The sequence below is a fragment of the Streptomyces sp. NPDC091377 genome (assembly GCF_044757045.1).
Classification (GTDB): domain Bacteria; phylum Actinomycetota; class Actinomycetes; order Streptomycetales; family Streptomycetaceae; genus Streptomyces.
Window position 1 is genome coordinate 1 of record NZ_JBIVUE010000016.1, and the last position, 57,671, is coordinate 57,671.

General features: G+C 72.6%; 41 protein-coding genes and 2 pseudogenes (1 of these 43 running past the window's edge). 22 read left to right on the forward strand and 21 right to left on the reverse strand.

Annotated elements, in window-relative coordinates:
- Positions 1 to 395 precede the first annotated feature (395 nt).
- The gene (locus tag ACIQNG_RS28950; RefSeq protein ID WP_401439580.1) at positions 396 to 845 is read left to right on the forward strand and encodes a PTS glucose transporter subunit IIA; all 450 of its coding nucleotides are present in this window, start codon (positions 396 to 398) and stop codon (positions 843 to 845) included.
- Positions 846 to 939: 94 nt separating this feature from the next.
- Positions 940 to 2,610, forward strand: coding sequence for a phosphoenolpyruvate--protein phosphotransferase (gene ptsP, locus ACIQNG_RS28955; protein WP_401489099.1), 1,671 nt, complete (start codon positions 940 to 942; stop codon positions 2,608 to 2,610).
- Between the two features lie 96 nt (positions 2,611 to 2,706).
- On the opposite strand, the gene ACIQNG_RS28960 is transcribed toward ptsP, so the two are convergent.
- Together ACIQNG_RS28960 and ACIQNG_RS28965 are read right to left on the reverse strand one after the other, a co-directional pair.
- Entirely contained in the window at positions 2,707 to 3,606 is a 900-nt protein-coding gene (locus ACIQNG_RS28960) for a hypothetical protein (protein WP_401439585.1), read from the reverse strand.
- A 78-nt stretch (positions 3,607 to 3,684) separates the two neighbouring features.
- On the reverse strand, positions 3,685 to 5,664 hold the full coding sequence (locus ACIQNG_RS28965; RefSeq protein WP_401489101.1) for an acetoacetate--CoA ligase: 1,980 nt from the start codon (positions 5,662 to 5,664) through the stop codon (positions 3,685 to 3,687).
- A gap of 215 nt (positions 5,665 to 5,879) precedes the next feature.
- Here ACIQNG_RS28965 and ACIQNG_RS28970 point away from each other — a divergent pair, with 215 nt between their 5' ends.
- On the forward strand, positions 5,880 to 8,258 hold the full coding sequence (locus ACIQNG_RS28970) for a glycoside hydrolase family 31 protein (RefSeq protein ID WP_401489102.1): 2,379 nt from the start codon (positions 5,880 to 5,882) through the stop codon (positions 8,256 to 8,258).
- Here ACIQNG_RS28970 and ACIQNG_RS28975 read toward each other — a convergent pair.
- Both ACIQNG_RS28975 and ACIQNG_RS28980 read right to left on the reverse strand, forming a co-directional pair.
- The gene (locus ACIQNG_RS28975) at positions 8,249 to 8,785 is read right to left on the reverse strand and encodes an NUDIX domain-containing protein (RefSeq protein ID WP_401439592.1); all 537 of its coding nucleotides are present in this window, start codon (positions 8,783 to 8,785) and stop codon (positions 8,249 to 8,251) included. The genes ACIQNG_RS28970 and ACIQNG_RS28975 overlap by 10 nt on opposite strands.
- A gap of 18 nt (positions 8,786 to 8,803) precedes the next feature.
- Complete coding sequence (locus ACIQNG_RS28980; RefSeq protein ID WP_401489104.1) at positions 8,804 to 9,691, reverse strand: M15 family metallopeptidase; 888 nt, start codon at positions 9,689 to 9,691, stop codon at positions 8,804 to 8,806.
- Between the two features lie 244 nt (positions 9,692 to 9,935).
- Between ACIQNG_RS28980 and ACIQNG_RS28985 the strand changes: the two genes are divergently transcribed.
- From ACIQNG_RS28985 to ACIQNG_RS28995, 3 genes are all read left to right on the forward strand, one after another.
- A complete protein-coding gene (locus ACIQNG_RS28985) occupies positions 9,936 to 10,361 on the forward strand; it encodes a Zn-ribbon domain-containing OB-fold protein (protein ID WP_401439767.1) in 426 nt (141 codons plus the stop codon).
- Positions 10,358 to 11,548, forward strand: coding sequence for a lipid-transfer protein (locus tag ACIQNG_RS28990; protein WP_401439596.1), 1,191 nt, complete (start codon positions 10,358 to 10,360; stop codon positions 11,546 to 11,548). The genes ACIQNG_RS28985 and ACIQNG_RS28990 overlap by 4 nt, the downstream gene beginning before the upstream one ends.
- Before the next feature lie 170 nt (positions 11,549 to 11,718).
- Positions 11,719 to 13,356, forward strand: a complete 1,638-nt coding sequence (locus ACIQNG_RS28995) for a GGDEF domain-containing protein (protein WP_401489106.1) — start codon at positions 11,719 to 11,721, stop codon at positions 13,354 to 13,356.
- A 241-nt stretch (positions 13,357 to 13,597) separates the two neighbouring features.
- Here ACIQNG_RS28995 and ACIQNG_RS29000 read toward each other — a convergent pair whose 3' ends face one another.
- From ACIQNG_RS29000 to ACIQNG_RS29020, 5 genes and pseudogenes are all read right to left on the reverse strand, one after another.
- A complete protein-coding gene (locus ACIQNG_RS29000; protein WP_401439601.1) occupies positions 13,598 to 14,203 on the reverse strand; it encodes a GTP-binding protein in 606 nt (201 codons plus the stop codon).
- Positions 14,184 to 17,856: pseudogene (locus tag ACIQNG_RS29005) on the reverse strand (hydantoinase B/oxoprolinase family protein). Before ACIQNG_RS29005 ends, ACIQNG_RS29000 begins: the two are co-directional and overlap by 20 nt.
- 324 nt (positions 17,857 to 18,180) lie before the next feature.
- Complete coding sequence (locus ACIQNG_RS29010) at positions 18,181 to 18,576, reverse strand: DUF742 domain-containing protein (RefSeq protein ID WP_401439603.1); 396 nt, start codon at positions 18,574 to 18,576, stop codon at positions 18,181 to 18,183.
- 9 nt (positions 18,577 to 18,585) lie between these two features.
- On the reverse strand, positions 18,586 to 19,023 hold the full coding sequence (locus tag ACIQNG_RS29015) for a roadblock/LC7 domain-containing protein (protein WP_401489108.1): 438 nt from the start codon (positions 19,021 to 19,023) through the stop codon (positions 18,586 to 18,588).
- Entirely contained in the window at positions 19,020 to 22,031 is a 3,012-nt protein-coding gene (locus tag ACIQNG_RS29020) for a nitrate- and nitrite sensing domain-containing protein (RefSeq protein ID WP_401489110.1), read from the reverse strand. Before ACIQNG_RS29020 ends, ACIQNG_RS29015 begins: the two co-directional genes overlap by 4 nt.
- Before the next feature lie 430 nt (positions 22,032 to 22,461).
- Here ACIQNG_RS29020 and ACIQNG_RS29025 point away from each other — a divergent pair, with 430 nt between their 5' ends.
- The 5 genes from ACIQNG_RS29025 (at position 22,462) to ACIQNG_RS29045 (ending at position 29,361) form a co-directional block, all read left to right on the forward strand.
- Positions 22,462 to 23,100, forward strand: a complete 639-nt coding sequence (locus ACIQNG_RS29025) for a hypothetical protein (protein ID WP_401489296.1) — start codon at positions 22,462 to 22,464, stop codon at positions 23,098 to 23,100.
- A 61-nt stretch (positions 23,101 to 23,161) separates the two neighbouring features.
- Positions 23,162 to 24,358: an N-methyl-L-tryptophan oxidase gene (solA, locus tag ACIQNG_RS29030; protein ID WP_401489112.1), complete on the forward strand. Its 1,197-nt coding sequence runs from the start codon at positions 23,162 to 23,164 to the stop codon at positions 24,356 to 24,358.
- Between the two features lie 136 nt (positions 24,359 to 24,494).
- The gene (locus tag ACIQNG_RS29035) at positions 24,495 to 25,961 is read left to right on the forward strand and encodes an aldehyde dehydrogenase family protein (protein ID WP_401489114.1); all 1,467 of its coding nucleotides are present in this window, start codon (positions 24,495 to 24,497) and stop codon (positions 25,959 to 25,961) included.
- A 166-nt stretch (positions 25,962 to 26,127) separates the two neighbouring features.
- Entirely contained in the window at positions 26,128 to 27,699 is a 1,572-nt protein-coding gene (locus ACIQNG_RS29040; RefSeq protein ID WP_401489116.1) for an APC family permease, read from the forward strand.
- 18 nt (positions 27,700 to 27,717) lie between these two features.
- Complete coding sequence (locus ACIQNG_RS29045) at positions 27,718 to 29,361, forward strand: GMC family oxidoreductase (RefSeq protein WP_401489118.1); 1,644 nt, start codon at positions 27,718 to 27,720, stop codon at positions 29,359 to 29,361.
- Between the two features lie 73 nt (positions 29,362 to 29,434).
- On the opposite strand, the gene ACIQNG_RS29050 is transcribed toward ACIQNG_RS29045, so the two are convergent.
- The 4 genes from ACIQNG_RS29050 to ACIQNG_RS29065 form a co-directional block, all read right to left on the reverse strand.
- Positions 29,435 to 34,303, reverse strand: coding sequence for a hypothetical protein (locus ACIQNG_RS29050; RefSeq protein WP_401489120.1), 4,869 nt, complete (start codon positions 34,301 to 34,303; stop codon positions 29,435 to 29,437).
- 90 nt (positions 34,304 to 34,393) lie between these two features.
- Positions 34,394 to 35,275, reverse strand: a complete 882-nt coding sequence (locus ACIQNG_RS29055; protein WP_401489122.1) for a hypothetical protein — start codon at positions 35,273 to 35,275, stop codon at positions 34,394 to 34,396.
- Between the two features lie 484 nt (positions 35,276 to 35,759).
- Positions 35,760 to 37,286 carry a hypothetical protein gene (locus tag ACIQNG_RS29060; RefSeq protein WP_401439628.1) on the reverse strand — a complete coding sequence of 509 codons (1,527 nt, stop codon included), beginning with the start codon at positions 37,284 to 37,286 and terminating at the stop codon, positions 35,760 to 35,762.
- Between the two features lie 207 nt (positions 37,287 to 37,493).
- Positions 37,494 to 38,198: a GntR family transcriptional regulator gene (locus tag ACIQNG_RS29065; RefSeq protein ID WP_401489124.1), complete on the reverse strand. Its 705-nt coding sequence runs from the start codon at positions 38,196 to 38,198 to the stop codon at positions 37,494 to 37,496.
- Positions 38,199 to 38,346: 148 nt separating this feature from the next.
- Here ACIQNG_RS29065 and ACIQNG_RS29070 point away from each other — a divergent pair, with 148 nt between their 5' ends.
- The 5 genes from ACIQNG_RS29070 (at position 38,347) to ACIQNG_RS29090 (ending at position 42,916) form a co-directional block, all read left to right on the forward strand.
- A complete protein-coding gene (locus ACIQNG_RS29070; RefSeq protein WP_401489126.1) occupies positions 38,347 to 39,699 on the forward strand; it encodes an MFS transporter in 1,353 nt (450 codons plus the stop codon).
- Positions 39,696 to 40,517, forward strand: coding sequence for a putative hydro-lyase (locus ACIQNG_RS29075; RefSeq protein ID WP_401439636.1), 822 nt, complete (start codon positions 39,696 to 39,698; stop codon positions 40,515 to 40,517). The genes ACIQNG_RS29070 and ACIQNG_RS29075 overlap by 4 nt, the downstream gene beginning before the upstream one ends.
- 154 nt (positions 40,518 to 40,671) lie before the next feature.
- A complete protein-coding gene (locus ACIQNG_RS29080) occupies positions 40,672 to 41,430 on the forward strand; it encodes a LamB/YcsF family protein (protein ID WP_401489128.1) in 759 nt (252 codons plus the stop codon).
- On the forward strand, positions 41,427 to 42,044 hold the full coding sequence (locus tag ACIQNG_RS29085; RefSeq protein ID WP_401489130.1) for an allophanate hydrolase subunit 1: 618 nt from the start codon (positions 41,427 to 41,429) through the stop codon (positions 42,042 to 42,044). Before ACIQNG_RS29080 ends, ACIQNG_RS29085 begins: the two co-directional genes overlap by 4 nt.
- Complete coding sequence (locus tag ACIQNG_RS29090; protein WP_401489132.1) at positions 42,041 to 42,916, forward strand: biotin-dependent carboxyltransferase family protein; 876 nt, start codon at positions 42,041 to 42,043, stop codon at positions 42,914 to 42,916. Before ACIQNG_RS29085 ends, ACIQNG_RS29090 begins: the two co-directional genes overlap by 4 nt.
- Positions 42,917 to 42,940: 24 nt before the next feature.
- Here ACIQNG_RS29090 and ACIQNG_RS29095 read toward each other — a convergent pair.
- From ACIQNG_RS29095 to ACIQNG_RS29115, 5 genes and pseudogenes are all read right to left on the reverse strand, one after another.
- Positions 42,941 to 43,598: pseudogene (locus ACIQNG_RS29095) on the reverse strand (SGNH/GDSL hydrolase family protein); the annotation flags it as partial.
- A 165-nt stretch (positions 43,599 to 43,763) separates the two neighbouring features.
- Positions 43,764 to 45,077, reverse strand: a complete 1,314-nt coding sequence (locus ACIQNG_RS29100; protein ID WP_401489134.1) for a glycosyltransferase — start codon at positions 45,075 to 45,077, stop codon at positions 43,764 to 43,766.
- Entirely contained in the window at positions 45,074 to 46,201 is a 1,128-nt protein-coding gene (locus ACIQNG_RS29105) for a glycosyltransferase family 4 protein (protein WP_401489136.1), read from the reverse strand. Before ACIQNG_RS29105 ends, ACIQNG_RS29100 begins: the two co-directional genes overlap by 4 nt.
- Before the next feature lie 257 nt (positions 46,202 to 46,458).
- Entirely contained in the window at positions 46,459 to 47,874 is a 1,416-nt protein-coding gene (locus ACIQNG_RS29110; RefSeq protein WP_401489138.1) for a HEAT repeat domain-containing protein, read from the reverse strand.
- A 323-nt stretch (positions 47,875 to 48,197) separates the two neighbouring features.
- Positions 48,198 to 48,590 carry an ankyrin repeat domain-containing protein gene (locus tag ACIQNG_RS29115; protein ID WP_401439650.1) on the reverse strand — a complete coding sequence of 131 codons (393 nt, stop codon included), beginning with the start codon at positions 48,588 to 48,590 and terminating at the stop codon, positions 48,198 to 48,200.
- A 495-nt stretch (positions 48,591 to 49,085) separates the two neighbouring features.
- Between ACIQNG_RS29115 and ACIQNG_RS29120 the strand changes: the two genes are divergently transcribed.
- Entirely contained in the window at positions 49,086 to 49,280 is a 195-nt protein-coding gene (locus ACIQNG_RS29120; protein ID WP_205385808.1) for a hypothetical protein, read from the forward strand.
- 79 nt (positions 49,281 to 49,359) lie between these two features.
- Positions 49,360 to 50,931, forward strand: a complete 1,572-nt coding sequence (locus ACIQNG_RS29125) for a hypothetical protein (RefSeq protein ID WP_401489140.1) — start codon at positions 49,360 to 49,362, stop codon at positions 50,929 to 50,931.
- A 511-nt stretch (positions 50,932 to 51,442) separates the two neighbouring features.
- On the opposite strand, the gene ACIQNG_RS29130 is transcribed toward ACIQNG_RS29125, so the two are convergent.
- On the reverse strand, positions 51,443 to 52,942 hold the full coding sequence (locus ACIQNG_RS29130) for a PLP-dependent aminotransferase family protein (protein WP_401439655.1): 1,500 nt from the start codon (positions 52,940 to 52,942) through the stop codon (positions 51,443 to 51,445).
- Positions 52,943 to 53,006: 64 nt separating this feature from the next.
- On the opposite strand from ACIQNG_RS29130, the gene ACIQNG_RS29135 reads away from it, so the two are divergent.
- From ACIQNG_RS29135 to ACIQNG_RS29150, 4 genes are all read left to right on the forward strand, one after another.
- Complete coding sequence (locus ACIQNG_RS29135; protein WP_401489142.1) at positions 53,007 to 53,714, forward strand: YitT family protein; 708 nt, start codon at positions 53,007 to 53,009, stop codon at positions 53,712 to 53,714.
- Positions 53,711 to 54,478, forward strand: a complete 768-nt coding sequence (locus ACIQNG_RS29140; protein WP_401439659.1) for a glycerophosphodiester phosphodiesterase — start codon at positions 53,711 to 53,713, stop codon at positions 54,476 to 54,478. Before ACIQNG_RS29135 ends, ACIQNG_RS29140 begins: the two co-directional genes overlap by 4 nt.
- A 55-nt stretch (positions 54,479 to 54,533) precedes the next feature.
- Entirely contained in the window at positions 54,534 to 55,889 is a 1,356-nt protein-coding gene (locus tag ACIQNG_RS29145; RefSeq protein ID WP_401489144.1) for an MFS transporter, read from the forward strand.
- 279 nt (positions 55,890 to 56,168) lie between these two features.
- Positions 56,169 to 56,543 (forward strand): RNA polymerase-binding protein RbpA, encoded by a 375-nt coding sequence (locus tag ACIQNG_RS29150; RefSeq protein ID WP_003977404.1) that lies wholly within the window; start codon positions 56,169 to 56,171, stop codon positions 56,541 to 56,543.
- A 235-nt stretch (positions 56,544 to 56,778) separates the two neighbouring features.
- Here ACIQNG_RS29150 and fxsA read toward each other — a convergent pair whose 3' ends face one another.
- Both fxsA and ACIQNG_RS29160 read right to left on the reverse strand, forming a co-directional pair.
- Positions 56,779 to 57,348, reverse strand: a complete 570-nt coding sequence (gene fxsA / locus ACIQNG_RS29155; protein ID WP_401439663.1) for an FxsA family membrane protein — start codon at positions 57,346 to 57,348, stop codon at positions 56,779 to 56,781.
- 46 nt (positions 57,349 to 57,394) lie between these two features.
- Positions 57,395 to 57,671, reverse strand: partial view of a polyprenol monophosphomannose synthase gene (locus ACIQNG_RS29160; protein WP_401489147.1) — the 3' end only. The gene runs 647 nt beyond the window's last position; only the last 277 of its 924 coding nucleotides appear in the window; the start codon falls outside the window, past its right edge; it ends in the stop codon at positions 57,395 to 57,397.

Below are 57,671 nucleotides of genomic sequence, written 5' to 3' on the forward strand. Positions count from 1 at the left end.
CACGCTGTTGAGTTCTCAAGGAACGGACGCTTCCTTTGTACTCACCCTCTCGGGCTTTCCTCCGGGCTTCCCTTCGGTGTCCCCGACTCTATCAGTGTTTTTCCGTCCCCCTGACCACCGTCCTGCGGGCATGCAGAAGGTGACCCCGGGATAGGATCTGACAAGTTGGGTGCTGCCGGGCAGAGTCGCTTGTGCGTTGCTCAACCTCAAGCAGGAGTACGACTGTACAGGTGGCCTCGGAGCCGGCGCAAACCGATTTACGCCGCGCTCCAGGGTCGCGAACCCGACCTTCCCGTAAGGAACCGGGACTTCATATGACATACCCTGCTGAACAGTGCGCCGTCCGGGACAGGCAGTGACGGCCCATATACATCTCCACCCCTGGGAGGTTTCCCATGACCACCGTGACGTCCCCTATCGCCGGACGCGCCATCGGACTGGCAGCGGTGCCGGATCCGGTTTTCTCCGGGGCCATGGTCGGCCCGGGTACCGCCATCGACCCCGTCCGTGAACCCGGTGAGGCCGTCTCCCCCGTCGACGGGGTCATCGTCTCGCTCCACCCGCACGCCTTCGTCGTCGTGGACGCCGACGGACACGGTGTGCTCACCCACCTCGGCATCGACACCGTGCAGCTCAACGGTGAAGGGTTCGAGCTGCTGGTGAACAAGGGCGACACCGTCACCCGCGGCCAGGCCGTCGTGCGCTGGAACCCGGCGGCCGTCGAGGCGGCAGGCAAGTCGGCCGTGTGCCCGATCGTCGCGCTGGAAGCGACGGCCGAGGCCCTGTCCGAACTGCGCGAGGACGGCGACATCAAGACGGGCGACACCCTCTTCGTCTGGCAGTGACGTCAGCACCGTCCTAGGACCGCCGGGTCGTACGACGGCAATCAGGGCAACCACAGCGGCGGCGGGACCCGCCGCACTATCGGAGACGGGTGAGATGGAGACAACGCTGCGAGGCGTCGGTGTGAGCCACGGTGTGGCCATCGGCGAGGTTCGGCACATGGGAACGGCGGTGCTGGAGCCGCCGGCCAAGCAGATCCCGGCTGAAGAGGCGGAGCGCGAACAGGGGCGTGCTCGCAAGGCCGTGGACGCTGTGGCGGCCGATCTGATCGCGCGCGGCAATCTGGCGGGGGGCGAGGCCCAGGCCGTGCTTGAGGCGCAGGCCCTGATGGCGCAGGACCCCGAGCTGATGGCGGACGTGGACCGGAGGGTGGCCGTCGGCAGCACGGCGGAGCGCGCGGTCTACGACGCGTTCGCCGCGTACCGCGAGCTGCTGGCGGGGGCCGGTGAGTATCTCGCCGGGCGGGTGGCCGACCTCGATGACGTGCGGAACCGTATCGTCGCTCGGCTGCTCGGTGTCCCCATGCCGGGGGTTCCGGACAGCGACGAGCCCTATGTACTGGTCGCCCGTGACCTGGCCCCGGCCGACACGGCGCTGCTGGATCCGACCCTGGTGCTCGGGTTCGTCACCGAGGAAGGCGGTCCGACCAGCCACAGTGCGATTCTGGCGCGGGCGCTCGGGGTGCCGGCCGTGGTGGCGCTGCCCGGCGCGGGTGAGCTGGCCGAGGGCACGATGATCGCCGTGGACGGCAGCACCGGTGAGATCTTCGTGGACCCGACGGAGGAGAAGAAGGGGCAGCTGGAGGCAGCCGCCGCTGAGCGCAGGGCGGCGCTGGACTCGTCGACCGGCCCCGGCGCCACCGCCGACGGCCACAAGGTGCCGCTGCTGGCGAACATCGGCGGACCCGCGGACGTGGCCGCCGCGGTGGAGGCGGGTGCCGAGGGCGTCGGTCTGTTCCGTACCGAGTTCCTGTTCCTGGACGACAGCAAGAACGCGCCGTCCGAGGAGAAGCAGGTCGAGGCATATCGGACGGTTCTGGAGGCGTTCCCCGAGAGCCGTGTCGTGGTGCGTATGCTGGACGCGGGTGCGGACAAACCGCTGGACTTCCTGACGCCGGCGGACGAGCCGAACCCGGCGCTGGGGGTACGGGGTCTGCGCTCGCTGCTCGACCACCCGGATGTGCTGCGTACGCAGCTGACCGCGCTCGCCAAGGCCGCGGAGGGGCTGCCGGTCTATCTGGAGGTCATGGCCCCGATGGTGGCCGACCGGGCCGACGCCAAGGCGTTCGCGGACGCGTGCCGTGCGGCGGGGCTGCGGGCGAAGTTCGGTGCCATGGTGGAGATTCCGTCGGCCGCTCTGAGGGCCCGGTCGGTGCTTCAGGAGGTGGAGTTCCTGTCGCTGGGGACCAATGACCTCGCGCAGTACACCTTCGCCGCCGACCGTCAGGTCGGTGCGGTGTCGCGGCTGCAGGATCCGTGGCAGCCCGCGCTGCTCGACCTGGTCGCGCTGTCCGCCGAGGCGGCGAAGGCCGAGGGCAAGAGCTGTGGTGTCTGCGGTGAGGCCGCGTCCGATCCGCTGCTGGCGTGTGTGCTGACCGGTCTGGGTGTCACCTCCTTGTCCATGGGTGCCGCGTCCATTCCGTATGTGCGGGCCACGCTCGCGAAGTACACGCAGGCGCAGTGCGAGCGGGCTGCCGCCGCCGCGCGTGCCGCGGACAGCGCCGACGAGGCGCGTCGGGCGGCGCAGGCGGTGCTGTCCGGCGAGTAGTCGCCGGGGCGGTGGTCGCCGCCCCGGAGCGGGCGCTGGCGTCCGCGTCCTCCGTGAGGGCTCCCCATCAGGTGTGGTGGGGAGCCCTTCGCGTGTTCAGTGGTGGTGTCCTGCCTCCGGGTCGTCACCGACCTTTCCCAAGTCGGGCGGTACGCAGTAGTCGACGCCTGATTCCGGCGAGATGAGGTCGCCGGAGTCCATGTCGGTGCAGTAGGCGTCGAAGACCTCGCCCGCGGTGAGGGGTGCGAGTCCTTCGCCGCGCAGGCGCCAGCCGTAGACGCTGTCGGTGGTGCCGGGGGCGGTGGTGCGCATCACCAGTCCGCCGGGGCTGTGGGTCGCGATGCCGACGGCGAGGACCGTGGTGAATTCCAGGGCTTCGGCCTCGTCCAGTTGGGTGACGCCCCGGTCGTCCTCGTCGGCGTGGAGGACGGCGACGAGCATCTCGGGTGTGGTGGAGACGGTGCAGACGAGATGTCGGTCGCCCGGTGGTGCGGTGTCGAGGATGCGGACGACGAGTGCCGAGGCCCGGGCGAAGGCGGCGTGGCCGATGTCCTCGCCGCAGGTGGCGCAGGCGCCGAGGCGGGCCAGGAGGGTGGAGGCGTACTCCCAGGTCGCCTGACGGACGGCTTCGTCCACCAGGGCGGGGACGAGGTCGTCCAGCGGCTGGCCGTCGTAGGGGACGGCCGGTCCGGTGGTGGCGAGTTCCGCGGTGTAGCGGCTGCGGCTGGACGGGATGTCGGGGTCCAGGCCACTGTCCGTGCAGAACTCGGCGTACTCCTGCGGGTCGAAGAGCGCGACGGTGGTGTGGGTGCCCTGTGAGGCGCGGGCCTTGAGCACGGCTTCGATCTGTCGCAGATAGGTCTGGTGGTCCTCGAAGACGAAGCTGCGGTAGCGGCGCATGGCCCGGAAGTCGTGCTCGTCGGTGAGCAGGCCGATGGTGCCCGCGATTTCGCGGCGCAGGACGCGTCGCATGGTCTGGTGATCGGTGTGCGCCATGATGTCCCCCTGTGTGCAGTCGATCAATGCTCACTCACAGTAACGGGGGGCACTGACAACGGGTCGGGGGTTGGGGTTTCACCGGCGTTCTCGGCCTCGCTCGCGGGCGAGTTCCTCGTAGAAGTGGAGGAGGTCGAGGTTGTCGATGGAGCCGGGGTTGACGGCCTTCTCCAGCGGGGTGCCCTGAAGGAGGCGCTTGACCGGTACCTCGATGCGTTTGCCGGTCAGCGTGTGTGGGATGGCGGGGACCTCGATCACCTCGTCGGGGACGTGACGGGGCGAGAGTTGTCCACGGATGGTCCGCTTGATGCGGTCCAGGAGGGCGTCGTCCAGTCGGGCGCCGGGCGCGAGGTGGACGAAGAGGGGCATCCAGTAGCCGCCGTCGGGTTGTTCGACGCCGATGACGAGGGATTCCTTGATCTCGGGGAGGCGCTCGACGGCTTCGTAGATGTCGGCCGACCCCATCCGTACGCCCTGGCGGTTGAGTGTGGAGTCGGAGCGGCCGTGGATGATCACGGAGCCGCGTGAGGTGAGGGTGATCCAGTCGCCGTGGCGCCAGACGCCCGGGTAGGTGTCGAAGTAGCTGTCGTGGTAGCGGCTGCCGTCGGGGTCGTTCCAGAAGCGGATCGGCATCGAGGGCATGGGGTTGGTGACCACGAGTTCGCCGACCTCGTCGATCAGGGGGTGGCCGTTCGGGTCCCAGGACTGGAGGTCGGTGCCGAGGCAGGCGGCCTGGAGTTCGCCGATGTGGACGGGGAGGGTGGGGACGGCGCCTGCGAAGCAGGAGCAGACGTCGGTGCCGCCGCTGACGGAGGCGATCCAGAGGTCGTCGTGGACCTCGTCGTGGAGCCAGCGGAATCCGTCGGGGGGGAGCGGGGAGCCGGTGGTGGCGACGCAGCGGACGGAGGAGAGGTCGTAGTCCCGTCCGGGGTGCGCGTCGGCCTTGCGGCAGGCCATGACGTAGGCGGCGGAGGTGCCGTAGAGGGTGGCCCTGGTGGCTTCGGCGACGCGCCACTGGGCGGTGATGTCGGAGTGTCCGGGGCTGCCGTCGTGGAGGACGACGGTGGTGCCGGTGAGCAGGCCGGAGACGAGGAAGTTCCACATCATCCAGCCGGTGGACGTGTACCAGTACAAGCGGTCCTCGGGGCCGAGGTCGCAGTGCAGGCCGAGCTGTTTGAGGTGTTCTACGAGGATGCCGCCCTGGGACTGGACGATGGCCTTGGGCAAGCCGGTGGTGCCGGAGGAGTAGAGCACCCACAGGGGGTGGTCGAAGGGCACTTGCTCGAAGACGGGGTCCAGGTCGGCGCGGGTCAGGGCGGACCATTCCAGGGTGCCTTCGGGGGCTTCGGTGCCCAGGAGCGGGATGTGGACGACCGCGCGGAGGGTGGGCAGGTCGCGGCGGAGTTCGGCGACCGTGTCGCGGCGGTCGTGTTCCTTGCCGCCGTAGCGGTAGCCATCGACGGTGAACATGACGACGGGTTCGACCTGCTGGAAGCGGTCGAGGACGCTGCGGGCGCCGAAGTCGGGGGCGCAGGAGGTCCAGGTGCCGCCGACGGCGGCGGTGGCGAGGAGGGCGACGACGGCCTGGGGGATGTTGGGCAGGTAGCCGCAGACGCGGTCGCCGGGGTGGACGCCGAGGGCGCGCAGTTCGGCGGCGAGGGAGCCGACCTGGCGGCGCAGTTCGCCCCAGGTCACGGGGCGGAGTCCGGGGGTCTCGTCCACGCAGAGGAGAGCGGTGTCGTCCGGGCGGGCCTCGGCGGCGCGCAGGGCGTGTTCGGCGTAGTTGAGGGTGGCGCCGGGGAACCACTGGGCGCCGGGCATGGCGCGGTCGCCGAGTACGCGCGCGTAGGGTGTGGCGAAGCGGACGTCGAAGAACTCCGTGACGGCCTTCCAGAATGCCTCCAGGTCGGTCACCGACCAGTGGTGCAGTGCCGGGTAGCCGCCGTCGGCGGGGGCGCCGTGGTGCTGGGCCGCCCAGGTCTGGAACGCGGTGATCCGCGCCTCCGCGATGCGGTGCGGGTCAGGCTGCCAGAGCGGCTGGGGGGTGGCGGTCGACATGTGGCTGGCTCCCGGGACTCTGCGCGTCGTTGCGTCGCTCATGCGTGGGCCGTGGTGGGCACGTGACACGGGCTGACAGGGACGATGCCATCTGATCGACTCCCGCACCAGGGCGTGCCGCACATAGTCCACGTCATGAAGATGTGGTCCCGGCACGGGTGAACGGAAGTTGAACGGTGCACCGGCATGAGCCGGTCAGTGGCAGGCTGAACAGCATGGATGGTCGTGACCTGGTGCGTTCGATGAAGTCGGTGAGTGCTCTGGGGACGGGACACGGGTTGCGCACTGTCAGAGCCGCTTGGCGCAGGAAGCGGGTCGACGCTCTCGGGCTGGCGCCGCGGGGGGCGGAACGGGCGCGTGTGCCCGGGCATGTCCAGGATGTCGAGCCGGGTCCGGGCGGGGGGCTGATCCGGTTCGCGCGCTCGGAGTTGCGGATCATGGTCGCGGTGAACGGGATGGTGTTCTGGGGCTGGGACGGGGCCGGTCCGGAGCCGTCGTACGCGCTGGCCGGCGCGTGTCCTGAGCCCGATCCGCGGGCGGTGCTGGAGCCGGACAAGGACGGCGGCTGGCGGGTGGTGGCCGAGCGGGTGACGCTCGTGGTCTCGCGGCACGGTGCGGTCGAGGTGCAGACGCCCGGAGGGGTGACGCTGCGCCGGGAGCATCCGCCGCGGTGGTGGGAGCCGGTGGGCGGCGGCGTGGCGCGCTGGATGCAGCGCTCGGAGGTGGCGGCGGACGCCCGGTTCTTCGGGCTGGGCGGGCGGGCGTCGGGGCCCCGGCTGCGGGCGGGGACGTACCGCCTGTGGAACACCGATCCCGGGCGGCCCTTCGGGCCCGGGGACGATCCGCTGTACATCACGATGCCGGTGCAGGTGGTGGTGGCGGACGCGGCGACGCATCTGATCTTCTACGACACCTCCTGGGACGGGTCGGTGAAGCTGTCGGAGGGCGAGGAGGGTGCCGGTTCGGGGCATGATCTGGTCGGTACCAGTGAGCTGCGGATGGACGGCGGGCCGCTGCGCTGCTGGGTGATGGTGGGCACTCCCGCGCGCGTGCTGCTGTCGTGGGCGTCGCTGACCGGTGCGCCGGCTCTGCCGCCCGCGTGGGCGCTGGGGCATCATCACGCGCGCTGGGGGTTCGGCGGCGAGCAGGAGGTGCGCCGGATCGTCGCGGGGTATCTGGAGCGCGGGTTGCCGCTCGACGCCGTGCATCTGGACATCGACCACTACGACGGGCACCGGGTGTTCACCGTCGACCATGATCGTTTCCCGAAGCTGTCCGGGCTGGCGGAGGAGTTGCGGCGGGAGGGGATCCATCTGGTGTCGATCGTCGACCCGGCGGTGGCGGTGGAGCCCGGGAACGCGGTCTACGACAGCGGGTCGGCCGAGGACGTGTTCGTACGGGATGTGCCGGGGCAGGTCGTGCGGGGCCTGGTGTGGCCCGGGGAGTCGGTGTTCCCGGACTTCACGCGCGCGCGTGTGCGTGCGTGGTGGGGCCGTCAGTACGAGGAGCGGCTGGCGCTGGGCTTCTCGGGTTTCTGGCATGACATGAACGAGCCGACGTCGTTCGTCGCGTTCGGCGAGTCCACGCTGCCGCGATCGGCCCGGCACGCCCTGGAGGAGCGGGGCGGGGACCATCGGGAGGCGCACAACGTGTACGCGCTGGGCATGGCGAGGGCGGCTTACGAGGGGTTGCGGGAGCTGTGTCCGGAGCAGCGGCCGTTTCTGTTCTCGCGCTCCGGGTGGGCGGGCATGCAGCGGTACGGCGGGGCCTGGTCGGGGGATGTGGCGACCGGCTGGCCGGGGCTGCGGGCGTCGCTGTCGCTGGTGATGGGGCTGGGGTTGTGCGGGGTGCCGTACTCGGGGCCGGATGTGGGCGGATTCGACGGCAGTCCGTCGCCGGAGCTGTATCTGCGCTGGTTCCAACTGGGTGCCTATCTGCCGTTGTTCCGCACCCACGCGAGCATCAGGGCGGGCCGCCGCGAGCCGTGGGAGTTCGGGCCCGAGGCGCTGGCCCACGCGCGCGAGGCGTTGGTGGAGCGGCGGCGGCTGCTGCCGTATTTCGTGACGTTGGCTCATCTCGCGCGGCGGACGGGCGCCCCCTATGTGCGGCCCCTGTGGTGGGGAGCGCCCGAGGACCGTGCGCTGCGGGACTGCGAGGACGCGTTCCTCCTGGGGGACGCGCTGCTGGTGGCGCCGGTGCTGGATCCGGGGGTGGACCGGCGGGTGGTGCAGCTTCCACGCGGGCGCTGGTACGACACGGCGACCGAGAAGGCGTACGAGGGGCCTGGGCGGGTTCTTGTGGACGCCCCTTTGGCGCGGGTTCCGGTGCTCGCGCGCGCGGGGGCCGTCCTTCCGGTGCGGGGGAAGGACGGCGACATGGAACTGGAGGTGTGGGCGCCCGCTCGGGGGCGTACCGGGAGCGGGCTGGTGGTGTCGGACGGCGGCGCCGGGTGGGACGAGCCGGAGATCGAGCGGTACGTCACCCGCTGGCAGGGGCCGCGTGTGGTGGTCGAGCGGGAGCGGGAGGACGGCCCGGCCGAGCCGTCCCACCGTGTGCGGGTGCGGGGGCTGCCGGAGGGTCTGCCTCAGACGTAGCGGCCCTCGAACCAGGCCCTGGCGGCCAGTGTGTGCAGGGGGAAGGCCAGTTCCTCGGGCCTGCGCAGGAGGTGCCATCCCTCCGTCTCGTCCGTGGCGGCCGAGGGGGGCAGGCCGTCGGCGGAGCGTTCGGGGAGGAGCCCGAGCAGCAGCAGATGGCCGTCGGGGGAGCTCATCGCGTCGATGAGCCGGACATCGCGGCTCGCGGCGTCGATGCCCGTCTCCTCCTTGAGTTCGCGGACGACTGCGTGGCGCCAGTCCTCGCGGTCGTCGATGTAGCCGCCGGGCAGGGCGGTGCCCCCGCGCGCGGGGTCGGTGGTTCGCGTGATGACGACCAGGGCGGTGCCCTGGGTGTCGTACACGGGCTGGAGGGCCACCGCGACGGGCAGCGGGTTGCGGTAGGCCACGGTTCCGCACGACGCGCAGGTGCGGGGCCAGCCGGTGATGCCCTCTCCGTAGGGCGCTCCGCAGCTCGAACAGTGGGAGTTCCGCGCGGAGTTGGGGTGGGGTTGTGGGTTCTCGGACACGTCGCGGACTGTATCCGATCACCTGGGACGCGTCTGCTTCGAGCGGTCTCCGTCGCCCTTGACCAGGGACTTCCAGGACACGGGGAAGTCGAAGTAGGTGTCCGGGTGGGACTCGGGCCGGTACGTGAAGTGCCACCACTCCTCGGGAAGGTTCACGAACCCGACGGCTTCGAGAGTGGTCTTGAGCAGCATCCGGTGGGCGCGCTGCCGGCCCTGGACGCGTGGGTCGAGGGTGTGTGACCTGGTGTCGAAGCAGTCGTATCCGGTGCCCATGTCCACCGAGTTGTCCGGGAACCGCTCGGCCTCCGGGGCGTAGCACGGCACGAGCGGCTCGCCGGGGAGGTAGGGCCTGGTCGGCCGGGGTGGGAGCCGGACGATGGTGAGGTCGACGGTCGAGCCACGACTGTGGCCGGACTTCTCGGCGATGTAGCCGTCGGCGAACAGACGGGACTTGTCGACGTCGGGGTAGAACTCCCGCTTCGTCGTCTGGTCGCGGAGGTCCTCGGCCCAGCGGACGAAGTGGTCCACCGCGCGCTGGGGGCGGTAGCAGTCGTACACCTTCAGGGCGTAGCCCTGGCGGAGCAGTTTCCGCTGGGCCTGGTGGAGGGCCCGGGCGGCGGGTCGGGTGAGGATGCACAGCGGCCGGTGATATCCGTCGATGGGCTCGCCGACGAAGCTGTGCGGGGTGACGTAGCGCATCTCCTGGATGATCGTCGGGTCCACGGCGGGCAGCGCCACGAAGTCCTCGGGCGCCTTCGGCTCGCCGGTGGGGCGGGTGGTGGCCTGCTCGGGGGGCTGGGCGGTGGCCGGAGTGATGGTCTGGGCGGTCGCCGGCGCGGCGGTGACGGTCAGCGCTGTCGCGAGGGCGCCGGCCAGGACTCGCACGGTGAGGGGGAGTCTTGTCATGGCCCAGGCGTCTATCAGGAACCTGTGGTGCGGCGGAAGTGGGTGGGACGCCGGGCCGATGTCGATCTGGTGATCTGGCGATCTGTCGACAGGAGCGGGCCGGTCTCGGTGCCGCCGGTTCGGATGCTCCGACGTCTGCCGTCGCGGGGGGTGTGCGTGGCAGACTGCTGACTCTCGGTTCTGACGGGCCGTCAGATATCAGGTCTCCGGTTCGGGAGGTTCCATGGCGCGTGTTCGCACCCCGGTGGTCGCCGGTTGGTTCACCGGCGACGGGGACGGGTTCCGGCTGCTCGGTACGCGTTGCTCGGCCTGCGGGGCGGTGTTCTTCCCGCGCGAGGACGTCCACTGCCGGAATCCGGGGTGCGAAGGCGGTGATCTCGTGGAGGTACCCCTCTCGCGGCAGGGGCGGATCTGGTCGTTCACGGACAGCCGGTACAGGCCACCGTCACCCTATGTGACGAACCCGGAACTTCCGTGGGAGCCGTGCGCGTTGATCGCGGTAGAGCTGCCCGCCGAGCGGATCGTGGTGCTGGGGCAGGCGGCTCCCGGGCTCACGGTCGCTGATCTGGCGGTGGGCATGGCGGTGGAGGCCGTCTCCGGCGTGCTGCACGAGGACGCGGAGACGACCTGGTTGACCTGGCATTGGCGGCCTACGGGGGTGGCGGCATGACAAAGGATGTGGCGGTGCTCGGCGCGGGGATGCACCCGTGGGGCAAGTGGGGGCGCGGCTTCGTCGAGTACGGAGCGGTGGCCGCGCGTGCGGCGCTCGCGGACGCCGGTCTGCGGTGGCGGGACATCGGCTCCATCGTGGGCGCGGACACGGTGCGGGGCGGATACCCGGGCTATGTGGCGGGAGCGTCGTTCGCCAAGGCCCTCGGGTGGCAGGGCGCGCGAGTCGCCAGCGTCTACGCGGCCTGCGCGTCGGGGGCGCAGGCGGTCAACACCGCGCGGGCGCAGATACTCGCCGGCCTCGCGGATGTGGTGCTGGTGGTGGGCGCCGATGCCGCTCCCAAGGGGTTCTTCCGGCCGGCCGGTGGAGACCGGCCCGACGATCCGGACTGGCTGCGGTTCCGGGTGCTGGGGGCGACCAACCCGACCTACTTCGGGCTGTACGCGCGCAGACGGATGGCAGTGCATGGGGACACGGTGGAGGACTTCGCGCAGGTCAAGGTGAAGAACGCCGCGATGGGGGCGCTGAATCCCCACGCGCGCTACCGCAAGCGGGTCACGGCCGAGGAGGTGGCCGCCTCGGCCGTCGTCGCCGATCCGCTGCGTCTGCTCGACATCTGCGCCACGTCCGACGGCGGCGCGGCCCTGGTGCTCTCCAGCATGGAGTTCGCGCGGCGGCACGGGACGGCGGATCCGGTACGCATCCGGGCCGTTTCCACGGTGACACCGCGCTATCCGAGCACGGTCCTGGATCTGCCCGACATCGCGACGGATTCGGCGCTCGCGGGGGAACCCGATCCGGTGCCCTTCCGTGCGTCCATCGCCCGTGCGGCCTACGAGGAGGCGGGCATCGGGCCCGAGGAGGTGTCGCTGGCGGAGGTGTACGACCTCTCCACGGCACTGGAGTTGCAGTGGTACGAGGATCTGGGGCTCTGCGGGGCGGGTGAGGGGGTGAAGCTGCTGCGGGACGGGGCGACGGCAGCAGGAGGGCGCATACCGGTGAACGCGAGCGGTGGCCTGGCCTCCTTCGGGGAGGCGGTGCCGGCTCAGGCGATCGCGCAGGTCTGTGAGTTGACCTGGCAGCTGAGAGGGGAGGCGGGCGGGCGTCAGATCCCCGGGGCGCGGGTGGGGATCACGGCCAATCAGGGGCTGTTCGGGCACGGGTCGGCGGTGATCGCGGTGCGGTGAGATGAGGGGCTGGGGCAGCCGCCGCGCTGTCTGGTCGGGCGTTCGGGCCGGATCCCACTGATGCCACCGGATCGATCAGGGTTTCGTACGGGGGGCGACCCGGGCGTAAGCCTGCGTGAACGTCTCATGAATTGGGCCTGGGTTCCCGTCGTCGGCGCCATCATGCTCGCGTGCGCTCCTGGACGGATTCTCTCCGCTTCGTGTTCCAGCCCGTGGTCAACCTGGCCACCGGGGGCATCGTCGCCCTGGAGATCCTGGCCCGCCCGGAGGCCGGGGACGTCCTGGCGGAGGCCCGTCGTGATGCCGAACTGGACGGCACGCTGGCTGTGTCGGCGGTGCGGGCCGCTGTGCGCAAGGAGACGACTCTGCCGCTGCACGTGAACGTCTTCGCGGGCACGCTGGCCGATCTCGGCGGGCTGACGCCGCTGCACGACGCGGTGCGGGGGGCGGGGCGGTTGCCGTGGGAGGTCACCGTGGACGTCGGGCCGCCCTACACGCACGTGCCGCAGCACGCGCTGCTGGAGGCGGTGGGCGCGCTGCGGGAACAGGGCTTCCGGATCAGCGCGGACGGCGTCGGCGACGGGGACGTACCGCTGCGGCTGCTCACGGACCTGGGGCCCGATCTGGTGAAGCTCGACGCGTCGCTGCTGGCGCGCAGTGCGGCGGTGAAGTCGATGCGGACGCTGTGCGAGGAGTTGGGCACGCTGCTCGCTGTGGAGGGGGTGGAGACCGAGGGACAGTGTGCGGCGGCGCATCGGGCCGGGGCGCAGTTGGCGCAGGGCAATCTGTTCGCGCCGCCGGCCCGGGTGCCGGTCACGGACGTGTACGTTCCGCCGGCCGCCTTCGGCGCCGAGGGGCCGACGCGGTCGGGGCCGTCGGTGCGGGAGTTCGTACGGCCCGCGGCGTTGTTGCCGGACAGTGCGTCGGCCGGTCAGGTGCGGGCGCTGCTGACCGGGTCGCCGGATGTGTCCGGGGTGCTGCTGGTGGACCGGGACGGGGTGCCGGTGCGGTCGGTGCACCGCTCGCGGTTCCTGCTGTCGATGTCGGGGCGCTACGGGCACGCGCTCTACGCCGACCGGCCCGCGGCCAAGCTGGGTGACGCGCCACGGACGGTGGGGATCGACGCCACGGCCTGGGAGGTGCTGGACGTGGTGGCCGACGGCGGGCGGGCCCGTACGTCGGACGATGTCGCCGTGGTGGACGCGTACGGGCGGTGTGTGGGGGTCGCCCGGCTCGCGGACCTCGTACGGGCGTTGTCGGAAACACGGGTGGAGGAGGCGGCCGGGCTCAATCCGCTGACCCGGCTGCCGGGATCCGACGCCATCACCGGGGAGGTGGACCGGCGGATCGCGGGCGGCTGGACGTTTGCGCTGAGCTGGCTCGATGTGGACCACTTCAAGCAGGTGAACGACGGGGCGGGGTTCGCGGCCGGGGACGAGCTGATCCGGTCGGTGGGGCGGCTGCTCCAGCGGACGGCGTCGGGGAGCACACGCGTGGGGCACATCGGCGGGGACGACTTCCTCGTTCTGGCGGATCTGGAGGGGCTGGATCCGTTGGCCGCCTCGGTGTTGGACGCGCCCTGGTCGGCGGGTGGGCTGCCGGTCACGGTGTCGCTGGCCACGGTGGTGTGCGGGCCGGGCAGTGTGGTCGATCACCGGGAGGCCGCGGCCTGTCTGGCGCCGCTGAAGAAGGCGGCGAAGGCGCTCAGCGGGGCGAGTTGGGTGCTGGGGCGGGCCGGGGCGCCGGGGCATGAGGTACGGCGGGGCGCGGAGCCGGCTTCGGGGCGAGCGGAGTGTGCGGCGGGGTGAACGGGCACTGCCCGGGTTCCGGGACCTGGCTGGGGGCAGAGCGGGTTCTTGACGAAGGCGTGCTCTATAGGGGCGCGGTTTCGGAAAGGGGCGCTACGCGCGCGTGGGGGGGCGGGAGGATCTCGATGGGCAGCCTGAGCGCTACGCGCGCGTGCGGGGCGGGACAGTGGCCCGTACCCCCGCATCCGTGGGGAGAGGGACGGGCCGGGTGCGTCACTGTGGGCGGGGGCCGGGCGTCGGGTCAGGTGGGGACCTTCTGGCGGCGTTTCGCCGCGGTCGCCATCGCGTGCTGGACGACTCGGATGAGGACCTCCTTCACGGACTCGCGGTCGCGCGCGTCGCAGAGGACGACCGGGACGCCGTTGTCGAGGTCGAGCGCTTGGCGGACGGCCTCGGCCGGGTAACGGGTGGCCCCGTCGAAGCAGTTGACGCCGATGAGGAAGGGGATGGAACGCCGCTCGAAGTAGTCGACGGCGGCGAAGCAGTCCTCCAGGCGCCGGGTGTCGGCGAGGACGACGGCGCCCAGCGCGCCCTCGCTCAGCTCGTCCCACATGAACCAGAACCGTTCCTGGCCGGGGGTGCCGAACAGGTACAGGACCAGGTCCTCGCGCAGGGTGATGCGGCCGAAGTCCATGGCGACGGTGGTGGTGTGCTTGCCCTCGACACCGCGGGTGTCGTCGACGGGCCGGCTGGCCTCGGTGAGCAACTCCTCGGTGCGCAGCGGTCTGATCTCGCTGACGGCGCCGACCATGGTGGTCTTGCCCACGCCGAAGCCGCCGGCCACGAGGATCTTGAGCGTGACGGGCTCGACCGGGGGCTTGCCGCGCTCAGATCGCCCGAACTTCATCGGTCTCTTCTCCTGCTCGCTGGTTCGGCGGGCGGTGGCCCGTAGCCTCCGCCGCCGGGGGTTTCGATGACGAGTACGTCGTCGGGTCCGACCTCCGTGGCATCGCTGCCGCGGAGCCCGGTCACGGTACCGTCCGCGCGCTCCACGCGGTGGGTGCCGAGCGCGCCTGGTTCGCCGCCCGCCATACCGTACGGCGGAACCCTGCGGTGCTGCGAGAGGGTGGAGACGGTCATGGGTTCGCGGAAGCGGATCCGGCGTACGGCGCCGTCCCCTCCGGGCCATCGGCCGGCTCCGCCGCTCCCCCGCCGGATCGTGAACTCGTCCAGCAATACGGGGAGCCGCCACTCCAGGACTTCCGGGTCGGTCAGGCGTGAGTTGGTCATATGGGTCTGGACGACGCTCGCGCCCGGGAAGCCGTCGCCTGCGCCGGATCCTGAGGCGACGGTCTCGTAGTACTGGTGGCGCTCGTTGCCGAAGGTGACGTTGTTCATCGTGCCGGAGCCTTCCGCCTGGACGCGGAGGGCGGCGTAGAGGGCGCCGGTGATGGCCTGGGAGGTCTCGACGTTGCCCGCGACGACGGCGGCGGGCGGTGCGGGTGAGAGCAGCGAGCCGGGCGGCACGATGATCTTCAGGGGGCGGAGACAGCCGTCGTTGAGCGGGATGTCGTCGGCGACGAGGGTGCGGAAGACGTAGAGGACAGCTGCGTTGACGACCGCGTAGGGGGCGTTGAAGTTGGTGGTGAGCTGTGGGGAGGTTCCGGTGAAGTCGACAGTGGCGCTGCGGTGTTCGCGGTCGACGCGTACCTGGACCCGGATGACGGCGCCGGAGTCGGTCTCGTAGGCGTACTCGCCGTCGTCCAGGGCGTCGATGACGCGGCGCACGGATTCCTCGGCGTTGTCCTGGACGTGCCGCATGTATGCCTGTACGACGTCGAGGCCGAAGTCCGCGATCATGCGGGTGACTTCGTCCACGCCCTTCTGGTTGGCGGCGATCTGGGCCCGCAGGTCGGCGAGGTTGGTGCGGGGGTTGCGGGAGGGGTGGGGTCCCGTGGTGAGCAGGCGGTGGGTCTCCTCCTCGCGGAAGCGGCCGTCCTCCGTGAGGAGCCAGTTGTCGAAGAGGATGCCCTCCTCGTCGATGGTGCGGCTGTCGGCCGGCATCGAGCCGGGGGCGATGCCGCCGATCTCGGCGTGGTGGCCGCGGGAGGCGACGTAGAACAGGATCTGGTCACTCTGTGTGTCGTCGCTGCCGAAGACCGGGGTGATGACGGTGACGTCCGGGAGGTGGGTGCCGCCGTGGTACGGGTCGTTGACGGCGTAGGTGTCGCCGGGCCGCATGCCGGTGCCGCGGCGCTGGATGACCTCCTTGACGCTGGTGCCCATCGAGCCCAGGTGGACGGGGATGTGCGGGGCGTTGGCCACCAGGTTTCCGTCGGGGTCGAAGAGCGCGCAGGAGAAGTCGAGCCGTTCTTTGATGTTGACGGACTGGGCTGTCGACTCCAGTCGGGCGCCCATCTGTTCGGCGATGGACATGAACAGGTTGTTGAAGACCTCAAGGAGAACGGGATCGACTTCCGTGTCGATTCCGGAACTCTCTGTGATCGCCGTGCGTTCCATGACCAGATGCCCGTCGTCGGTCGCAGCGGCCCGCCAGCCGTCGTCCACGACGGTCGTCGCACTGGGCTCGGTGATGATCGCCGGTCCGGTGACGGTCTCGCCGGGAGGCAGTGCCTCACGGCGGTGGAGGGGTACGTCGCGCCAGGCGCCGCCCGTGTGGAGGCGGACGGTGTCGGGCGCGGAAGGGCGGCCTTCGTACGGGGCGAGGGCCGAGAGATCGGGGGGTTCGGTGATTCCGGTGGCTTCGACGGAGAGGGCTTCGACCACGACGGGGCGGTCGAGTGCGAAGGAGTACGTGGCGCGATGACGTTCTTCGAACACTCCCCGCATGGTGTCGGGGTCGGTGAGGGGCACGGTGAGGGTGGTGTCGGTGCCGTCGTAGCGGAGTTGGGCGCGGCGGGCGATCTCGACGCGTTCCTCGGGGATGTCCTCGGCGAGGAGTTCGGCGCGGGCCGCGGCCTCCAGGGCGTCCGCGGTCTGGTTGACGGCGGGCATGGCGGAGGGTTCCAGCGTGGCCTCGACGGACTGCTCCCGCATGGCGGTGGTGTCGGCGAGTCCGATGCCGAGGGCGGACAGGACCCCGGCCATGGGCGGGACGAGGACGGTGCGGATGCCGAGCGAGTCGGCGACGCGGCACGCGTGCTGGCCGCCCGCGCCGCCGAAGGTGGTGAGCGCGTAGCGGGTGATGTCGTGGCCCTTCTGGACCGAGATGCGCTTCACGGCGTTGGCGATATTGGCGACGGCGATCCGCAGATAGCCCTCGGCGACCTGCTCGGGGGTGCGGTCGTCGCCGGTCGTCTCGCGGATCTCGCCGGCGAGGGCGGTGAAGCGCTCGTGGACGAGGGCGGCGTCGAGGGGCTGATCGCCCGCCGGGCCGAACACGCTTGGGAAGTGGGCGGGTTGGACCCGGCCGAGCATGACGTTGGCGTCGGTGACCGTGAGCGGGCCGCCGCTCCGGTAGCAGGCGGGGCCCGGGTCCGCTCCCGCCGAGTCCGGCCCTACGCGGTAGCGGGCTCCGTCGAAGTGGAGGATCGAGCCGCCGCCCGCGGCCACGGTGTGGATGTCCAGCATGGGCGCGCGCAGTCGGACGCCGGCGATCTGCGTGGTGAAGACCCGTTCGTACTCGCCCGCGAAATGCGACACGTCGGTGGAGGTGCCGCCCATGTCGAAGCCGATGACCCGGTGGAACCCGGCCAGGCTCGACATCCTGACCATGCCGACGATCCCGCCTGCGGGCCCGGACAGGACGGCGTCCTTGCCACGGAACTGCCCGGCTTCGGCGAGTCCGCCGTTGGACTGCATGAACATCAGCCGTACGCCGTGGAGTCGTTCGGCGACCTGGCGGACGTAGCGGCGCAGGACGGGCGAGAGATAGGCGTCCACGACCGCGGTGTCCGCGCGCGGGACGAGTTTCATCAGTGGGCTGACCTCGCTGGACAGCGAGATCTGCGGGAAGCCGACGCGGGCGGCCAGTGCGCCGACGGCCTGTTCGTGGGCGGGGTGGAGGTGGCTGTGCATACAGACCACGGCGACGGCGCGGATCCCGTCCTCGTACGCCTCCCGGAGCGGCCCGGCCAGGGCGTCCAGGTCGGGCGGGCGCAGGACGGTGCCGTCGGCGGTGACGCGCTCGTCGACCTCGATGACCCGTTCGTGGAGCGGTTCGGGGAGTTCGATGTGGCGGGCGAAGATGCTGGGGCGGTTCTGGTAGGCGATGCGCGGGGCGTCGCGGAAGCCGCGGGTGATGATCAGCAGGGTGCGCTCGCCCTTGCGTTCCAGAAGGGCGTTGGTGGCGACGGTGGTGCCCATGCGGACCGCGTCGACCGCCACGATGGGGTCGCCTGGGTCGTCGGCATCGGCGGGAGCGCGCGGGCCGTGGGAGGCGTGCAGCAGGGTGCGTACGCCCTCGACCGCGGCGTCGGTGTAGCGCGCCGGGTTGTCGGAGAGCAGCTTGTGGGTCAGGAGACGGCCGTCGGGGCGGCGCGCGACGATGTCCGTGAAGGTGCCGCCCCGGTCGACCCAGAACTGCCAGCCCGTGGTCACGTGAATCTCCCCGGTCGCGCTGTTCGGCACCGTCCCTGGGGGCCGCCGGTCGCAGGGCCTCGGATGGTCGCCGACGATCGGTCGGATCATATCGGCCGGGGTGGTCCGGCGCCTGTTTCGACGCCGGGGGTGGGTCCGGACGGGGGGTCCGGGAGCGCCGGGGAGGGGCGTGGGCGTGCCGGGCGGGTGTGCGGTGGAGGGGGGCGGAGTCCCTGGGTGAGGGGGTGGCCGGGCCGGTGGGAGCCGGGGTGGACGGCGGCGCACGGCGCGGGGGTCGGGTGCCGGTGGGTCGGCCGTGTGCCGTCCAGGGCTCGGGGTGCCTGGTCAGAGCGCCCGGAGGCCGTTGATCACATCGCGCAGCACGCTCTCGTCGGGCAGCTCGGCCGGTGGGACGGGACGGTTCACATGGACCAGGTCGTGGTCCACGAGATCGCCGACGAGGACCCGCACCACGCCGATCGGCAGATCGAGTTCGGCGGCGAGTTCCGCGACCGATTGCGGGGCCTCGCGGCACAATTCGACGATGTCCACATGCTCGGGGGACAGCGAACTGTCGGTGTCGGCGCCGGCCACGTGCGGCTCCGCGACGACCACGGCGATCAGATCCAGGCGGTGCTGGGCGGCATGCCGGGTCCGGCCACGCGTCATCGCGTACGGGCGGACGACCGGTCCCGCCTCGTCGTCGAACCAGTGGCTTCTGGCCTCACCGTCTGCGCTCATGCCATCCCACTACCCGCCCGAGGGCAGATCGTTGCGCGGAGCGGCGGCAAGATGTACGCCCACCCGCTTGACCAGCAGCGTCATCTCGTAAGCGACCTGTCCGACGTCCGAATCGGCGTCCGAGAGGACGGCCAGGCAACTGCCGTCGCCGGCCGCGGTGACGAACAGGAAGGCGTCGTCCAGTTCGACCACGGTCTGGCGGACGCTTCCGGCCTCGAAGTGGCGGCCGACCCCCTTGGCGAGGCTGTGGAAGCCGGAGGCCACAGCGGCGAGGTGTTCGCCGTCCTCACGGGTCAGGTCCTTGGACACTCCGGTCGCCAGGCCGTCCCCGGAGAGCACGACGGCCTTGCGGATGCTCGCGACGCGGTCGACCAGGTCGTCGAGGAGCCAGTTGAGCTCGCCGTTCCCGCCGGTCGCGGAGTAGGCGGTCCCCTTCGGTGCGGTCATCGACCGTCCCCCTTTGTCGTTCCGTGTGGTGCTGTGCCGCCTTGGGGGTCGTCGCCCTCGGCGTTCTCGTCACGGCCGCGCTGCCAGCCGCGCTGGAGCGAGGCCATACGGCTGCGGACCTCGTCGGCGTCCCGTTCCTCGGGGGCGGACCGTTCCGTAGGTGGTTCGGGGGCGTTCCTGAGCTGCGGTGCCAGGTTGGCCTGGCGGACGCGGCGGGGCAGGGCGCCGAGGTCGGAGCCGGGCCCTTCCTGGTCGCCGGGGCCGCCGGTGGGCGCGGGGAGGTCGGGCCGCCCGGCACCGGCGAGCCCTGCGCCGACGCCCGGCCCTGCGCCGGTGCCGGGTTCCTCGCCCGCTCCGGTACGGCCGCTGCCGCCGGACAGGGGGATGCCGCCCGGATGGTCGGTGGCTCCTCGGGTGCGGCGGGGCAGTACGGGCGGGCCTGAGGGCGGGGTGGGGCCGTGGGTGAAGGCGCGGTCGCCGGGCTCGTCGGTGCCGCCCGCGGGCCCGGCCGGGTCGATCGAGCCGGTGGGGCCGGTCGAACCCGCGGGGCCGATCGAGCCCATGGGGCCCGTCGTGCGGCGCGGGGCTCCCGGGTCGCGGCGGCGGGCCGGCAGCGGTGCGGCCGGGCCCTCGGAGCCGGGCCGGGAGGCCGTCGGAGTGTTGTCGTCGCCGCTCTGGCGGCGGGGGCGCTGGTCGGTCACCGGACGTCCGTGGGAGCTGACGAGCTTGGGCGTGTGGCGGCGGGGCAGCGCCACCGGGGCGTCGGCGGACGGGTCGTCCCCGTCGGTGGGGTCGGTGGAGCCCCGGGGGCCGGGGACCGTGCCGGAGGTGCGGGCGGGGCCCTGCTGGGCGGCGTCGGCGGGGAGGAAGCGGCGGGGGCGGAAGAGTCCGCCGCCTTCGCTGTCGTCGCCGTCGAGCCCACCGGGGAAGTCCTCGATGGCGTCGAGGTCGACGGGGGCCTCCAGTTCGACGGGGCCGTCGAGGAGGGAGGGAGGCAGTCCGGGCAGTTCGACCGGCTTCTGGGTCAGGGCGGGGCGGTGGCTGTCGTCGCGCCGGGCGTCCTTGACGGAGCGGGGCCGGTCGAGACGGAAGCCGATGCCGTTGGTGTCCGGGACCTCGTCCGTGAGGAGGGCGTCGGGGATGAAGACGACGGCGGTGGTTCCGCCGTAAGGGGAGGTCTGGAGGGAGACGCGGACGTTCTGGCGCTGGGCGAGCCGGCTGACGACGAAGAGGCCGAGGCGGTCGGTGTCCGAGAGTTCGAACTCGGGGGTCTCGGCGAGACGGAGGTTGGCGTCCAGGAGCGTCTCGGCGGCCATGCCGAGTCCGCGGTCGTGGATCTCCAGGGTGAAGCCGTTGGCGACCCGTTCGCCGACGACCTGGACGGCGGTGTGCGGCGGGGAGAAGATCGTGGCGTTCTCGAGAAGCTCGGCGACCAGATGGGTGAGGTCGGCGACCGCGGGGCCGGTGACGGCGGTCTTGGGCAGCCTGCGGACCTCGATGCGCTCGTAGTCCTCGACCTCGGCGACGGCTGCGCGGACCACGTCCATGAGCTGGATCGGTTTGCGCCACTGCCGGGAGGGGGCCGCTCCGGAGAGGATGACCAGGCCCTCGGCGTGCCGGCGCATACGGGTGGTGAGGTGGTCGAGGCGGAAGAGGTCGGCGAGTTCCTCGGTGTCCTCGGTGCGGCGCTCCATGGTGTCGAGCAGCGTGAGCTGCTTGTGCAGGAGGACCTGGCTGCGGCGGGCGAGGTTGACGAACACGTCGGAGACCCCGGAGCGGAGTTCGGCCTGTTTGACGGCGGCCTCGACGGCGGCGCGCTGGAGGGTGTTGAGTGCCTGGCCGACCTCGCCGATCTCGTTCTTGTCGTACTCCAGGCGCGGGACCTCGGTCTCCACGTCGACCTGTTCGCCGGTGGACAGCCGGCGCATCACGCTGGGCAGCCGGACGCCGGACGCCTCGTGGGCGTCCAGGCGCAGCTGGCGCAGGTCGCGGATGAGGCTGCGGCCGATACGGACGGACACGAAGAGGGAGAGGAGCAGGGAGGCCAGACCGAGGGCGCCGGCGAAGACGACGCGGACGATGACCTCGGTGGCGATCGGGCGGACGCGGTCCTGGTAGCGGTCGTTGGCCTGGTCGTTGTGGGTGCCGAGCCGGTCGAGGACCTTTCCGGCGGCGTCGTCCCAGTCGCCCGCGCTGACGTGCGGGGCGGCACCGTAGGCGAAGGAGGCGAGGACGGACTCCTCGGCGACGCGCAGGGGGGCGGTGCCCGCGTTCTTCCAGAAGCGCTCGTAGCGTTCGCGTTCGGAGGCGGGCAGGAGCGGGAGGTTGACGTCGTAGGTGAGGTTGCGCTGGGCGACGAGGTCGCTGATGTCGCGGGCCTCGGCGCGGGTGAGGGTGCCGACGACGAGGGCGGAGCCGAGCAGGGCGTCCTCGCGGGCGAGGAGTTCGCGGGCGCGGGAGAGGCCGACGAGGGCGCGGTACTGCTTGTCGAGTTCGACGTCCTCGACCGCGTGGAGGTTGGTGAGGAGGGTGTAGCAGGGGTCGACCAGGCGGTTGTACAGATCGAGGGCCTGGGAGCGGTTGACGGTGTCGTCGTCGACGCTGCGGCGCAGGGAGCCGATGCCGTCGAAGGCGTCGAGCACGGCGGTGAGGCGTTCGCCGGTGTCCGAGCCCATCGCCTCGCGGATGTCGGAGTTCCGGGCGTTCTTGCGCAGTTCGGCGACGGCCTCGTCGGTGGCGGTCCGGGTGCGGCGCAGCGCGGCGAGTCCGTCGGAGTCCCTGGGGTCGGCGAGATGGACGAGGGTCTGGCGGCGCTCCTGCTGGAGGACGCGCACGGTGTCCTCCGTCGGATAGCCGACGTCCTCGACGACGGACGCCGCCGTGAACAGCGCGCTGGCCTCTCGGCCCGTGAGCACCATGTTGAAGGCCCACAGAGCGGTCATGGAGACCAAGGGCACGAGCAGCAGCGCCACGATCTTCCTGCGGATGGACTTCCCGCGAAAGCGCATGGCCTCCCCCAGCGACGATCCCCTACCGGTGGGGGATCACAAGTGCGTCAACAAACGGCGCGAGCCTACTACTGACGCACAGGTAACTCGAAGAGCTGTCCGGAGGCCGAACGTCCTCCGTCGGGACAAGCCAGGACAAGACAGGGTGAGTTGTCCGTTCATTGGGGGAGATTGCCACCACACGGGGTGAGGTGAGCTGGTACTGGAGAGAGGTGAGAGGACATCCGGTGTTGGCTGGAAGTTTTCGGTGTACGGGAATCATCCGGGCGGTTCGTTCGTCCTTCTCTATGGGAATTGGGGGCGGAATCGGCCACACGTGCCGCATCCCGCACCCTGGCGGCGTAAATCAGCGCAAGCCGGGCAGCCACTGTGGGGTCGAATGTTTCGGACCGGGGCGAGCGGTCTGCAGGCGGTGGGGAGTGACACGATGATGGGCACGGTGGAGCGGCACGAGGCACCCGGGAACGGCTCGGCGGCGGGGAGCACGAGGGAGCCGCGCGGCGGGCTGCGGGCCCCGGATCACGACATTCCGGTGGGGGCGAGGACGCACATAGCCTCCCGCGCGCAGGTCGACGTGGGCGGACCGGCGGAGTCGCCCCCGGCACCAGGGCAGGGTGCCGGTCGCGTCGGGCGTTCGGCGGCTGCCGTGCCGCGCGGGGGCGAGGAACCGCAGGCCACGTACCGGCCGTTGTGGGTCGAGGAACCGGCGAGGCGTCGCCGGCTGCCCGACCCGGTGCGCACCTCGGCCGTGCGGGCGGTGCTGATCCTCGCGGTGACACTGATCCAGGCGATGGTGACGGTGCTGGCGACGCTGGCGGAGTCGTGGCTGGCGTTCCCGATGTTCATCAGCACCGTGGTCAGTACGGTCGTGGCGACCTGGAGCGTGCTGGACGTGTGGGTGACCCGGCAGGTCTGGCATCAGCGCAACGGTGTGGTGTCCGCGCCCAGCAGCACCGCGCGGGCCCTGCGTCGCGAGCGCCGCCGCGCCCGTCGTCAGGCTCGGTCGGCCGCGCGATCACAGGGGCGGATAAGCGGGCCCGGGAGCGCCGGGCGGCTGTCACACTCGTGAGATCCCGGCCCTGACCTCGGTCTTGGCGCCGGTCCTGTCCGTTGTCCGACTGGAGCACCGCGTGTCCCCCCTCCATGACGCAGATGACACCTATGACGTGATCGTCCTCGGTCTCGGCGGAATGGGCAGTGCCGCGGCGCACCATCTGTCCGCGCGGGGCGTCCGGGTGCTCGGCCTGGAGAGATTCGGGCCGGTCCACGACCGCGGCTCCAGTCACGGCGGTTCGCGGATCACCCGGCAGTCGTACTTCGAGGACCCGGCGTATGTGCCCCTGCTGCTACGGGCCTACGAGTTGTACGAGGAGTTGGCGCGGGCGAGCGGCCGGGAGATCGCGGTGCTGAGCGGGGGCGTGATGCTGGGGCGCCCGGAGTGCCGCACCGTCGCCGGGTCGCTGCGGTCGGCGCGGCAGTGGGATCTGCCCCACGAGATGCTGGACGCGAAGGAGATCCGGCGCCGGTTCCCCACCCTCGCGCCGAGGGACGACGAGGTCGCGCTGTACGAGCGCCGGGCCGGGTTGCTCCGCCCGGAGAACACCGTCGCCGCGCATCTTCAGCTCGCTGCCCGGCAGGGCGCCGACCTGCGCTTCGAGGAACCGGCGACGCGCTGGGAGCCGTACCGCGACGGGGTTCGGGTGCACACGGGCAAGGGCACCTACACGGCGGGGCGGCTGGTGATCTGCCCGGGGGCGTGGGCGCCGGCGCTGCTCGCGGATCTCGGGGTGTCGATCACCGTCGAGCGTCAGGTCATGTACTGGTTCCAGCCGAAGCACGGCGTCGAGCCGTTCCGCGCCGAGCGCCATCCCGTCTACATCTGGGAGGAACCGGCGGGGGTCCAGGTCTACGGCTTCCCGGCGATCGACGGGCCCGAGCAAGGCGCCAAGGTGGCCTTCTTCAAGAAAGGTGAGGTCACGACCCCGGAGACCATCGACCGGTCGGTCCACACGGAGGAGATCAGGGCCATGGCCGACCATATGGCCCGCCGTATCCCTGATCTGCCGGGTGTGTTCCTCAAGGCCGCGACCTGTATGTACTCCACGACTCCCGACGAGCACTTCGTGATCGCCCGGCATCCGGCCCACCCGGGGTCGGTCACCGTGGCGTGCGGGTTCTCGGGGCACGGCTTCAAGTTCGTGCCGGTGGTCGGTGAGATTCTCGCCGATCTGGCGCTCGACGGGGCCACGGGTCATCCCATCGGCCTGTTCGATCCGGCCAGGTTCGCCACGGACACCGGTACCGGTACCGGCACCGTCGCTGGCTGAGGGCCGGTCGCGGTCTGCTGTCCTCCGGCAGATCATTTTCCGTCCGGCCTGTTCAGGAACGTCGAAACGGGGAAGCTGCGCATCAGTCGTACGCAATCGCTCCCCTAGCACGGACCAGCACAGCCAGGAGGCCGCCATGCCCGATCTGTTCATCGACGGCGACTGGCGGTCCGCGCTCGACGGGCGGACGCGTGAGATCCGCTGCCCCGCCGACGGCACACTCGTGGCGGCCGTGGACGAAGCGGACGGGAAGGACACGGTCGAGGCGATCGCCGCCGCCCGGCGGGCCTTCGACAGCGGGCCCTGGCCCAGGACGCCCGCCCCGGAGCGCGGTGACCTGCTCGCGCGGGTGGGCGGGCTGCTGGACCGCGACAAGGAGCAGCTCGCCAGGGCCGAGTCCCTCGACACCGGAAAGCGCCTGGTGGAGAGCGCGTACGACATCGAGGACGTGGCGAACTGCTTCCGGTACTTCGGGCGGCTGGCCGGCTCCGGGGCGGGGCGGGTCGTGGACACCGGGCGGCCGGAGGTGGACAGCCGGGTGGTGTACGAGCCGGTCGGTGTCTGCGGGTTGATCACGCCGTGGAACTACCCGTTGTTGCAGACGGCGTGGAAGGTCGCCCCGGCGCTCGCGGCCGGGAACACCTTCGTGCTGAAGCCGAGCGAGCTGACCCCGCACACGGCGATCCATCTGATGCGGCTGCTCCAGGAGGCGGGGCTGCCGTCCGGTGCGGGAAATCTGGTGCTCGGCGCCGGTCCGCAGGCGGGTGCCCCGCTCGCCGAACACCCGGATGTCGATCTGCTCTCCTTCACCGGTGGGCTGGGCACCGGCCGCCTGCTGATGGCTGCCGCGGCCGGCACGGTGAAGAAGGTCGCGCTCGAACTCGGCGGCAAGAACCCCAACATCGTCTTCGCCGACGCCGACTTCGAGGCGGCGGTGGACATGGCGCTGACGGCCGTGTTCCTGCACTCCGGGCAGGTCTGTTCGGCGGGCGCGCGGCTGCTGGTGGAAAGCTCGCTGCACGAGCGGTTCGTGGACGAGGTGGTGCGGCGGGCGGGCAGGATCCGGCTGGGCGGGCCCTTCGACGAGCGGGCGCGGACCGGGCCGCTGATCTCGGCCGCGCACCGGGCGAAGGTGGAGGCGTATGTGGCGCGGGGTGTGGAGGAGGGCGCCGTGCTGCGCTGCGGCGGCGCCCGCCCCGCCGATCCGGCGCTCGACGAGGGCTTCTACTACCTGCCGACCGTGCTGGACAAATGCTCGGTGGGGATGTCGGTGGTGCAGGAGGAGTCCTTCGGGCCGGTGCTGACGGTCGAGCGCTTCACGGGCGAGGACGAGGCGGTACGGCTGGCCAACAGCACGGTGTACGGGCTCGCCGGGGCCGTCTGGACGCGTGACGAGGGGCGCGCGGCCCGGGTCGCGGCGGCGCTGCGGCTGGGCACGGTCTGGATCAACGACTACCACCCGTACGTACCGCAGGCGGAGTGGGGCGGGTTCAAGCAGTCCGGGGTGGGGCGCGAGCTGGGTCCCGCCGGGCTCGCCGAGTACCAAGAGGCGAAGCACATCTGGCGCAACACGGCCCCGGCGCCGCAGGGTTGGTTCTCCTGACGCCCCACAGGTCCTCTTACGCCCACAGGTTGTCTTACGCCCAGAGGTCCTGACGCCCTGAGGCCCTCTTACGCGCTGATGTCCCCTTACGTCCTGAGGTCCTGAGGCCCCGAGGCTCGGGCGCCCCCTCCCCCCTCCCCTCCCTCCTCGCCCCAAGGAGTCCGCCATGTCCACCACTACCCGGCCGTCGGATCCCTCACCCGGCCATGACGACGACTCGGAACTCGCGGAGTTCGGCTACAAGCCCGAACTGAAGCGCACCCTCGGCAACTTCCACACCTTCGCCGCCGGGATCAGCTACATATCGATCCTGACCGGCACGTTCCAGCTGTTCTACTTCGGTTACGGCAGCGGCGGCCCGGCCTACTGGTGGTCGTGGCCGATGGTGTTCGCCGGGCAGTTCATGGTCGCCCTGTGCTTCGCCGAACTCGCGGCCCGGCATCCCATCGCCGGGTCGGTCTACAACTGGTCCAAGAAGGTGGGCAACCAGCATCTGGGCTGGCTGGCGGGCTGGCTGATGCTGGTCGCGTCCATCGTCTCCATCGCGGCCGTGGCACTCGCCTACCAGTTGACGCTGCCGCAGATCTCGGACGTGTTCCAGTTCGTCGGGGACGGCACCGGCACCTACGACGTGGCGACCAACGCGGTGATCCTCGCGGCGGTGCTGATCCTGTTCACCACCCTGGTCAACGCCTTCGGGGTCAAGCTGATGGCGCGCATCAACACGGCGGGCGTGATCATCGAGCTGATCGCCACCGTCGTACTGATCGTGCTGCTCGCGGTGCACATCACGCGCGGGCCGCAGGTCGTGATGGAGACGCAGGGCACCGGCGCCGGTCAGACCGGCGGCTATCTCGGCGCGTTCCTGGTGGCCTCGCTGGCATCGGCGTACGTGATGTACGGCTTCGACACGGCCTCGTCGCTCGGCGAGGAGTGCCTGGACCCCTCCCGCAACGCGCCGCGGGCCATCATCCGGGCGATCGTGGCCTCGTTCCTGCTCGGCGGGCTGGTGCTGCTGCTCGCGCTGATGAGTGTGTCGTCGCTGAACGGGGAGGAACTGTCCACGGCGGGCCTCCAGTACATCGTGCTGGACGTGCTCGGGTCGACGGCCGGCAAGGCGATGCTGTGGTGTGTGCTGATCGCGGTCACGGTGTGCGCGCTGGCCGTGCACACGGCGGCGATCCGGCTGGCCTTCGCCATGGCCCGGGACAACAACCTGCCCGCGTCCAAGCTGCTGGCCCGGGTCAGCCCGCGCTTCCACACACCGGTGCTGCCCGCCGTGGTGATCGGGGTGCTGGCGCTGGCGATCCTGGTGGTCAACATCCGTCAGCCGCAGATCATCACCGTGGTCACCAGCATCGGCATCATCATGATCTACCTCGCCTATCTGGGGGTGACGGTGCCGATGCTCGTCGCCCGGCTGCGCGGCCGGTGGCAGCCCGCCGACGGGGGCCGCTTCTCCCTGGGCCGCTGGGGACTGCCGGTCAACGCGCTGGCCGTGGTGTGGGGGCTGGCCATGACGGTCAACCTGATGTGGCCGCGCGCCTCGGTGTACAACGCGACCGCGCCCTTCCACTGGTATCTGCGCTGGGGCGCCGTGCTGTTCGTCGCGATCATCGCGGGCGGCGGCTTCGCCTACTACTGGTTCGTGCAGCGGCACCGCACCGGCGTGCTCGCCGAACACCGCCTGGAGACCACCGCCCCCGATCCGACCCGCGCCACCCCGGCCGCCGACTGAAAAGAGGTCACCCCTTTCATGAGCAGCGACGCTTCCCGTGCCGTACCCGCCCGTGCCGTACCCGCCCGTGCCGACCGGCCCCGCGAGTCGTCCGACGGCGCGTTCGACCATGGATTCGCTGACGAGTTCGACTATGTCGTGGTCGGCGGCGGCACCGCGGGCAACGTGGTGGCGGCCCGGCTCTCCGAGGACCCGTCCGTGACGGTGTGCCTGCTGGAGGCCGGTCCGAGCGACGTCGGCGACGACGCCGTACTCCAACTCGACCGCTGGATGGGCCTGCTGGAGTCGGGGTACGACTGGGACTATCCGGTCGAGCCCCAGAGCGACGGGAACAGCTTTCTGCGGCACGCGCGCGCGAAGGTGCTCGGCGGCTGTTCCTCGCACAACTCCTGTATCGCCTTCTGGGCCCCCGCCGAGGACCTGGACGACTGGGCGGCGGCCGGCTGCACGGGCTGGAGCGCGGCCGACGTCTTCCCGCTCTACCGGCGGCTGGAGTGCAACGACGCACCCGGGGAGCATCACGGCCGCACCGGCCCGGTGAAGCTGCGCACCCTCAAGGGCGAGGATCCCTGCGGCTCCGCGCTGCTGAAGGCGTGCGCGCAGGCGGGCATACCGACGGCCGGTTTCAACACCGGCACGACGGTGGTCCGGGGGGCGAACTGGTTCCAGATCAACTCCGACGAGAACAATGTCCGCCAATCGTCCTCGGTGGCGTATCTGCACCCGGTGCTGGGCAAGCGGCCCAATCTGGTGCTGCGCACGGGCGTACGGGCCAAGCGGCTGGTGCTGGAGGGCCGTCGGTGCGTGGGCGCCGAGTATCTCGACCCCGATCTGATCCACACCCGGTCGGTACGGGCCCGCCGCGAGGTCATCGTCTCGTGCGGGTCGATCGACTCGCCGAAGCTGCTGATGCTGTCCGGCATCGGACCGGCCGGGCATCTGCGGGAGGTCGGCGTCGAGGTCGCCGTGGACGCGCCCGGTGTCGGCGCCAACCTCCAGGACCATCCCGAGGGCGTCATCATGTGGGAGGCCAGGCAGCCGATGCCCACCACGTCCAGCCAGTGGTGGGAGGCGGGCATCTTCTACGACACCGAGCCCGGGCTGGACCGGCCGGACCTGATGTTCCACTACGGCAGCGTGCCGTTCGACCTGAACACCGCGCGCTGGGGCTACCCCACCTCGGAGAACGCGTTCTGTCTGACGCCGAACGTCACCCGTGCCAGGTCTCGGGGGACGGTACGGCTGCGGACGCGCGACTACCGGGACAAGCCCAGGGTCGACCCGCGGTACTTCACGCACGAGCACGACGTCCGGGTGATGACGTACGGGCTGCGGCTGGCCCGCCGGATCGCCGAGCAGCCGGCGCTGGGCGGCTGGGCGGGCGCCGAGCTGGCGCCCGGTCCTGACGTCCGGACCGACGACGAACTGCTCGACTACATCCGCAAGACCCACAACACCGTCTACCACCCGTCCTGCACGGTGAAGATGGGCGCCGACGACGACCCGATGGCCCCGCTGGACGCCCGGCTGCGGGTCAAGGGCGTCACGGGGCTGCGGGTGGCGGACGGGTCGGTGATGCCGGATCTGGTGACGGTCAATCCGTGCATCACGACGATGGCGATCGGCGAGAAGTGCGCCGATCTGCTGAAGGAGGACGCCTGACGGAGGACGCCTGACGGAGGTCAGGGGCTTGGCGGAGGTCCGGAACCCGAGCCGGCCAGGAGCTTGATGGAGGTCAGGAGCCTGATGGGGCCGGGCGTTTGAACATGCGGGTCGCCGTGATCTCGCTGTGCCCGACCTCCCCCGCCTGCGGCGGCTGCGGCAGCCCGGGCCGGAGGTGCTCCTCAACGCTGATGTACTTCAGGCCCGCTCTGAGGTCGGCGTCGTTGCGCAACCGGATGACCAGCGGGAACTCGGCCAGCGCGGTCGTGTCGAACAGACCGGTGGTGTAGAGGAGCTGCACGCCGAGGGCGTCCGACACGGCCCGCTGGAGCTCCAGCAGATAGGTGGCGTTGGCCCGGCCGATGGGGTTGTCCAGGAACAGCGTCCCGGCGTGCCGGTGCTTGTCGCGGCCCCGGTCGTTGCTGCGCAGCGCGGCCATCGTGCAGTACAGGGCGATGGCCGCGGTCAGCAGCTGACCGCCCGAGAACACATCGCCCATCTGTCCGACCGGCACGCGCTCGGCGCGCAGCACGGCGTCCGGCTTGAGGATCTCCACGGCGACGCCCTTGGGCTGGAGCGCGGCGGCGACGCCCCGCAGCAGCAGGGACATTCCGTCGCGCCGCAGGTCGGAGTTCTTCTTCACGGCGGCGCGGGTCGCCTCGTCGATGACCTCGCCGAGGCGTTCGGTGAGGGTGGCCTGGTCGGGCTCCTCGAAGCGGATCCGCAGGAACTCCTGCCCGGACCACTCCCCCAGCCCCTCCGGCAGCCGGGACAGCCGCTGGGCCGAGCGCAGGGTGGCCAGCGCCGACTCGACCAGCCCGCGCAGCCGGTCCACGATCGAGTCGCGGTTGCGTTCCAGCTGCTCCAGTTCGTCGGTGAGCACCCGCAGCCGGGGCGCGAACGCGTCCGCCCACTTCTGCGCGTGCTCCGGCAGCGCGGCGGCGGGCAGCTCGCGGATCTGCTGCCGGGCGGGGGTGCGTACCTGCTCGTAGCGCGTGGAGTTGGCGTGCCGTACGAGGATGTCGCTCGCCTCGCGTACGGCGGTGTCGGCGGCCGAGAGATCGGTGGCGCAGCCGCGGAGGGAGCGGCGGGACTCGGCGGCGGAGTGCCGGGCCTCCTCCAGGGTGCCGGGGTAGGGCTCGGTCTCGTCCTGCTCCTCGTCGCCGGAGTGCTCGCGCAGCAGGTCGCGCAGGAGCGCGGCGGTCTCGTCGAAGCCTCCCGCGCCGTCCTCGGCGGCCCGGTGGGCGTCCCGCAGCGTGGCGTGCGCCTCGCGGGACTCGGCGAGCGCCTCGCTGTGGGCGGTGAGTTCGGCGGTGGCGGTGCGCAGCAGGGCCTGGGCGTGTTCGGCGTCGCGGGGGATCAGTTCCGCGGGCAGTTCGGTGTGGGCGTCGCCGTCCTCGGGCGCGTGCTGTTCGGCCTCGCCGCGGAGCCGCCCGAGCTGTTCGCTCGCGCTGGACATCCGGGTCTCCAGGAGCTGCACCAGTTCGTCGGCGCGGGCGGCGGCGGCCTGCCGGGACGGCCCGTCGGAGCCGCCGGGGGACGCCAGCAGCTGTTCCGCGCGGGTGCGGACCTTGTTGCTGAGCCGGTCCAGCTCGGTGCGCGCCGCGCTCTCGTCGCTCTCGGCGCGTGCCTGCTCGGCCCGCAGATCGGCGCCGACGCCGACCTTCTCGTAGACCTGTGACGCGGCCCGGTACGCCTCGCGCAGCGCGGGCAGCGCGGCCTTCGGTGTGTCCGCCTCGTCCTCCGGTACGTCGTCGGGGGCGCCCGCGATCTCGGCGCGTTCGGCGCGCAGGGTGCGGGCGGTGCGGCGGGTGTCGTCGGCGGTGCGCTGGATGGCGCGGCGGTCCTCGTCGGCGGCACGCGCGCGTTCCAGACAGCTCCGGGCGCGGGCCTCGGACTCGGTGGCCTCGTCGGCGAGTTCGCGCAGCTTGACCTGCCAGCCGGCGCGTTCCCGCAGCCGGAAGGCGAGTCCGGCGAGGGCGTCGGCGGCGCGGCGGGCCTTCTGGGCGGTCTCCTGGCGTTCGTCACGGACCTGGGTGGCCTCGGCGGCGGCCTCCTCGGCCTCGGCCCGCGCGGTGCGGGCCTCGGCCAGTTCCGCCTCGGCCTCCTCGGCGAACGCGCGTGCCTCCACGGCGGCCCCGGCCAGCTCCGTCAGCCGTCCGGCCGGGCAGCCGGTGCGCCAGGAGGCCAGGCGCGCGGCGAGTTCGCGGTCCTTGCCGAGCCGGGCGGCGAGCGCGCGGATCTCCTCGTCCCGGGCGATGGCCCGCGCGCGGAGCGTCTGCCGCTCCTCGTCGGCGGCGTGCTCGTCGTGCATGGCGGGGTTCGGCGGCACCAGGAAGACGGCGGAGGAGACGCCTCCGTCGCCTTCGAGGTCGGGCGGTGTCGGGGCGAGCAGGGCGGCGGCCGTGCCGACGGCGACGGCGGAGCGGGGCAGCAGCGCGGCCTCGGCGAGCGTCTCGCGTGCGCGGGCGTGGGAGTCCGGGTCGGTGATGATGACGCCGTCGACCAGTTCGGGCCGGGCGGCGAGGACGCGTGCGTGGTCGGCGGGGTCGACGGCCTGTGCGAGGTAGCGCCAGCCGGGGAGGGCGGGGATGCCGTGTTCGCCGAGGTACTCGACCGTCGCGAGGACGTCGGGGCCCGGCGGCAGCAGTCCGCCGTCGCCGAGCGCGCCGAGGATCCGGGAGTCGTCGGCGGCGGCGGTGCGCAGTTCGAAGAGGTGCCGTTCGGCGGACGACACGGTGCCGTCCAGCAGGGTCCGCAACTCGTCGGCGAACCGGTCGAGTTCCTCGGGGGTGAGGAGGCCGTCGTCCAGGGGCCGCAGCGGGGCGGAATCGGCGGCTGTGCCCGGCCGGGGGGTTCCGGAGGCGGGGTCGCCGTCAGCGGTGCCGTCTGTGCGGGTGTCCGCGCGGGTACGGGGGTCGGTGCCGGTACGGGGGTCCGTGCCGGTAGGGCCGGTGACCTCGCCGTCGGGGGAATCGGACTCGGCACCGGGGGCGCCCGAGCGGCGTTGAGCGCTCCCCGTGTCCCCGTCCGCGCCGGCCCGGGGGCCGGGCAGCACGGCGGCCCCCGAGCCCACTGCACCTGCGGCTGCTCCGGCTCCGGGCAGCCCCAGGACCTCCGCGAGCCGCTCCTCCGCCGCGAGCCCCTCGGCGAGGCGGCGCTCGGCCTCGTAGGAGCGCTCGGCGGCGGTCGCGGCGTCGGAGGCGCGGGCGGCCGTGAGTTCGGCGCGGGACTCGGTGGACGTCGCCTCACGGGCGTGTTCGCTCGCCCGGTGGGACGCCTCGCGGGCGATGTCCCAGGCGGCGACGGCCGACTTCTCGGCGTCGCTGGCGGCGAGCGCCGCGCGGGCCGGGTCGGCGTCGGGCGCGCTGTCGTCCAGCCAGCCGGCGCGGACGGCCTCCGCGGTCTCCTGCTCGACCTCGGTGAGCCGTTGCCGCAGATGCCCGATCTCGCTGCGGGCGCGCTGCGCGTCCGTCGCCGCGGCGGTGGCGTCGCGGTGGGCGATCTCGCCGGCCTCCTGGAGTGCGGCGGACCGCTCCTCCTCCTCGTTGGCCAGCGCCTCGGCGCGCTCCGCCGCCGCGTGCAGGGCCCGTACGAGGTCCACGGCGGCCTGGGTGCGGGCGGCGAGGGCCGGGGCCGCGTCGCGTTCGGCCTCCTGGATGGCGGCGGCCACGCGGGTCACGCGGTCGGTGGCGGCGCGGTGGCGGAGCACGGCCTCGGCGGCCTGCCAGGCGGAGTGCAGGGTGCGCGCGTCGGCCAGTTCGCGCTTCTGGGCGGCGGCTGCCTTCTCGGCGGCGCCGAGCGCCAGGGAAGCGTGCCGGTAGGCGAGTTCGGCGGTGATCAGCGCGCTGCGCTCGCGGGCGCTCTCGGCCTGGGTGACGGCGGACGCGGCGGCGGTCACGCGCTGGGCGAGGTCGGCGGCGCGTACGCGTTCCTGTCCGCCGCGCGCGGAGAGCCGCCGGGCGAGGGTGCGGGTGCGGCGCTCGGCGGCGGTGTGGATGTCCCGCGCGCGGGAGCGGGCCTGCGCGGCCTCCACGATCCGGCCGAGCAGATCGACCGACCCGGCGGTGAAGTCCCGTTCGGCGATCAGTTCGGCGCGGCGGCCCAGCTTGTTCCCGAAACCGCTGACGAGGTCGGCGAGGCCGTCGGTGTCGCGGGTGTCGGTGACGGCCCGCAGCAGCAGGTCGGTGAAGTCGGAGTCCTTCTTCACCGCGAAGAGGCCGGCGGCCTCGCCCTCGTCGGCGTTCATCTCCCGCTGGTAGCGGAAGAGTTCGGGGTCGAGGCCGAGATCGCCGAGGTGTTCGGTCCAGCGCTCGTGGATGTCCTCCCAGTGCACCTCCAGGTGCGGGTACGCCTTGCCCGCCTCGGTCAGCGCGTCCCGGAAGCCCTTCATGGTGCGGCGGCGGCCCTGTGCCCCGGAGGCGCCCTCGACGGGCGGGCGTACGGCGGTGGCCTCGGCGACCGGCAGGTTGTCCAGGGTGAGTCCGGGGCCGGGCCGGAAGGAGTACCAGCCCTCGGCGAATTTGCGCGGGTCGTTGGAGACCTGTCGACCACGCCACTCGCTGGCCTTGCCGACGACCACGCACTCGCCGGTCAGCACGTGCTGCCACTCCAGGGCGACATGCCCGCAGTCGTCGGCCAGCAGGAACTTGCGCAGCACGCCGGAGCTGGCGCCGCCGAGGGTGTTGCGGTGGCCCGGCAGCATCACGGAGAAGATCAGCTTCAGGAGGACGGACTTGCCGCCGCCGTTCTCCAGGAAGAGCACGCCCGCGGGCGCGGGGCGGCGCGGCGGGCCGACGGGCTCCTCCTCGAAGAACTCCGCCTGGGTGGGCGCGGGGTCGGGCACGACGTGGCCCACTCCGCGCAGGTCCAGCACGGTGTCGGCGTAGCGCGCACCGGCCGGCCCGATGGAGTAGAGGCGGACCCGGGACAGCTCGTACATGGCGACTCTCGTCAGTCTTCGTCGGCCACGGGAGCCGGCGGGTGGATCAGTGGATCAGGGATCAGGGGTGGCAAGGGTCGGGAAGCGGGGTCAGGCGTGGAACGGGAGGCCGGCGTCGGCCACCAGCTCCAGGCCATCGCCGTCCTGCGGGGGCAGCAGGCTCGCTGTCCCGTCGGTCACCGGGACCAGACCCAGGTCGAGCAGCTCGGCCATGGCGGCGGTACCGGCGAGGTCGCGGACCTGCAACTGATAGCGGGCCGTGGTGCGGTACGTGCCGCCGTGGTCGTCGCCGGTGCGCTGGAGGAAGCCGGAGTCGGTGAGGAAGGCGGCGGCCTTGCCGACGATGCCGGTGGTCGAGCCGGCCAGCCGGCGGGCGTCCTTGGTGGCCCCGGTCGCGCTGCGTCTCGCCCAGATCCGCCAGGCGGCCTCCAGGCCGGGCGCGTCCGTGGCCGGGTCGGTGTTCTCGCCCTGTTCCTCGGCCCGCTCCTCCAGTCTGCGGCACGCCTGCCGGACGAAAGTGTCCACGCCGTTGACGGACACCCGGCCGATGTAGCCGTCGTCGGCGAGGTCCTCGGGGCGCGGGAACGCCAGGGCGGCGACGGCGAGATGGGCGAGGCCGTGCAGGAAGCGGTCGCTGCCGTCGGCGGACGTACGGCGGGCGTAATCGCCCATGCGCACCGCGAACACCGAGTCCTCGGCGGCCGTCACCGCCATTCCCGCGCGCGGGGACACCTCCAGGACGACCAGACCGAGTCCGGCGGCGACGGCGTCGGCGAGGCGGGCGAAGGGCGGGTCCTCGCGGTAGCGCCGCAGCAGCTCGGTGTACTCCTGGTCGCGGGCGGGCTGCACCTTGGGCTGGAGCCCGAACGCGACGAGCCGTGCCGCGTCGGCGGCGTCGGCGGGCGTGACGGGGGCGGGGGTCGCCCCGCCGGCGCCGGCCTCCGGCTCGCTCCGATCGACGTACTCACTCACGGTCGGACTCCTCGGGGTTCTGATGGACGAAGCGGGGTGGCGCCGCGTGCGGGGCGGGGACCCTTGGTCTGTGCGGGTGGGGTGAGTGGGGCGGGTGGGGTGTGCGGGGCGGGTGGGGTGTGCGGGGTGAGTGGGCGTCGGACGGCCGCGGGGTCCCGGCGTGGGGCGGCTGCGGGGTCCAGGCTTGGGGCTGGTGCGAGGTCCCGGCGTGGGGCGGCTGCGGGGTCCAGGCTTGGGGCTGGTGCGAGGTCCCGGTGTGCGGCGGTTGCGGGGTTCAGGCTTGGGGCTGGTGCGGGGTCCCGGCGTGGGGCGGTTTGCGGTGTGCGGGCACCGCATGGCCGGGGCGTCCGGGCGCGGGGCGGTTGCGGCGTGCAAGCTCCGAGCCGCTGCGGCGTCCGGCGTGGAGGGGCTGCGGCATGGGGGCGCGAACCCTGCCGCGCGCGCCGGCTCTGGCGTGCCCCTCGCGCCTCCCTCGGCTGAACGCTCACGCGGCCTCCGTCCGGTCGGCCGCCATTCCGGCCGCGTCCAGCAGCGCCGTGCCCACGATGAGGTCGGCGCCGCCGAACTCCTCGTCGTCCAGCTCAGTGCCGTCGTCCACGGCGAACAGCAGCTTCTCCTCGCCCTGCCGATAGGCCGTGCCGACGGCCGGGCTGGCCGCGTGGACCGCCATGAGGGCGACCAGGTAGGGCAGGTCGGGGTCGCGGCGCCGGGCTTCGGCGAGCAGTCCGGAGAGCCGGCGCGGGGCGTCGGCGGGAAGGTCCAGCAGTGCGGTGGCCGCCGCGAGCTGCTCCTCGCTGAACCGGCTGTCGTCCGGGGTGGCGATGAGGTCGGGCTCGGGCATCTCGGCGCCCAGGTGTTCCCGCTCAGCAGGCGGAGTCAGCAGCAGGTCCACGAGGTCGCCGACCCGCACGGAGACGGGGGTGCGCAGCCCGGTCCCGCGCCGGAAGAAGGCGTCGGTGACCCGCACCGCGCTCTCCAGCGGCAAGGGCAGCACGGGGGCGACCAGTTGGCCGTAGAGGTCTATCCCGGCGGTCGGGGCCGGGGCGGCGAACGCCTGGCGGTCCTGCTCGGCGCGGAACAGCGGGCCGGCCTCCAGCAGTCGGGACTGGAGCTGGGTGTGGCGGCGGATGCAGTCCTTGACGATGTCGACCAGCTCGGCCGCGCGGCGCTTCTGCTCGGGGTCCTCGGACTCGTCGCGCGCGCGGCGGATGTTGGTGAGGATCGCGTTCTCGTGGCGGTAGCGGTCCGCCACATGGTCGAGGGCCTCGGCGATCATGTCGGGCACGGCCGTGAGCCAGTCCACCGCGCGGACGTTGCGCCGGGTGGCCTCCAGCGCCCGGCGCAGCGACTCGGAGTACTGCACCGTGCGGTAGCGGGCCTGCTCGGCGGCGAGCTGGGCGTCGGCGAGCCGGCCCCGGTTGATCAGCACCTCCAGCTTGACCTCGGCGGCGATCTGGGCGCTGGTGACATCCGTGTCGAGGGCGCCGACCAGGACGTTGACCGCCTCGTCGGTCGTACGGAGATAGACGCTGCCGCCGGGGCCGGGCACCTCCTCGATCAGCTTGAAGTCGTAATCCCGGCGGACATATGTGCCGTCCGGGGCGAAAGTGCCGTACACCGCACGGAATCCGCGGTCCACGCTGCCGACGTTGATCAGGTTCTCCAGCACCCAGCGGGCCACCCGCTCGTGCTCGGCGACCGGGCGCCGCGGGGCCTGGGCGGCGATCCGGGGGATCAGCCGGGCCACCACCTGCTCGTGGTCCGCGCCCGTGTCGAAGTCCATGTTGAGGGTGATGAGGTCGATGGCGGCGAGGGCCACCTCCGCCATGCCGTACACCGAGTACTCACCCGCGAGGTTGGCCTTGCGCGCGTCCAGGTCGTGCAGCGGCGCGGTGCAGGCGAGCGCACGGAGCCGACGCGCCAGCCCTTCGTCGGCGGCCGGGCCGACGGCGGGCCTCGGGCCCACGCTGAGCTGGGGCGGAACGCTGTCCGTCGTTGCGGGTGTAGTCACGCTGCACAGATTAGGCGCTGGGTCTGACAACGACCGAAACGGGCGCGCTCCGCCGGGTTGGCCGGGTGGTGTGGTGGGGGGGCTCGCCTTGTGGGGTCTGCGCGGGGCGTGGGCGCACCTCGCGCAGTTCCCCGCGCCCCCAAGAAGCTGCGTCGCAACCTGGGGCGATTCGATTCCGGATATATCCCCCTCGAAGGGATGGGTGCTTCAAGGAGTGCCCGTCGCGCCCGTCACCCTTCTGCGGTAGACCTCCACCACCCGCTCCAGGGAGTCCTCCAGGTACACCGCGAGCAGGCGCTCCGCAGAGCCCTTGTCGCCCGCCCCCAGTACCTCCAGGATCTGCTGGTTCCTGGCCAGGTACGGCTCGTGGAGGGCGCGCGGGTCGTCCACCACGTGGAAGGCCAGCCGGAGTTCGGCGAAGACACTGCGCATCAGTTCGTCGGTGCGTTCGCTGGCGGCGAGGGCGACCAGTTCGCGGTGGAAGTGGATATTGGCAGTACCCAGCACTTTCCAGTCACCTTCGTGTGCCGCCCGCTGCCCTTCGGCGACCGCCTCAGCGAGGCCCTCCACGGCGTACGGCGGTTCGCCGAGGCCGCGGACGACGGCGCACTCGACGAGCCGGCGGGTGCGGTAGATGTCCTCGACGTCCTCGACGGTCAGGACCCGGACGAAGACGCCCCGGTTCAGTTCGTGGACCAGCAGTCGTTCATGGGTCAGCAGGCGGAACGCCTCACGCAGGGTGTTGCGGGAGACCCCGAGCGCCCCGCCGATGCTGTCCTCGGAGAGCCGGGTCCCGGGTGGGAAGAAGCCTTCGGCGATACGGCTTCTGAGGATGTCCGCGACCCGTTCCGCGGTGCTGGTGCGCCCGAGGAGCGCGCGGTCGTCGGCCAGTCCCGTCAGCTGCTCTGCCATGCCCGGAATTCAATCGCAGACACCAGAACGAAACAACATGGGTATTGAAGGATCGTTGAACGATCCTCTACGTTGCCGGAAGCACCCCCCTCGACGTCCCACGTCCTCCCCCCTCGACGTCCCCACGTCCTCCCTCTGCGAGGTGCCCATGAGCACGCCCCCTCCGTCCCCTGTGTCCCCTCAGCCACCTCAGCCCTCACCGTCCTCTCCGTCCTCACCGCCTCCGGGGACCACGACGACCCCGACGACTCCTACGACCACGGCCGCCGGCGACGGTCCCCTCGCCTGGCTGCACGCGCTCGGACCCCGTGGCCGCCGTGCCTTCACCGGTGCGTTCGGCGGCTATGCGCTGGACTCGTACGACTACTTCACGCTGCCGCTGAGCATGGTGGCGCTGGCCGCCTACTTCGGGCTCGACAGCGGCCAGACCGGGCTGTTCACCACCGTCACGCTGGTGGTCTCCGCGATCGGCGGCGCGCTGGCCGGGGTGCTGGCGGACCGGATCGGGCGGGTCAAAGCGCTGATGATCACGGTCATCACGTACGCCGTCTTCACGGTCGCCTGCGGCTTCGCGCCCAACTACGAGACCCTGCTGGTCTTCCGCGCCCTCCAGGGCCTCGGCTTCGGTGGTGAGTGGGCGGTCGGCGCGATCCTGGTCGCCGAGTACGCGAGCGCCAAGCACCGGGGCCGTACGCTCGGCGCGATCCAGAGTTCCTGGGCGGTCGGCTGGGGGCTGGCCGTGATCATGTACACGGTGGTCTTCTCGGTCATGGACGACGACCTCGCCTGGCGGGTGATGTTCTGGACCGGCGCGCTGCCCGCGCTGCTGGTGGTCTGGCTGCGCCGCAGCGTCCAGGACGCGCCCGAGGCGGCGGCGGCCCGGGAGAAGAGCGCGGAGAAAGGCTCGTTCACGGCGATCTTCAAGCCCGGTCTGGCCCGCACCACGCTCTTCGCGGTGCTGCTGTCGACCGGTGTCCAGGGCGGCTACTACACGCTGGCGACCTGGGTGCCGACGTATCTGAAGACCGAGCGGGACCTGTCGGTGGTGGGCACCGGCGGCTATCTGACCTTCCTGATCTCCGGCGCCTTCCTCGGCTATCTGACCGGCGGCTATCTCACCGACCGGCTGGGGCGGCGCCGCAACATCTGGCTCTTCGCGCTGCTGTCGGCGGTCTGCATCCTGGCGTACGCCAACATCCCGAGCGGCGCCAACACCCTGATCCTCGTGCTCGGTTTCCCGCTCGGCTTCTGCATGTCGGCCATCTTCAGCGGGTTCGGGTCGTTCCTGGCCGAGCTGTACCCGACGGCCGTGCGCGGCACCGGGCAGGGCTTCACCTACAACACCGGCCGCGCGGTGGGCGCGATCTTCCCGACCACGGTCGGCTTCCTCGCGGACAGCTGGGGTGTGGGCGGTGCGCTGGTCTTCGGCGCGATCGGATACGGTCTCGCGGCACTGGCCCTGCTGGGGCTGCCCGAGACCCGCGGAAAGGAGTTGGTGTGACGCGTACGGACGACCGACCGCTGTCACTGACCGACCCGCACGCGCGCGCGTGGAGCCCGAAAACCGCCCGGGCCCGGTTCCGCTCGGGCGTGTCGGGCGCCACCGCCGGGGTCGCCGCGGGGCACACCCAGGTCAACCTGGTCTCGGTGCCCGCCGAGTGGGCCTACGACATGCTGCTGTTCTGCCAGCGCAACCCCAAGCCCTGCCCGGTGCTCGATGTCACCGACGCCGGGTCGACCACGACGGTCCTCGCCGAGGACGCCGACCTGCGCACCGATCTGCCGCGCTACCGGGTCTGGCAGGACGGCCGGCTGGTGGCCGAGCCGACGGACGTGGTGGCGCACTGGCGGGACGACCTGGTGACGTTCCTCATCGGATGCAGCTTCACCTTCGAGTGGGCGCTGGCCGACGCGGGCGTCCCGATCCGCCACATCGAGCAGGGCCGGAACGTCCCGATGTACGTCACCGCGCGCGAGTGCCGCCCGGCGGGCCGGCTGCGCGGGCCGATGGTGGTGTCCATGCGTCCGGTGCCGCCGCGGCATCTGGCGGCGGCGATCCGGGAGAGTGGTCTGCTCCCGGCGGTGCACGGCGGCCCGGTGCACTGCGGGGACCCGGCGACGCTCGGCATCGAGGATCTGGCCCGACCCGACTTCGGCGACGCCGTGACCATGGAGCCGGACGACATCCCGGTGTTCTGGGCCTGCGGGGTCACCCCGCAGGCCGCCGTGATGGCCTCGCGCCCCCCGTTCGCCCTCACCCACGCGCCCGGCCGGATGTTCGTCACCGACGCCCGCGACGAGCAGTACCGCGTGCCATGACGACGTCGAACGCCCCCGTGCCACCCCCGACCGCCCCGACCGTCCGCGCCAACCGTTCGGCACCCCCGTTCGTCACGACCAGTTGGCACGACCAGTTGGCACGACCGTTCGTCACGACGGTTCGGCCGTCCCGACAGGAAGCAGTGAACAGAGCATGACCGCGATCGATCTCAACGCCGATCTGGGCGAGGGCTTCGGCCGCTGGCGGCTGACCGACGACGAGCAGTTGCTGTCGGTCGTCACCAGCGCCAACGTGGCCTGCGGCTTCCACGCCGGGGACGCGGCGACCATGCGCCGGGTGTGCGAACAGGCCGCCGCGCGCAAGGTGACGATCGGCGCCCAGGTCTCCTACCGGGACCTGGCCGGCTTCGGACGGCGCGCGATGGACGTACCGTCCGAGGAACTGGCGGCCGAAGTGGCGTACCAGATCGGCGCCCTGGAGGTGTTCGCGCGGGCCGCGGGCGCGCGCGTGGCGTACGTCAAACCGCACGGCGCGCTCTACAACCGCGTGGTGCACGACGAGGAGCAGGCCGGGGCGGTCGTGGCCGGCGTGCTCCTGGCCGACACGGCGCTTCCGGTGCTCGGCCTGCCCGGCTCGCGGCTGCTGGAGATGGCCGCCGCGGCCGGGCTGCCCGCCGTCACCGAGGCGTTCGCGGACCGCGCGTACACCGAACAGGGCACGCTCGTGCCGCGCGGGCAGCAGGGCGCGGTGGTCACCGACCCGGACACCGTCGTGGAGCGCTCGGTGGGCCTGGCCCGCGCCGGGAGGGTCGTCGCGCACACCGGCGCCGCCATCGACGTACGCGCGCGTTCGCTGTGCCTGCACGGCGACACGCCGGGCGCGGTGGAGCTGGCCCGGCGGGTGCGGCGGCGCCTGGAGGAGTCCGGGGTACGGGTGGAGGCGTTCGTATGAGGGTGCTTCCGGTCGGCACGGACGCGCTCCTCGTGGAGGTCGCCTCGGGCGAGGAGGCCCAGGCGCTCCACGCCGAGTTGCTGCGCCGCCGCGCGGAGGGCGCTCTGGCGGTACGGGAGATCGTGCCCGCCGCCCGCACGGTCCTCCTCGACGGCCTGGCCGACCCGGCGGGGCTCGCCGACGAGCTGGGCGGCGCCGCGCCGCCGTCCACTGCCCCGCGCGCGCGGGGCACCGTCGAACTGCCCGTGCGCTACGACGGCCCCGACCTGGTCGAGGTCGCCGCGCACTGGGGCGTCCCCGCGCGCGAGGTGGGCCGGATCCACGCGGAGACCGAGTTCCTGGTCGCCTTCTGCGGGTTCGCGCCCGGATTCGGCTATCTGACCGGCCTGCCGCCGCGCCACGACGTCCCCCGCCGCGCCACTCCCCGTACGGCGGTCCCGGCGGGCTCGGTGGGGCTCGCGGGGCCGTACACGGGCGTGTACCCGCGTTCCTCGCCGGGCGGGTGGCAGCTCATCGGGACGACGGACGCCGTGCTGTGGGACCACGCGCGGGTGCCCGCCGCCCTGCTCTCGCCGGGCACACGGGTGCGCTTCGTCCCGGTGGACGCCGTATGACCGATCGCGCGCTGTGTGTCGTCCGGGCCGGGGCCCTCACCACGGTGCAGGACCGGGGCCGGCCTGGCCACGCGCACCTGGGCGTGCCCCACTCCGGCGCCCTCGACCCACCGGCCGCCGACCTCGTCAACCGGCTGGTCGGCAACGCGGTGGACGCGGCGGTCCTGGAGACCACGCTGAACGGCTGTGCCCTGCGCCCGCGTTCCCCGCTCACGGTGGCCGTCGGCGGAGCCCCCTGCCCTGTCACGGTGGACGGCCGTCCGGCGGCCTGGGGGGCGCCCGTGCGGGTACCGGCGGGGGCGCTCCTGGAGGTCGGTACGGCCGTCGCGGGTGTCCGCAGCTATGTGGGGGTCTCCGGTGGCATCGCCGTCGAGCCGGTGCTCGGCAGCCGCTCCACCGACCTGCTGTCGGGGCTCGGCCCGGCGCCGCTCACCGACGGCGCGGTGCTGCCGCTGGGGCCGGTCGCCGGCCCGCCCGCGCGCGTGGATGTGGCTCCGCAGCCGCGGCCTCCGGCCGAACTGGTGCTGCGCGTGTCCCTCGGCCCGAGGCACGACTGGTTCACGGCCGGGGCGGTGCGCGCCCTCACCACGCGCGCGTACCGCATCTCCGCCGCGAGCAACCGCATAGGTGTGCGCACGGAGGGCCCGGCGCTGGAGCGTGCGGTCCCCGGCGAACTCCCCAGCGAGGGCCTGGTCCTGGGCGCCGTCCAGGTCCCTCCGGACGGCAGGCCGGTGGTGTTCCTGGCGGACCATCCGACGACGGGCGGCTACCCGGTGATCGCGGTCGTCGCCCGACCGGACCTGCCGGCAGCGGCCCAGGCGCGACCGGGGACCCCGATCCGTTTCGTACCGGCGGCCCGCCCGAGATCCTGAGGGGAGCACACCCTGGAGCACCCTTCAGGCCGCCTCCGCCTCCGCCTCGGCCTCAGCCGCGCCTCCGGGCGTCGCGGAGGCGCCGGGCAGGGCCGCCAGTGCCGCCGCGCAGGCCAGGGAGGCCCGTGCGTCCAGCCGGGCGCCGGTGCCCCGTACCCGGTGACCCGCCTCGGCCACCGCGAGCCGGAGCAACTGGGGCAGCAGATCCGCCGCAGCGCCGCACCACCCACGCCGTCCCGGCCGTCGCCGGCCACCACACACACGCCGACCGGGTGGGCGCGGGGAACTCCGGCTCGGCCGGGGGCGCGGCCCCCACCCGTACGCCCGCCGCCGCGAGCAGCGCGTGGGCGCGGACGGCGAGTTGCCGGTGCCCGCGCTCGCTCGGGTGCAGCCGGTCGGCGCTCCACATCGCGCGGTCCAGGGTCCAGGCGCCCTCGGCGGCGTGCAGATGCAGGGCGCCGTGGCGCGCGGAGAGCTGGTGGACCACGGTGTTCACGGCCCGCTGCCGCCGGGCGAGCGGTCGGGCCAGCGCGCAGGGCAGGCCGAGCATCGCGCCCGGGTCGGGCAGACACGCCGTCAGCAGCACCGTGCCGCGCGCGGTGAGGGCGGCGTAGACCGGGTCCAGCCGGGCGGCCACGGCGTGGATGTCGAACGTGGCGCGCAGCGTGTCGTTGAAGTCCACACACCGGCCTGACCCTCTACCACGTCCTCGACAAACTGCAGGACCCGCTGAGGTGCTGGACCGGTGCATGCACCACCTGCGGACGTCCCCCGCCCAGCCGGCCGACCAGCCACAGACCACCAAGAACCTAACGAAGCACTACTAGGGCCACGAAGCGGGCGGCGCTCATGTGGCGCCCCCCGGCAGTCGGGACGCGTGCGGCGCGCGGACGGTGGCGTCGTGCGCGGCGAGGAAGGACTCGACGGCGGCGCCCCAGCCGAAACACTCGGCACGCGCGCGTGCCGCCCCCCGGCGCCCCGTCCCGCAGCGCTCCAGAAGCAGCGTGATCGCGTCGGCGAACGCCTCGCCGGTGTCGGCGGCGACGGCCCCCGCCGAGCCGATGACCTCCGGCAGCGCGGAGGAGGCGCTCACCGCGACCGGCGTTCCGCACGCCAGGGCCTCCAGCGCCGCCAGCCCGAACGTCTCGGCGGGCCCCGGCGCCAGGCACACATCGGCGGTGGCCTGGAGCGCGCCGAGCAGGGGGCGGTCGGAGAGGTGGCCGAGGAAGGTGACCGGCAGGGCGCGTTCGGCGGCCCGCTGTTCGAGCCGGGCCCGCAGCGGCCCGTCACCGGCCACGACCAGCACCGCCCGCACCCCGCGCCGCCGCCGCAGCGCCTCCAGTGCGTCCAGCGCCGTGCCGGGCCGCTTCTCGACGGACAGGCGCGAGCACATCACCAGCAGGGTCTCGTCCTCGCGCGCGTAGCGGGCGCGCAGCGCCGGGGCCCGCAGGGCGGGGTGCCGTTCCGTCAGGTCGACGCCCAGGGGCGCCCGTACGACATTGCGGGCGCCGATGCGGAGGAACTCCCGTTCGGCGAACTCGGTGGTGCACACCACGCGCGCGTAGGTGTGGGCGGTCCGGACGTTGAGGGCGTCGGCGGTCCGCCGGGACAGCCGGTCGGGCACGCCCCAGGTGCGCAGCACGCCGTCGGCGGTCTCGTGGGAGACCATCACGGCGGGTACGCGCGCGCGGCGGGCCCAGGTGCCGGTCCAGCGCAGCGTCGTACGGTCCGACACCTCCAGGCGGTCGGGGGCGAGGTCCGCCAGGAGCCGGGCGACCCGCCGTCTGTCGAGCAGCACCCGGTAGCCGCCGGTGCCGGGCAGTTCGGGGCCGGGCAGGGTGATGACCCGGCCCTGTTCGGTGTCCCGGTCGGCGTACCGCTCACCCGGCACGATCAGCACCGGCTCGTGCCCGGCGGCACGGTAGCCCCGGCCCAGTTCGCGCAGCGCGGTGCGCAGTCCGCCGGAGGCGGGGGCCACGAAATTGGCCAGTCGTACGATCCTCAGCGCCTCGTCGGCCGTGACCGGTCCGGCGCCGCTCGCCGGGGCGGGTCCGACTCCGTCTCCGGGGACGGGTCCGGCGCCGCTCCCGGGGACGGGTCCGGTGCCGGGGGGTGGTCCGTCGTGGACGGTGTCTTCTGTGCCGGGGGACTGGACGCTCATGCCGCCAGCACCGCCTTCCGGGCGGCGAGGACGTCCTCGTAGTGGCCGATGAGCCGGTCGCCGACGGCGGCCCAGGTGCGGCCCTCGACGGTGGCGCGCGCGGCCGTGCCGAAGGCGGCCCGCAGCGCGGGGTCGGCGGTGAGCGCGCGGACGGCGTCCCGTACGGCGTCGCTGTCGCGCGGCGGGACCAGGAAGCCGGTGCGGCCGTGGTCGACCAGGTCGAGGGGGCCGCCCGCGGCGGGCGCGACCACGGGCACCCCGGCGGCCATGGCCTCCTGCACGGTCTGGCAGAAGGTCTCGAAGGGGCCGGTGTGCGCGAAGACGTCCAGCGAGGCGAAGATCCGGGCGAGGTCGTCCCCGGTGCGGCGCCCCAGGAAGACGGCGGCGGGCAGGGCCTCGTCCAGCTGCGGCCGGCTCGGGCCGTCGCCGACGATCACCACCCTCACCCCGGGGAGACCGCACACCCCGGAGAGCAGTTCGACCTGCTTCTCGGGGGCGAGCCGTCCGACGTAGCCGACGATCAGCTCGCCGTTCGGGGCGAGTTCGCGGCGCAGCCGTTCGTCCCTGAGCGCGGGGCGGAAGCGGACGGTGTCGACACCGCGCGGCCAGAGCCGGACGCGGGGCACGCCGTGCTCCTCCAGGTCGCGCAGGGCGGCGCTGGAGGGGGCGAGGGTGAGGTCGGCGGCGGTGTGCACGGAACGGATGCGCCGCCAGGCGGCGGCCTCGCCCGCATGGACGTACGTACGGGCGTATCCGGCCAGATCGGTCTGGTAGACGGCGACGGCGGGGAGGCCGAGCCGGGCGGCGGCGGCCATGCCGCGCGCACCGAGGACGAAGGGGCCCGCCAGGTGGACGAGGTCGGCGCGGTGTGCGGTGAGCGCCGCGGCGACGCGTCGGCTGGGGAGGGCGACACGGACCTGGGGATAGCCCGGGAGCGGGAGGGAGGGGACGCGGACGACGGGGCACGGCGCCTCGGCGTCGGCCCCCGCACCGGCGGCGGTGGCCGGTGCGACGACGAGGGGAGCGTGACCGCGATCGACGAGGTGCCGGGCGGTCTGGAGCGCGCAGTGGGCCACGCCGTTCACATCGGGGGGAAAGGATTCGGTCACGATGACGACACGCATACGGGTGTTGTCGCCGTGCTGGACGTGGCCGCGTCAACGTGGATCTTTCCGGACGTGGAACGTCCCATGAGCGTTGCGCGGCACGCCCGAACGGGCCAGACGGCGGCCATGCGCGCCCGACCCGCGGGTCATCCGACGTTCATCCGTGCAACGCCCTGGAACGCCCTGCGACGCGCAATGCCCTGTGATGCCCTGCGACGCCCTCGAACTGCCGTAGGACGCCCTGAGGGACGCGTCAGCCGCTCATGTTCCTGTGCTCATGTGACGCTCTCCGGACCGATCCGGCTGCGTACGGCGGTCTGGACCTCCGCCTCCTCGGCGGGGTCGGCGGCGAGCCGGCGGAGGCGGTCGACGACCCGGTTGTCACCGGTCTCGGCGTGCCGGGCGGCGATCTCGCGGGTGGTCTCCTCGCAGTCCCAGAGGCATTCGACGGCGAATCCGGCGGGGAAGGAGGGGTCGGTGGCGGCGAGCGCGCGGGCGGCGCGGCCACGGAGGTGGGAGGAGGCGGTCTCGCGGTAGACGTGGCGCAGCACGGGTGCCGCGCAGACGATGCCGAGCCGTCCGGCCCCGTCCACGAGGGTCCACAGGGTGGGTGCGTCCGGGCCTTCGCCGCGCACGGCCTCGCGCAGGGCGCCGAGCACCAGGTCGCGGTCGCGGGTGCCGCCCCGGCAGGCGAGGACCCGTCCGGCGGCGGCGCCGAGCGCGTCGGGTCGCCGGGCCCAGCGACGCGCCCGGTCGACGGCGACGACGCCGCGCATCCGTTCGAAGGCGTCGACGGCGGCGTCCGCGACGGGGGTCGGGCCGGTGATCACGGCGGCCTCGATCAGATCGAGGGCGTGCGGATCGTTGCTGTCGGCGAGGTAGCGCAGGGCGGTGCAGCGGGCGGCCTCGGTGCCGTCCTCGGCGGCCCGCACGATCTCGGGCCGGTCCTCGGGTCCGGCGACGGCGGCCAGACAGCGGGCGGCGGGCACATGCAGTGCGGCGCCGCGCTCCAGGCCCTGCTGGGCCCAGTCGAAGACCGCCTGCACACTCCAGCCGGGGCGGGGCCCACTGGGGCGCATCTGCCGTTGCCAGAGGTCGAAGCAGCCGGCCTCCTGGGCGGCACGCACCCGGCCGGCGACGGCCTCGCGGGGATCCTCGGCCCACAGCCGCCAGGGCCGGGGTTCGAAGGCGTCACGGACGGCGACGCCGAGCGCGGCGACCCCCTCGGGGTCGGTGGAGAAACGGGCGAGCACGGGCTCGGCCAGGGCGCGCAGTCCCGCGTCGTCGTCGCGCAGGGCGAGTTCGTCCAGGGCCCAGGCCCAGTTGGCGCCGTGGGCGGCGTAGCGGCGCAGCAGGGTGAGCGCGTCGCGGCGGCCGTAGGAGGCGAGGTGGCCGAGGACCGCGAGGGCGAGCCCGGTACGGCACTCCTCGGGATCCAGGACGTCCTCGGGGTCGAAGAGGTGGGCCTCGACGGCGTCGAGGTCACCGCCCAGGTCCATGTAGAGCCGGGCGTAGTAGAGCGAGCGGTTCTCCACCTGCCAGTCGTGGCGGGGATCGTTCAGCACGCAGTGGTTCAGTGCTTCGAGCGCCTCGGGGCGCGGTGCGGTGAGCGCGTGCAGTGTGCCGTCGCCGCGGCCTCGCTGAAGCAGGCCGAGCAGCGTTCCACTGGGCGCTATGACCGGATCGAACATGGGAAACAGCCTCACATCAAGCGTCGACGCAACCGGGGATCTGCACTACCTGGCCGCGTGACAACACGTCGGGGCGCCCGCCGTTTCCTGCTTGCTGTAAGCCATCTTCCTCTGCCTCTCGTTGGTGGCCCGAGCGGACCGCATCACGGCCCGCGCGGTGCGGCAACACCTGCCCAGCCATCGCGTCCGTGAATCACGACGTCATGATGACCCGGCGCTTTGCGCTGCCGCGACCGATATTTCCGGCGGCCAGGTACCGCCTCCCCCGTTTTCTGTGTCACGCCTGGCCAGGAAGCCTGTTCTTCCTGGTCAGGGCGGTGCGATTACTGCGCGCCGAAGAGTTCCAGCAGCTCGGCGCGGTCGAACATCCGGGCCGTGTCGACGGCCGACGGAGTCCCGGCGGAAGGATCGGCTCCGGCCTCCAGGAGGGCGCGGATCACCTCTTCCTCCCCCTTGAAGACGGCTCCGGCGAGCGGGGTCTGGCCCCGGTCGTTGATCCGGTCGGCCTCGGCGCCCCGGGCGAGCAGGGCGCGGACGGTGCCGGCGTGGCCGTGGTAGGCGGCGAGCATCATCAGGGAGTCGCCGCGGTCGTTGGTGAGGTTGGCCGGCACGCCGGCGTCCACGTAGGCCACCAGTTCATCGGTCCCGCCCTGTCGGGCCAGGTCGAAGAGTTTGGTGGCCAGCTCCACGACCTCGGGGTCGGGGGCTTCACTCATGGCGCGACCGCCTCTCACTGCGAGCTTGGGGGACATCTGGGGAGTGCCCGTGGGGGTACGGCGGCGAGCGGTGCCGCCGTACGGGTGAAACGCCAGCGTACTGGCTGTGGCCGGTCGAGACCGGCCGGGCCGTGCGCAAAGATCACCGGGGGCCGCCGGTCGGCACGGTGGTGCCGCCCGGCGGAGACGCGGGGCGGGGGATCTCGCCTGGGAGGCGCAGGACCCGGCTCGGACACGCGAGACCTGCTTCGGACGGACGGGACGGCTTCGGACGGACAGGGACTGCCCGGGACGGACAGGACCGCTCGGGACGGACAGACCGCCTCGGACCGGGAAGGCCGCCTCGGGACGAGAGGGCTGCCTCGGACCGAGAGGGCCCTGCCGTACAGGTGAAATCAGCTTAATTTCGCCCATTTGCATCTTTAATCGTATAGATACATCCTGTGATCCTGGAAGTACTCATGGTGACTGTCCCCCTCGACACCAGGAGACCTCATGATCCTCTCCATCTCAGGCGTCGTCCTGCTCGGCATCGTCGTGTTCATCTTCTTCCGCAAGGACGGACTGAAGGCGTCACACGCGCTGATCACGGCCCTGTTCGGCTTCTACCTCGCCAGTACCGCCATCGCGCCCAGCATCAAGGCCGGCGGCGAGAGTCTCGCGAGCCTCCTGGGCGGCATCAAGTTCTGACGCCCACGCCCCCACCCACGCCGGCGGCAGCCGCAGACCCCCACCCTCCCCCTTCCGTCCGCACCTCCAGGAGACAGCAGTGGCCCGGCGCCCCCTCCCCGCGATCCTCAGCAACGGCAGCGCCCAGCTCGCCCGGAGCAGGGAACTGGCCCGGACCGCCGCCGACAACGCCACCGACGTCCTCCATCCGCTGATCACCATCACGCGCGGACTGCGCCGGCTGGCGGCCACCGGACGGCACAAGTGGGCCACCACCCCCAAGGACAGACGTGGACCGCTGCTGTTCTTCGTGGCCACGGTGGTCCTGGTGGTGGCACTCGCCCCCTACGGCCCGCTGCTCGCCCTCGTCACCCTGATGGCGGCGGCGGCCTGGCAGGGACGCGAACCCAAGGACCCGGCGGCCGAGGGCCCGGACGCCACCCAGATCGAACGTCTCCAGTCGCTGTACGAGGCCCTGGTCCCGTACTTCTCGGCCGCCGAGGACCCGGCGCCGCTGTACGCCCACGGCGGCGACTGGGAGGCGGTGCTCACCGACCACGGCTTCGACGACACGGGCCGGATCACCCGGCTGGTGATCCGCTACCCGGCCTACTTCACGGACGGCGAGCCGGCCGCCCGCGCCCGCATCGAACAGGTGCTCACGGCGAAGTCGGGCCGGGGCCGCGAGTACCACTTCGCGTGGGACGAGGAAGGCAACCAGCTCACGGTCACCGTCCTCGGACCGCTGCCCACCGACATCGCCGCGCAGCGGTTCGTCACCGCGCCCGGCGAGACGATCCTCGGCTTCACCGACCCCTCGGACGTCCAGCGCACGCTCCCCCTCACCCACGGGGGCGAGCGGCGCGACGTCCCGCCGGTCGTCTGGCGCACCGGCCTGCGCTCCACCGAACCGCACCTGCTCGCCGTGGGCCGGCCGGGCAGCGGCACGTCCACCCTGCTGCGCTCGATCGCCCTCCAGGCCCTTCCCTACGGTGATGTCCTCATCGTCGAGGGCGGCGGCACCGGCGAGTACGCCTGCCTGACCGGGCGTGACGGGGTACTCGCCGTCGAGTGCGCGCTGGACGGGGCGCTGGCCGGCCTCGAATGGGCCGCGCAGGAGACCGAGCGGCGGCTGGTCTCCCTCAACCGGGCACGCCAGGCGGGGCATCCGCCGCCGGAGGACACCAAGCGCCCGCTGTGGATCCTCCTCGACCGGCCCTCGACGCTGGGGCATCTCGCCGCCGCGGACGGGGAGCGGGATCCGCAGTCCCTGTTGCAGGTGCCGCTGCGGCACGGCCGGGCGGCGAACGTCACCGTGGTCGTCGCCGAACACGCCGACAGCGTGGACGCGCTGAGCGAGGCGGTGCTCCAGCACACGCGCGCGCGGGTTGTTCTCGGCGCGGCCACGTCGGCTCAGTTGGAGACGGTTCTCGGGGCGCCGCCGCACACCACGCCGGTCGCGGACGTGCCGCCGGGGCGGGGGTACGCGCGGCTGGGCGCCGGGCCGGTGCTGCGGCTCCAGGTGCCGGCGACGCCGGATCCGTACGACGACGCGACGTCGGATCGGCTCCGGGAGGCTGTGGAGGCGTTGTTGCCTGCGCGGTCGGTGGGGGATGTGGAGGAGACGGCGGATCTGGCTCGGCCGTCGGTGGTGGGGGCGGAGGCGGTGTGAGGGGGTGGGGGGTTCTGGGTCGGGTGCGGGTTTGTGGGGGTTGAGCGCGCAGTCCCTCCGGGGGGCCGTCGCTCGCGTGCGGGTGCGGGTTTGTGGGGGTTGAGCGCGCAGTCCCTCCGGGGGGCCGTCGCTCGCGTGCGGGTTCGGGTTTGTGGGGGTTGAGCGCGCAGTTCCCCGCGCCCCTTGGGGTGGTGCCGTCGTCGCCTGCGTGCGGGGCGGTGGGGGCTGGGCGCGCAGTTCCCCGCGCCCCCTTGGGGTGGTACCAGCCGTCGTACACGTAGCGGTTGTGTGGGGTTAAGCGCGCAGTTCCCCGCGCCCCTTGGGGGAGTGCCGTCGTCGCCCGTCTGCGGGGCGGTGGGGGCTAGGCGCGCAGTTCCCCGCGCCCCCTTGGGGTGGTACCAGCCGTCGTACACGTAGTGGTTGTGTGGGGTTGAGCGCGCAGTTCCTCGCGCCCCTTGGGGTGGTACCAGTCGTCGTACACGTGGCGGTTGTGGGGTGGTGGGTCCTCGGGTCAGGCCACGAAGGTTCGTGGGGGTTCGCCGGTGCCCAGGCCGCCGGTCTGTACCAGGTGGGCCGCCGCCGCCAGGCGGGTGGCTGCCTCGTCGGCGACGGCGCCGCCGACGGTGAAGGGGAGCCGGACGTAGCCCTCGAAGGCGCCGTCGACGCCGAAGCGGGGGCCGGAGGGGACCCGTACGCCGACGCGTTCGCCGACCTCGGCCAGGCGGGAGCCGGACAGGCCCCCGGCCCGCACCCAGAGGGTGAGTCCGCCGCGCGGCACCTCGAAGCTCCAGTCCGGCAGCTCCCGCCGGACCGCGGTGACCAGCGCGTCCCGGTTCTCGCGGGCCTGCTCGCGGCGTACGGCGACGGCCCGTTCCCAGCCGCCGGTGCTGAACAGCCAGTTCACGGCGAGCTGCTCCACCACCGGGGTGCCCAGATCGGCGTAAGCCCGCGCGGCGACCAGGCTGCGGATCACGTCCGGAGCCGCCCGCACCCACCCGATCCGCATCCCCGCCCAGAACGCCTTGCTGGCCGAGCCGACCGTGATCACCGTGGAGCCGGCGGGATCGAACCCGCACACCGGACGCGGCATCGTCACCGTGTCGTCCAGCCACAGCTCGGTCATCGTCTCGTCGGCGACCAGTACCGTCCCGGCCGAGCGGGCCGCCTCCACCAGCCGGCGCCGCTGGTCGTCGTCGGCGAGCGCGCCGGTCGGGTTGTGGAAGTCGGCCACGACGTACGCCAGCCGCGGCGCCGCCTCCCGCAGCACCTGCCGCCAGCGGTCCATGTCCCATCCGGACAGCCCCTCGGCCATCGCGACCGGCACGAGCCGCGCCCCGGCCTCCCGCATCAGCTGGAGGATGTTGGCGTACGACGGTGACTCGACGGCGATCCGCTCGCCGCGCCCGGCGAAGAGATGGCAGATGGCGTCGATGGCCCCCATCGCGCCGGTCGTGACCATGATCTGCTCGGGCATGGTCGGGATGCCCCGCGCGGTGTACCGCTCGGCGATCATCGCGCGCAGCGCGGGCAGCCCGGCCGGGTAGTCGCCGTGGGTGTGGGCGTAGGGCGGGAGCTCCTCCAGGGCGCCCTGCACGGCCCGGGTGAGCCACGGCTCGGGGGCGGGCAGGGCGGCGCAGCCCAGGTCGATCATCGAGCCGAGGGCCTCGGGCGGCAGCGGTTCGAGACCCCGGGCGGGCAGCGGATTGCCCGCCGGTACGGCGGTCCAGCTCCCGGCGCCGCGCCGGGACTCCAGGAATCCCTCGGCGCGCAGTGCCTCGTAGGCCGCGGCGACGGTCGTACGGCTGACGGACAGCGACACGGCCAGTTCGCGCTCGGCGGGGAGCCGGGCGGCCACCGGGACGCGGCCCTCCAGGACGAGCAGCCGGATACCGTCGGCGAGAGCACGGTAGGCGGGCGGGCGGCGGCTGCCGGGGCCGGCGGGGCGCTCCTGCTGCGACTGGAGCAGCCGGGCGAGCGGGGCCGCGCCCACCGCCGAGGTCCACTGCGGCATGATAACCAGTCCACCTTCCTTGAATTGGCCATGGATGGCGTTTTCTCTCAAGCCACAGAGTGTCATGCGGCAGGCCACGAACACCACACCACCACCCCGAGGAGCCACGTTGTCCAGTCCGACCTCCGAGCGCCGGCTCCCCCGCCGGCTGGTCCAGCTCTACGCGGGGCTCGCGCTGTACGGGGCGAGTTCGGCGCTGCTCGTGGAGGCGGGCCTCGGGCTCGAACCCTGGAACGTGCTGCACCAGGGGCTCGCCGAGCTGACCGGGCTGACCATCGGCGTCGTGTCGATCGTGATCGGCGCGGTGGTGCTGCTGCTGTGGATCCCGCTGCGCCAGCGCCCGGGGCTCGGCACGGTCTCCAACGTCTTCGTGGTCGGTGTCGTCATGGACGCGACGCTCGCCGTGCTGCCCGGCGCCCACTCCCTGGCGGTGCGGATCCCGCTGATGGTGGCCGGGATCGTCCTGAACGGGGTGGCGACCGGTCTCTATATAGCGGCGCGCTTCGGGCCGGGACCGCGCGACGGGCTGATGACGGGGCTGCACCGGCGCACCGGCCGCTCCCTGCGGCTGATGCGGACGGCGATCGAGGTGGCGGTGGTCGTCACCGGCTTCGCCCTCGGCGGCACCATCGGCGTCGGGACCCTGCTCTACGCCGTGTCGATCGGCCCGCTCGCCCAGCTCTCCCTGCGGTTCTTCGCCGTACCGGCGCCGCCGGCGGGCAGCACGGTCGTTGCCGAGGGGTCACCGTCGGGGGCGATACTGCGACGGTGAACACGCCGATCCGCCATCCCTACCTCGACCACCCCGGCCCCCTCCCCTTCGCCCACCGGGGCGGGGCGGCGGACGGACTGGAGAACACCGTGGCGCAGTTCCGCCGTGCGGTGGAGACGGGGTACCGCTACATCGAGACCGATGTGCACCTCACGCGCGACGGCAGGCTGGTCGCCTTCCACGACGCGACGCTCGACCGGGTGACCGACGGCGCGGGCCGGATCGCCGACCTGCCCTGGGACGACGTACGCCAGGCGCGCGTGGGCGGCGCGGAGCCGGTTCCGCTGTTCGAGGAACTCCTGGAGACCTTCCCCGAGGTCCGCTGGAACGTGGATGTGAAGGCCGGGTCCGCCCTCCGCCCGCTGCTGGACCTGCTGGAGCGCGCGGACTGCTGGGACCGGGTCTGCGTCGGCTCCTTCTCCGAGGCCCGGGTGGCACACGCCCAGCGGCTGGCCGGCCCCCGGCTGGCCACCTCCTACGGCACCCGGGGCGTGCTCGGGCTGCGGCTGCGCTCCTGGGGCGTCCCCGTCGCGCCGCGCGGCTCCGCGATCGCCGCCCAGGTGCCGGAGCGCCAGTCGGGCGTCCCCGTCGTGGACCGCCGCTTCGTACGGACCGCCCACGCGCGCGGGCTCCAGGTGCATGTGTGGACGGTGAACGAGCCGGAGCGGATGCACCGGCTCCTGGACCTCGGAGTCGATGGCATCATGACCGATCACATCGACACGCTGCGCACGGTCATGGAGGACCGGGGCGTCTGGGCCTGACGGCCCGGGACGGCTCGCGGGGGACCACGGCGCACCACGGGAAGGCGGGGGGCGGGTGGGGATCGGCACCGTGCGGGATCAGCCGGCCGACGAGGCGGCGGGACGACGGCGCGAACAGCGCGCCTGGTACGTCTACGACTGGGCCTGCTCGGTCTACTCCACGAGCGTGCTCACGGTGTTCCTGGGCCCGTATCTGACCTCGGTCGCGGAGGAGGCCGCCGACGCCGACGGTTTCGTCCATCCGCTCGGCATCCCGGTGCGCGCGGGCTCCTTCTTCGCCTACTCGGTCTCCCTGTCGCTGATCGTGGCGGTGCTGCTGATGCCGCTGGTCGGCTCGCTCGCCGACCGCACCGGCCGCACCAAGCGGCTGCTGGGCGTCGCCGCGTACGTCGGGGCGGGGGCCACGGCGGGGATGTTCTTCCTGGACGGCGACCGCTATCTGCTGGGCGGGCTGCTGCTCGTGACCGCCAACGCCGCGCAGGCCGTGGCGATGATGCTGTACAACTCCTACCTCCCCCAGATCGCCACGCCCGAGGAGCGCGACGCCGTCTCCTCGCGCGGCTGGGCGCTCGGCTACGCGGCCGGGGCGCTGGTCCTGGTCGCCGACCTGGTGCTGTATCTGCGCCACGCCGACTTCGGGCTCTCGGAATCCGCGGCGGTCCGGATCTGTCTGGCCTCGGCCGGTCTGTGGTGGGGCGCGTTCGCCGTGATTCCGCTACGACGGCTGCGGGACCGCCGGCTGCCGTCGGCCGAGGGCGGGGCGAGGGCCGCCGGCGGGCTGCGGCAGCTCGCGGCCACCGTCCGCCATATGCGCCGCCATCCGCTGACCCTGGCCTTCCTCCTCGCCTACCTGGTCTACAACGACGGGATCCAGACCGTCATCACCCAGGCGTCGGTGTACGGGTCCGAGGAGCTGGGCCTCGGCCAGTCCACGCTGATCGTGGCGGTGCTGATGGTGCAGGTCCTGGCGGTGGCGGGGGCGCTGGCCCTGGGCCGGCTCGCCGACCGCTACGGCGCCAAGCGCACGATCCTCGGTTCGCTGATCGCCTGGACGGCGACCTTGGCCGCGGGCTACTTCCTGCCGGCCGGGCAGCCGGGGTGGTTCTTCGCGCTCGCCGCGGCGATCGGGCTGGTCCTGGGCGGCAGCCAGGCCCTGTCCCGGTCCCTCTTCTCCCATCTGGTGCCGCCCGGCAAGGAGGCCGAGTACTTCTCGGCCTACGAGCTGAGCGACCGGGGGGTGAGCTGGCTGGGGCCGCTGCTGTTCGGGCTGACCTACCAGCTGACCGGCAGCTACCGGGACGCGATCATCTCGCTGGTGGCCTTCTTCGTCCTCGGTTTCGTCCTCCTCGCGCGGGTACCCGTACGGCGGGCGATCGCGGACGCGGGCAACCCCGTACCCAAAAGGATTTAGCACTCAGGGCGAAAGGGCGGTAGTGTACGCGTTTGGCCTGCCAGGCGTACCGTTACTGCGCGTCAAAGATGCCGAAACGCTGGGTGACATCTCCCAACAGAGGTGACAAACCGGGCGCCGGTGGGTACGACATTGGTCAGCAAGGCTGCGGCTACGACGGCGACGCACGACCCCGGAACGTGTTGCGGAACGGGAATCTTTACCGCCGACCGGACGTTGACCGGATGACGACGACAGCGACACCAGTCCTGTGGGCGACAAGCCCGGGAGGCACGATTCATGAGTGAGCGAGCTCTTCGCGGCACGCGCCTCGTGGTGACCAGCTACGAGACGGACCGCGGCATCGACCTGGCCCCCCGCCAGGCCGTGGAGTACGCATGCGAGAAGGGGCACCGCTTTGAAATGCCCTTCTCGGTAGAGGCGGAGATCCCGCCGGAGTGGGAGTGCAAGGTCTGCGGTGCCCAGGCACTCCTCGTGGACGGCGACGGCCCCGAGGAGAAGAAGGCGAAGCCGGCGCGTACGCACTGGGACATGCTGATGGAACGGCGTACCCGCGAGGAACTCGAAGAGGTCCTTGAGGAGCGGCTGGCCGTTCTGCGCTCGGGGGCGATGAATATCGCGGTTCATCCCCGGGACAGCAGGAAGTCCGCGTAGCGACGCGACCGGCTGACTGACTGACACACATTACGCACGCACATGACCGCGGGCGCCGTACGTTCCTGACGTGCGGCGCCCGCGGTCGTCGTGCGCGCTCCCTGCCGCCCTCTCTGTCCCACCCGGCACTCACGCCCTCTGCCCCGCACAGCCCGGCGTACGCGCCCGGCGCACCCGGCCGGCGTTCGGCTGACCGTGCCCCGGCGCTCCCAGGGCTGTGCGCGGACCGGCCGCCTCAGCGGTTCAGCGGCGGCGGGAGCGGGCCCGAGCCCGGGTCCTGCTGGGCCTGCGCTGCCTCGTCCCTGATGACCTCGCCCTGGACGACCTTGCCGTCCGGGCGGCGCATACGGGCCTGCTGGAAGGCGTCACCGAGGCTGCCGGGACCGGCCTGCCGGAGCCGCCGCTCGAACTTCCGCTCGGCGTAGCCGCTCACGGCCTTCTGGACGCCCGGGATCAGCAGCAGCAGACCCACGGCGTCCGAGATCAGCCCGGGGATCAGCAGCAGCAGACCGCCGAGCATCATCAGCCCGTTGCCCCCGCCGCCGTCCGGGGCGACGCCCCGCTGGAGCGCCTCGTTCAGCGTCTGGAAGGCGCGTCGGCCCGCCAGCTTGATGACGGCGGCGCCGGCCACGAACCCGGCGAGCAGGATCAGGAAGACCAGGAACCCGCTGGTGCTGCCCGCCACCACCGTCAACAGCCAGATCTCCAGCACCACCCAGGCCGCGACGCCCAGGGGGAGGAAGGTGCGCAGCCGGGAGCGGCGCGGCTTGGCGGGGGAAGAAGGGTTCGGTGCGCCAGTCGTCATGACTCCAGTGTGCCTGGGCCCGGCTCAGTCCGGGATAAACCCGTGGTCAGCGGGATCCGTCCCGGCCCACCCCGTCCGCACCGGGCCCCGCTTCCGTCCCGGGCCCCGCTTCCGTCCCGGGCCCCTCATCGCCTTCACGGGCCTCACGGGCCTCACGGTGCTCACGGCCCTCGCGGGGTTCGCGGCCCTTGCCGCCGATCAGCCGGCCGGCCCGCTCCCCCACGCCCCAGGCGGTCACCCGCCACAGGGCCTCGACGAAGATGTCCCGGCTCATCTTGGAGTCGCCCAGCTCGCGGTCGACGAAGGTGATCGGGACCTCCACG

Bases quoted from the DNA above. Each gene is read 5' to 3' on its own strand.
- ACIQNG_RS28950 (WP_401439580.1), top strand. From the start codon at position 396: ATGACCACCGTGACGTCCCCTATCGCCGGACGCGCCATCGGACTGGCA.
- ptsP (WP_401489099.1), top strand. From the start codon at position 940: ATGGAGACAACGCTGCGAGGCGTCGGTGTGAGCCACGGTGTGGCCATC.
- ACIQNG_RS28960 (WP_401439585.1), bottom strand. From the start codon at position 3,606: ATGGCGCACACCGATCACCAGACCATGCGACGCGTCCTGCGCCGCGAA.
- ACIQNG_RS28965 (WP_401489101.1), bottom strand. From the start codon at position 5,664: ATGTCGACCGCCACCCCCCAGCCGCTCTGGCAGCCTGACCCGCACCGC.
- ACIQNG_RS28970 (WP_401489102.1), top strand. From the start codon at position 5,880: ATGGATGGTCGTGACCTGGTGCGTTCGATGAAGTCGGTGAGTGCTCTG.
- ACIQNG_RS28980 (WP_401489104.1), bottom strand. From the start codon at position 9,691: ATGACAAGACTCCCCCTCACCGTGCGAGTCCTGGCCGGCGCCCTCGCG.
- ACIQNG_RS28990 (WP_401439596.1), top strand. From the start codon at position 10,358: ATGACAAAGGATGTGGCGGTGCTCGGCGCGGGGATGCACCCGTGGGGC.
- ACIQNG_RS29000 (WP_401439601.1), bottom strand. From the start codon at position 14,203: ATGAAGTTCGGGCGATCTGAGCGCGGCAAGCCCCCGGTCGAGCCCGTC.
- ACIQNG_RS29010 (WP_401439603.1), bottom strand. From the start codon at position 18,576: ATGAGCGCAGACGGTGAGGCCAGAAGCCACTGGTTCGACGACGAGGCG.
- ACIQNG_RS29015 (WP_401489108.1), bottom strand. From the start codon at position 19,023: ATGACCGCACCGAAGGGGACCGCCTACTCCGCGACCGGCGGGAACGGC.
- ACIQNG_RS29020 (WP_401489110.1), bottom strand. From the start codon at position 22,031: ATGCGCTTTCGCGGGAAGTCCATCCGCAGGAAGATCGTGGCGCTGCTG.
- ACIQNG_RS29025 (WP_401489296.1), top strand. From the start codon at position 22,462: ATGGGCACGGTGGAGCGGCACGAGGCACCCGGGAACGGCTCGGCGGCG.
- ACIQNG_RS29035 (WP_401489114.1), top strand. From the start codon at position 24,495: ATGCCCGATCTGTTCATCGACGGCGACTGGCGGTCCGCGCTCGACGGG.
- ACIQNG_RS29040 (WP_401489116.1), top strand. From the start codon at position 26,128: ATGTCCACCACTACCCGGCCGTCGGATCCCTCACCCGGCCATGACGAC.
- ACIQNG_RS29045 (WP_401489118.1), top strand. From the start codon at position 27,718: ATGAGCAGCGACGCTTCCCGTGCCGTACCCGCCCGTGCCGTACCCGCC.
- ACIQNG_RS29050 (WP_401489120.1), bottom strand. From the start codon at position 34,303: ATGTACGAGCTGTCCCGGGTCCGCCTCTACTCCATCGGGCCGGCCGGT.
- ACIQNG_RS29065 (WP_401489124.1), bottom strand. From the start codon at position 38,198: ATGGCAGAGCAGCTGACGGGACTGGCCGACGACCGCGCGCTCCTCGGG.
- ACIQNG_RS29070 (WP_401489126.1), top strand. From the start codon at position 38,347: ATGAGCACGCCCCCTCCGTCCCCTGTGTCCCCTCAGCCACCTCAGCCC.
- ACIQNG_RS29080 (WP_401489128.1), top strand. From the start codon at position 40,672: ATGACCGCGATCGATCTCAACGCCGATCTGGGCGAGGGCTTCGGCCGC.
- ACIQNG_RS29085 (WP_401489130.1), top strand. From the start codon at position 41,427: ATGAGGGTGCTTCCGGTCGGCACGGACGCGCTCCTCGTGGAGGTCGCC.
- ACIQNG_RS29090 (WP_401489132.1), top strand. From the start codon at position 42,041: ATGACCGATCGCGCGCTGTGTGTCGTCCGGGCCGGGGCCCTCACCACG.
- ACIQNG_RS29100 (WP_401489134.1), bottom strand. From the start codon at position 45,077: ATGAGCGTCCAGTCCCCCGGCACAGAAGACACCGTCCACGACGGACCA.
- ACIQNG_RS29105 (WP_401489136.1), bottom strand. From the start codon at position 46,201: ATGCGTGTCGTCATCGTGACCGAATCCTTTCCCCCCGATGTGAACGGC.
- ACIQNG_RS29110 (WP_401489138.1), bottom strand. From the start codon at position 47,874: ATGTTCGATCCGGTCATAGCGCCCAGTGGAACGCTGCTCGGCCTGCTT.
- ACIQNG_RS29115 (WP_401439650.1), bottom strand. From the start codon at position 48,590: ATGAGTGAAGCCCCCGACCCCGAGGTCGTGGAGCTGGCCACCAAACTC.
- ACIQNG_RS29120 (WP_205385808.1), top strand. From the start codon at position 49,086: ATGATCCTCTCCATCTCAGGCGTCGTCCTGCTCGGCATCGTCGTGTTC.
- ACIQNG_RS29130 (WP_401439655.1), bottom strand. From the start codon at position 52,942: ATGCCGCAGTGGACCTCGGCGGTGGGCGCGGCCCCGCTCGCCCGGCTG.
- ACIQNG_RS29135 (WP_401489142.1), top strand. From the start codon at position 53,007: ATGCGGCAGGCCACGAACACCACACCACCACCCCGAGGAGCCACGTTG.
- ACIQNG_RS29150 (WP_003977404.1), top strand. From the start codon at position 56,169: ATGAGTGAGCGAGCTCTTCGCGGCACGCGCCTCGTGGTGACCAGCTAC.
- fxsA (WP_401439663.1), bottom strand. From the start codon at position 57,348: ATGACGACTGGCGCACCGAACCCTTCTTCCCCCGCCAAGCCGCGCCGC.